Here is a 57,671-nt window from a genome sequence, read left to right on the forward strand (position 1 = left end):
GCAGGTTGGTGTCCTTGTAGTCGATGTACGTGATCCGCGCTTCGTGCAGAGGATTGGGGCGGGCTTTGCGGTCCCGGCGGGCGGGGGCGATCTTGATCACAGCTTCCCTGTTTCTCATGAGAGTTGCGTACGTCAGGCGACGACGGGATCGAGCAGTTCCTCGAAGGCGTCCGGCAGGGCCTTCCAGTCCGACTCGCCGGCCGCGAGTTCGGCGTCGGTGAGCAGGCAGTGGTCGAGCAGTTCGGTGATCCCGTCCACGTCCAACCCTTCGGCAGTGAAGCTCAGTTGCTGCACCCGGTCGCCGTGGACGGCGTCCCAGTCGAGCGCCGCGGCGGCACGCCGCGCGGGCGGGTAGAGCTCCCAGGCCGCGTCCGGCAGCGTGGCCAGCCACGGGCCGCATTCCTCCACCGCCAGGTTGGCCCCCGCTGCGTCCCAGGCGAGCATCAGGTCGGGGCGGTTGGCGAGCCAGAACCGCCCCCGGCTGCGCTGCGCGGCCGGGACCAGCTGGTCGAGCGCCTGGTAGAGCCGCTCCGGGTGCAGCGGCCGGCGGCGCTCCCATACGAGCGTGGCCACGCCTGCCTCGTCGGCGGCCTGTGGCAGCAGGGCCAGCGCCGGGTTGACCCGGTCACGAGCGGCCGCCACGTCGAATCCCCCGAGCGCCGCACGGACGAGGGCTCCGGTGCCCAGCCGCGCGGCACGGGCGGTCGGGTGGAGCTGACGCAGCATCGCGATGCCCGCGTGCAGCTCCGCCGTCCCAGCAGCCTGTTCGGTGTGGGAGACGGCCAGCACGTCGGCGTACTCGATCTGGTGGGCGAGCGCCTCCGCCACCGTGCGGTCGTCGTCGCCGCAGGTGTGCAGACGGTGCTCGAAGAGCTGGTCGGAGACCGACAGTTCCGGGACGACCCGGAGCGGGTCGATGGCCGTGACCACGCCGACTACGTCCACCACCTCGTGCATGCACCGTTCGTCGGCCTCACCGCCCGCTATCACCTCGACCAGCGGGTGCGGGTCGCTGCCGCCCCACAGCTCCACCACCACGAGGCGGTGCCTGCCGGCATCGGCGATCTTCAGCAGTTCGGGTAGCAGGTCCTCCCGCAGCGCGCAGCACGGGCAGTCATTGGTGAGCGGGACAAGGGCCTCGCCCAGCGGGCCGGACGCGTCCCAAGCCTTTCGGCCCACCCTGCCCTCGCCGGCCGCGGCCAAGTCGTGGTGCAGGACCACCGCACCCTCGCAGCCGGCGAGCAACTCCAGGACGGCCTGACGGCGCTCGGCCTCGTGCAGGCTGGCAACCACCACCACGGGCAACAGCCTCTGTTGGGACACGGGTCTTCCTCTCTCAGGCGCCGCACCGGCGTTGGCCGGCGAGGCAGGTCGGGGGTCACGCCCCGGGCGGCGCGACCCGGGAGAGTCCGCGTGGCACGGGGCGCGACCGGTTCACGCGGTGCGCTACCAGCTGGCCTTGCGCACACCGGGCAGGAATCCGGCGTGGGCCTGCTGGCGTACACCGATGCGGGAGAGCCCGAAGGCCCGCAGGTAGCCGCGCGGACGGCCGTCGACCGCGTCGCGGTTGCGGACCCGGGTGGCGCTGGCGTCGCGCGGCTGGCGCTGCAGCTCGGCCTGCGCGGCGAGCCGGTCCTCGGGGGCGGTCGAGGGCGAGGCGATGAGGCGCTTGAGCTCGGCCCTGCGCTCGGCGTACCGGGCGACGACGGCTCGGCGCTGCTCGTTCTTGGCGATCTTGCTGCGCTTGGCCATCAGACCTTCTCCCCCCGGGCCCGCAGCCGGGCGACGGCCTTCTCGATGCCGAGCTTGTCGACGGTCTTGATGCCCTTGGCGCTCAGCGTCAGGCGGACGAACCGGCCCTCGCTCGGCAGCCAGTAGCGCCTGGTCTGGATGTTGGGATCGAAGCGGCGCCGGGTGCGGCGGTGCGAGTGGGAGATGGCGTTGCCGAAACCGGGCTTGCGGCCGGTGAGTTGGCAGTGGGCGGACATGGCGACTCCGTGCCGGTGAGGACAGCGGCGGCAGACGGGGCCGACAGCCCATGGGCATGCCGCCGCTGCCGCGAACGTTGAGCCGACACTACTACTAGATGAAAACGAAAACCATTACGCTATGGTGAGGTCCACGCCAGCCCGACACACCAGGAAGGACCCCGATGGCCCGCAACGAACTGCGCCCGATCATCAAGCTCCGCTCCACCGCCGGCACCGGCTACACGTACGTGACCCGCAAGAACCGCCGCAACGACCCCGACCGCCTGGTGCTGCGCAAGTACGACCCGGTCGTCCGGCAGCACGTCGACTTCCGCGAAGAGCGCTGACCACCCGCCCCGCCTGCCGCCAGGAGACCCCCATGCAGTCCGGCATCCACCCCGAGTACCGCCCCGTCGTCTTCCGCGACAAGGCCGGCGATCTCGCCTTCCTGACCCGCTCCACCGCCACCAGCACCCGCACGATCGAATGGGAGGACGGCAACACCTACCCCGTCATCGACGTCGAGATCTCCTCCGCCAGCCACCCCTTCTACACCGGCAACGCCCGCGTCCTGGACACCGCCGGCCGCGTCGAGCGCTTCCAGCGCCGCTACGGCCTCACCGGGTCGAAGCCCGGCACGGCGAGCTGACACACACCGACTCGTCCGGTGCACTGAGGAGGAATGAGTTGACCCCGCAGGGCGAGCCCCGCCCGCTGCCGATCACCGCGCTCGGCGGCCTCGCCACCGGCGTCCGGGACTGCGTCGCCGACCTGGCGCGCATCGAGGTCCCGGGCCTCGCAGTGCTCACCGTGCAGGTCGCCCCCGACGCCCGCACCGCCTCCTGGCAGGTGCACGAACGCCGCGGACCGGTCGGCGGCGGCACACTGACCCCGGCGCGACCCTGCTCCCCGGACGCGCTGCCGCCGGCCCTGCTCGCCGTCCTGCTGCAACTGGCGCGCACCGCCCGCTACCGGCACCTGCTGCTCGCCCTGCCACCGGGCATGGCGCCGGACCTGGTCGCCCTGGACGTGGCGGAGGGCCACGTCCGCGGGCAGGCACTCGCCGACCACCTGCACATCGACACGGTCGCCGCCGCCGTCGACCTGTCGCGACTCGAGGACGATCTCAGCAGCGGTGACCGGCTCCTGGACCGGGGACTGGCCATCGGCCCCACAGACCGGCGCACCGTCGCCGAGACCGCCGCCCGCCACCTCGCGAGCGCCAGGACCGTGGTGACCTCCAACGCGCACGACCCGGATCCCGCCACCTCCGCACGCGCCGTCGCCCTGGCACGCCACCTCTCCGCGTACCGCTCGCTGACCCACATCTGCCACGACCCACTGACCGGCGCCCTCTGGACGCCCAACCTCCCGGCACTGATCGGCCGGAACCACTTCGACCCCGACGACGTACGGGACCGACACGGCCCACTGCCCGCCCCCCGGCAGCCGCGCGCACCGGAGTTCGGCGTCCGCACCACGTACTGGTCGTCCCGCCGGCCGATGCACCCACAACGCCTGCACGACGCACTCGCGCGGATCTGCCCGGACGTCATACGCGGACACGGGCACCTGTGGCTCGCCAACCGGCCCCGGTCCATCCACCGCTGGGAGTCCGCCGGCGAGCACCTGACCATCCAGACCGCGGGCACCTGGCTGCCCGAGCACGACGACAAGGCCTGGCAGGCGGCGTCGGCCGAGCGGCGCACGTTCGCCGCACTGCTCTGGCACCCCTACTACGGCGAGCGCCGCTGCGAACTGACCTTCACCGGCATCGACCTCGACGCCCCCTCGCTCCACGAGCGGCTGAACAGCTGCCTGCTAACCGACGCCGAACTCGCCCTCGGATTGGACCACTGGCGCCTGCCCGACGACCCCTTCGCCGAGGCCCTCGGCATCGAGGCGGCATGACCGATCCTCAAGGCGGGGGCCGACCTCGCGAATCCGTGACGTCCGTAGAACTCGTCCCGATCTCGCCACCCGCGTTGCCTCCCTCCCGGCCGACGCCGAGCTGGCCGACAACCTGGCCACCCGCTGTGTGCCCTCCGTGGCCCGACCGCCGTCGGCGCCGCCGAGGGCGTTCCGCTCAGCCCGGACTTTCCGTTATCGCGGTTCCCGTCACCGGTCTCCTGTTGTAGCGAGGCCGAATCTCCTCGACCCCGGACGGCGCCGGCTTCGCCGCGCCTGCTAGGGAACCTGCCGATGACCGCTTCTCCGCCTCGTTCATTCTCCCGAGGTTGGCTGCTCGCGTCCTGCGTGCCCGTGCTGCTCGTGCTCGGGATGGCCGCATCCGTCCCGCCCGTCTCCTCCGGCTCACCCCAGGACGCGACGGCGCGCACGCCGGGAATGCCCGGGATGGCGCACGCGGCGGGCACCGCCCAGGGCCTCGCCCGCGGCCTCGCCACCGAGCAGGACGGCTACCGTCTGAACGCCGCGACCTGCGGCGTGCCGGCCGGGCGGCCGACGGCCTTCCGATTCACCGTCACCGGCCCTGACGGCACCCCCGTCACCGACTTCACCGTCCACCAGACCAAGAAGCTGCACTTCTACGCGATCCGCACCGATCTCACCGGCTTCCAGCACCTGCACCCGGACATGGCCGACGACGGCACCTGGACCGCCGATCTCGCCGCCCTCGCTCCGGGCACCTGGCGGCTGTACGCCGACTTCATCCCGAACACCGGCCCCCACGCCGGCGAGCTCGTCCTCAGCCACACCGTGACAGTGCCGGGCCAGGTTGTCCCGACCCCCTGCCCGCCCCGACCGGCAGCACCGTCGTCGACGGCTACACCGTCACCCTGCACGCACAACCAATGGCCGGCGCACACCAGTTGACCGCCACCGTCAGCCAGGCCGGCCGCCCCGTCACCGACCTCCAGCCCTACCTGGACAGCTACGCCCACCTCAGCGCCTTCCACGAGGGCGACCAGGCACTGGCCCACCTCCACCCGGCGAACACCGTCAACGGCGACCACGGCGGGCCCACCCTGACCTTCCAGGCTCTGCTCGCCGAGCCCGGCAACTGGCGGGTCTTCCTGCAGTTCCAGACCGCCGGACAACTGCACACCGCCGAGCTCACCTTGCACGTCGACTGAAATCCGCGACGCCCGGCCCGGCCTCCCTTCCCTGGACGCTCCGCAGCCCTGAACTCCGTACTCAGGAGCGGGCGGTGCCGGCTGCGCAGAGTCCGCTCGCTGTGCCCCACACAGCGTGCGCAGCCGGCCTCGGGGCCGGACACGGACGAGTTCGCGAGCATTCAGGCCGCCGGCACCGAAACCCCCGGTTCCGCACGGCCCTCCGAACCCTCGTCCGGCCCCGGCTTCCCAGCCAACCAGAAGCATCGGTCCGAAACGATGGCGTTGCCGAGACCTTGCTCAGCGCTTGGCAGGCAGTTGACCTGCCTGCCGGGTGCCGGTGGTAAGGGCGCGCGGGGCCGCCGCCCAGGACGCGTGGCGGGCAGCTGTGCCCCGACCCGTCGGCGACGTCTCGGATCGGAGAGCAAGCCCCGGGACGCGGCTGGGGCCCTGTCCGGGGTCTCGGGCGTTCCTCCGCAGGCACCGCCTAGACTCGCCCCCGGCCGCGCGCTCAGGTGCGGCCGTACCTCGGATTCCCGCAGTGAAGGAGCATCCGGCCGCCATGGCTGACGAGACCGCCGTCGAGGCCCGGCCGCACCCTGTTGCGGGCACCGACCGCACCCGCCGCCGGGTCCGCTCGCCCGGCTCGCTTGAAGCGCTGGTCGCCGGGATGCTCGCCGTGCTGGTCGGCCGTCAGTTCCTGGGCGATTGGACGGGCCCGGCGTGGCTGGAGGCCTGGGGAGCGGTCTTCGTCGCCGTCTGCGTGCAGGCGCTGCCGTTCCTGCTTCTCGGCGTGGTGCTGTCTGCTGCGATCGCCGCGTTCGTCCCGGCGCGGCTGCTGGAGCGGGCGCTGCCGCGGAACCCGTTGCTCGCCGTACCGATCGCCGGCGCGGCCGGGGTCGTGCTGCCCGGCTGCGAGTGCGCCTCCGTGCCGGTGGCCGAGCGGCTGATCGCGCGCGGGGTGGCGCCGGCCGCCGCGCTGGCGTTCCTGCTCTCCTCACCGGCCGTCAACCCGGTGGTCCTGGTGGCCACCGCCGTCGCCTTCCGCGGACAGCCCGAGCTGGTGACGGCGCGCTTCCTCGCCTCCCTCGCCACCGCGGTCGTCATGGGGCTGCTCTGGGCCCGGTTCGGCCGCCCGGAGTGGCTGCGGCCCCGGGTGCCGTCGAACGGTCCGACCGGCTGGGCGGCCTTCCGCGCCTCGCTGGAACACTACTTCCTGCACGCCGGCGGCTTCCTGGTGATCGGCGGGATGACGGCGGCCACCCTGAACGTCGCGGTGCCGCGCGACCTGCTCAGGGGCGCCGCCGACCTGCCGGGCGTCGAGGTCCTGGTCCTGGCCCTGCTGGCGGTCCTGCTCGCGGTCTGCTCGGAGGCGGACGCCTTCGTCGCGGCCGGGCTGACCGGCTTCTCGCCCACCGCGCGGCTGGCGTTCATGGTCGTCGGCCCGATGGTGGACGCCAAGCTGATCGCGCTCCAGGCCGGCACCTTCGGACGGGCCTTCGCCTGGCGCTTCTCCGCCGCCACGTTCGCCGTCGCCGTGACAGCTGCGGCCGTGACCGGCTGGTGGCTCCTGTGAGACGCGAAGTCCGGGCGCTGCTGCACATCCTGGTCGGTGCGACAGTACTGCACATCTCGCTCTTCAGCGAGCTGTACCTGCGCTACGTCCGCAAGGGCCTGCGACCGTACCTGATCGCGAGCGGCACACTGCTCGTCGCCGTCGGCCTGATCGGCGCAGCCGTCGCCGCCCGGGAATTGCTGCGCCCCAAGCACGACGCCGACACACCCGACGCCCACCACGGACACGGTCACGGCACACCCCGCACCGCGTGGCTCCTCCTCCTGCCCGTCCTGGCGATCTACCTGCTCCAACCCCGAGCGCTCGGCGCCTACACCGCACAGCACTCGGACAGCACCGCCGTCAAACCCGCGGCGGCCGCAGGCGGCTTCGGCCCGCTGCCCACAACCGACCCGATCGCCATGCGGCTCGCCGACTTCGACGCCCGCGCCGTCTGGGACACCACCGGTTCGCTCAAGGACCGGCAGGTCCGCCTCACCGGCTTCGCCACGCCCGCACCCGACGCAGGCGGCTGGTACCTCACCCGGCTGACGATCACCTGCTGCGCCGCCGACGCGCAGACCAGCAAGGTCGAGATCCATGGCGCCGACGCACCGCCCAAGGGCGCCTGGGTCCAAGTCACGGGCCACTGGCAGCCGGACGGGCCCTCCGGCCAGGACAGCGCCGTCCCCGTCCTGGCGGCGGACCAGGTCCACCGGATCGCCGAACCGGGCGACCCGTATGAGTGAGCACCCGTCAGCCATGACCGAAGGACATATGAGAAACCGCCGCCGTGCGGTCGCCACCCTCGCGCTGGGTGTGGTCGCCGCGCTCGCCTTCATGCCGGCCGGGCCGGACCGCCGGAGCAGGCCCGAGGGGGTCCCCGACGCCGCGTCGACACCCCTCGCCGACGCGCCCGGCGCTTCCGTCACCGTGCTCGGCGACGGTTCGACCTCCGACACCGGCCCGCAGCCGGCCCAGCCCCCGGTGGCCCGGCTCAAGGCCGGTGAGGTGCCGCCGCAGTTCGTGGTCTTCTCCTTCGACGCCCCCACCGAGGACGACAACCACCTGTTCTCCCGCACCCGTATGGCGGCCAGGGCGAACGGCGCCGAGGTGACCTTCTTCCTGCGCGGCATCGACCTGCTCCCCACCTCGAAGCGCTGGCAGTACCAGCCGCCGCAGCACGAGGCCGGCACCGCCGCCGTCCCCTTCCCGACCGACGCCCAGGTCCGCGCGACCCTCCAACAGCTCGGCCGGGCCTGGCTGGACGGCGACGAGATCGCCGACGGCTTCATCGGCCAGCTCTGCGGACCCAAGGGCGGCCGGGACTGGTCGACCGCCGACTGGCAGAGCGAGATCGGCCAGGGCTACTCGATGGTGAACTTCTGGAAGACCGGGACCGGCTTCACCGATCTCCCCCCGCTGCCCTTCGACTACCAGACCGAGCTGGCCGGTGGCCGCGCCCCGTGCCTGGAGGGCCGCCCGAACCTGCTCCCCGCCGAGAAGGACGCCGGCTGGCGCTACGACGCCAGCTCATCGGGCGACGCCCAGCGCTGGCCGACGCAGACCGACGGCATCTGGGACTTCCCGCTCCAGCGGATCCCCGACGCCTCCGGCACACACGAGGTTCTCTCCACCGACCAGCCACCGCAGACGTACCTGAACGCCTTCGAACGCGTCTACCACGGCAGCCGCGCGCCCCTCGTCATCGACACCGACCTCGCCCCCGTACACGCACCCCAGCTCCAGACCGCCGAGGCGACGATGAACACCCTCTGCCACCGCGACGGCGTCCGCTGCGTCTCCTTCCGCCAACTCGCCGACTGGCTCGACGCCCAGGACCCGGCCGTCCTGGACCGTCTCCGCGCGCTCGCCCCGACCACCGCGCCCAACTGGACCGCCGTCGTACGACCGTAGTGCTTCGAGCCGGTCCCACAGGAGGGCGTGCCGGTAGCGCCAAAAGCGGTTGAGGCGTCTGGCAGACCGGCTACATCCCGCTGGCAGCGCCGTCGGCCACGGCCACGCCCGGCGCCGCCGCCGATCCCTGGGCCGGCGTGGTCACCCCGATGTCGCTCACCGAGTTCATCGGCCGCAGCCGCGACCTGGAGGGGAGCCTGGAGGACCGCAAGGTCCGTCTCACCGGCTTCGTCTCCCCCGGCACGCATTCCTCGCGGTCGCCAGCTCCAGCACGTCGCCGATCACACCGTGAAGCGCTCCTCGCGGTCGACCGCGTACCTCTCCTGCTGGACCTCCCAGCGCGCGATCCAGGCGGCCGCGGTCGATCGGTCGAGCCCCTTGGCGCGGCGGGTACGGGCGGGCGAACGGTCGGGCATGAGACCCCCAGGAAGCTTATTGAAAAGCATTATCGTTTCATTCTAGAGTGGGGAGCCCACCCTCCATCCGCCCGAATGAGGTCACGTGACTCCTGATCAGATATCCCGCCGCTCCCTGCTCAGAGGCGTCGGCGCCGGACTCGGGGCCGCCGCGGCCGGCAGCCTGCTGGCCGCGTGCGGGAGCGGCGGCACCCGGCCGCCGCTCACCGCCGCCACCGGCTCCTCGGTCGCACCCCGCAAGGGCGGGCGGCTGCGGGCCGCGTTCGCCGGCTCGGCCGCCGAGTCGACCAGCGTGCTCCAGGCCACCGGCAGCGCGGTCGACTACGTCCGGGCCCGGCTGGTCTGGGACGCCCTCGGCGAGATCGAGGACAGCAAGCCGGTCTGGCGGCTGGCCGAGTCCGTCGAGCCGAGCCCGGACGCGACCCGCTGGACCGTCCGCGTCCGCGACGGCGTGACCTTCAGCGACGGCCGCAAGCTGACCGCCGAGGACGTGCTGTTCAGCCTGCGCACGCTCGCCACCAACCCGACCACCCAGAGCGGCCTGCTCAGCGCCCTCGACCCAACCACCTCGACCGCCCCGGACCCGCGCACCGTCGTTCTGGCGCTCAAGTCGCCGGACGGCTTCTTCGACCTCGTCCTCGCCCAGTCGATGTTCGTCTTCCCGGCGGGCACCACGGACTTCGACCACGCCGTCGGATCGGGCCCGTTCGTCCTCAAGAGCTGGTCCCGGGGCGCGAGCAGTCTGCTGGCCGCACGCTCCGACTACTGGGGTGCGGCGGCCGGCGGCGGACCGTACCTGGACGAGATCGAGCTGGTCTCCGTCGCCGACGCCGGGGCCCGCCTGAACGGGCTGAAGGCCGGCCAGTTCGACTACGCCGGCGCCATCTCCCTGGCCGCCGCCCGCGCCGAGGCGAAGAACCCCGCGCTCAGGGTGCTGACCGCACCGCAGGAACTCTGGAGCGACCTGGCGCTCACCATGAACCTCGGCGCCCACCCCTTCGACAAGCCCGAGGCCCTCCAGGCGCTGCGCCTCGCCGTCGACCGGGACGCAATGGTGCGCACCGTCACCCTCGGCTACGGAGAGGTCGCCGACGACGCGCTCGGCCGCCACCAGTCCTGGTACGACACCTCGCTGCCGCGCCCGGCCCACGATCCCGGGCAGGCCCGCAAGGTGCTGGCCGCCGCCGGCCTCGGCGACCTCACCCTCTCGGTCCGCACCAGCGACTACGAGTTCGGCACCCTGGAGAGCGCCACCGCCTTCGTCCAGCAGGCCAAGGAAGCCGGGCTGTCGGTGAACGTCGACAAGATCCCGGCCGCCGACTACTACACCGACGTCAAGACCCTGCTCAGCACCCCACTGCAGACCAACCTCTACCACGCGATGCCGCTGCCGCTGCAACTGTCGATGTACTACGGCTCGAAGGCGTCCTACCCCTTCACCGGGCCCGCCGGCCCCACCCTGGACGGGCTGCTGACCGCCATGCACGCGGCGGTCGGGGACGACGCCAAGCGCACCCGCGCGGTGCACGACGTCCAGCACCACCTCTACGAGCACGGCGGCGACGTGGTCTTCGCGCGGATCCCGCCGGTCGCGGCGGCCAAGCCGAGCGTCCAGGGCGTCAAGGCCCTCGGGTTCTTCGACTACCCCTCCCTGCGCGACGCCTTCCTCAGCGAATGAGGAACGTGCTGAGGCCGCTCCGCGTACTCGGCGGGGCGGCGGGGACGCTGCTGGCCGTGTCCGTCATGGTGTTCGCCGCAACCGCCTTGGCCCCCGGGGATGCGGCCGCCGCCCGGCTGGCCGGCCACGGCGGACCGGAACGGATCGCCGAACTCCGGCACCAGCTGGGCCTGGACGAGCCGCTGTGGACCCGCTACGCGCACTGGTTGTGGCATGCCGTCCAGGGCGACCTCGGCACCTCCTACACCAACGGCGAGCCGGTCGCTCGGCTGATCGCCGAGCGGGCGGGCAACTCGCTGCTACTGGGCGCGGTGACCGCCGTCCTGCTGGTTCCCCTGGCGCTCGGCCTCGGCCTGCTGGCCGGGCTGCGGGCCGGGCGGGCGGCAGACCGCACGGTGTCGGCGGCCACCCTCACGCTGGTCAGCCTGCCCGAGTTCGTGACCGGCACGCTGCTCGTGCTGGTGTTCGCGGTGGGTCTCGGCTGGCTGCCGGCGGTCTCGGTGCCGCCCGCCGGGGAGGGCGTGCTCACCCAACCCCGGCTGCTAGTCCTGCCGGTGGTCACGCTGCTCTCGGTCAGCCTGGCCCAGAACGTGCGACTGGTGCGCTCGGGCGTGCTCGCGGCCACCGGGTCGGACGCCGTCCTCGCCGCGCGGCTCGGCGGGGTGCCGGAGCACCGGGTCGTGCTGCGCTGGGTGCTGCCCGCCGCTGTGGTGCCCGCCGTCCCGGTGTTCGCCCGCTACCTCGCCTATCTGCTGGGCGGGACGTTGGTCGCCGAGACGCTGTTCGGCTTCCCGGGGCTGGCGGCCGCACTGGTGAACGCCACCGCCTCCCGGGACACCCCGGTCGTGCTGGGCTGCGCCCTGCTGGTCGCCAGCCTCACCATCGTGCTCAACCTGCTGGCCGACCTGCTCGCCAGAGCCCTCAATCCCGCTGCTAGGAAATCGAGTTGATGAAACGAAAGAGGCGGGTCCAGACGGTCGCCGCGGGCGGCGTGCTCATCGCCGTCGTCCTGCTCGCCGTGCTCGGCCCGCTGTTCGCCCCGCACGGGAGCGGCGAGGTCCTGGACATGCCGTACGCACCCGCCGGCGGCCCGGTCCCGCTGGGCACCGACCACCTCGGCTCGGACGTGCTCAGCCGACTCCTGGCCGGCGGACGGGCGCTGCTGGTGCAGTCGGCGGCCGCGCTCGCCGCCGCGTACGGGCTGGGCGCGGCCGCCGGGATGCTCGCGGCACTGCGCGGGGGGCGCCTCGACACCTGGGTGCTGCGCGCGACGGACGTGCTGCTGAGCCTGCCCGGCTTCCTGCTGCTGAGCGTCACGGTGGTGGCGCTGGGACGCGGCGGGTTCGGGGTCGGCGCGGCGGCGGCCGTGGTACTGCTGCCGGAGGTCGTCCGGGTGGTGCGCGCGGCGACCCTCCAGGCGCTGCAGCACGACTACGTCGAGGCGGCGTCGGCGCGCGACGAGCGCACCGGGTACGTCCTGCTGCGCGAGGTGCTGCCCAACCTCGCGCCGGTGCTGGCGGCCGACGCCGGGGTGCGCTTTGTCGGGGCGGTGTTCATCGTCTCCACCGCGTCGTTCCTCGGCTACGGCACCCAACCACCCGCGGCGGACTGGGGGTTGATGATCCTGGAGAACCGGGACGGGCTGGCCCTGCAACCGCTGGCGGTCGCCGTGCCGGCGGCCGCGATCCTGGTCCTGCTGCTGTCCGCGAACCTGCTGGTCGACACCGCTTCTCCGGCTGCCGCTCGGGCAACCCCCCGACGCCGTCGCCGAGTTGCCACGCCGAACGACACCCCGGAGGACCGCTCCGTGCTGCGCGTCCGCGGGCTCTCCGTGACAGGGCCGGACGGTGCGCTGGTGCTCGACCACGTCGACCTCGACCTGCCGCCGGGCCGGATCCTGGCACTCGTCGGCGCGTCCGGCAGCGGGAAGACCACCCTCGCCCTCGCCGCGCTCGGCGAGATCCGCCCCGGGCTCGCGCTGCGGTCCGGGCAGGTGGGGCTGGCCGGGCATCCGGTGCTCGACCTGGCGCCCCGGCCGCTGCGGCGGCTGCGCGCCCGGCACTCCGGGTACGTGCCGCAGGACCCGCGCACCTCGCTCGCCCCGACGTTGCGCGTGGCCGACCAGATCGGCGAGTTCCTGCGCGCTCGGGCCGTTCCCCGCGCCGAACGGCCCGAGCGGATCCGCGCGGCGGTGCGGCTGGCCCGGCTGCCGGACGATCCCGCCTTCCTGCGCCGACGGCCGCACGAGCTCTCCGGCGGGCAGCGCCAGCGCGTCGCCCTGGCCTGCGCGCTCGCCCACCGGCCCCACCTGCTGGTGCTCGACGAACCGACCAGCGCGCTCGACCCGGCCACGGCCACCGCCCTGCTGGCGGACGTCCGGCGGCTGCGCGAGGACGGCGGGCCGGCGGTGCTGCTGGTCGCCCACGACCTGGCCCAGGTGGCCTCGGTGGCCGACGAGGTGGCGGTCCTGGACGCCGGGCAGGTGGTCGAGCGGGGACCGGTCGCCGAGGTGTTCGCCCGACCGGAGAGCGAGGCCGGGCGGCGGCTGGTGGCGGCCGCCCGGGCGAGCACGCTCCCGGCCGCGCGACCGCCGGCCGGGGCCGCCGCCTCGGCGCGGGTGCTGGAGGTCGAGGCACTCGCCGCCCACCGCGGCACCCGGGCGGTGCTCTCCGGCATCGCCCTCGCCCTCGCACCCGGTGGCTGCCTGAGCGTGGTCGGCCCGTCGGGCAGCGGGAAGACCACCCTGTTGCGCTGCCTCGCCGGGCTGCACCCCGAATGGACGGGCACCGTCCGGCTCACCGGCGACGTACTCCCGGCCGGCCTGCGACGGCGCCGTCGCGACCACCTCCGCCGCGTCCAGCTCGTACCGCAGGACCCCCAGGACTCGCTGAACCCGCGCCACCCGGTGGGCCGCATCATCGCGCGCCCGGTGGGCCTGTTCCGGCCGGAGCTGGACGCCGAGGCCGTGCGCGGCGAAGTGCACCGGCTGCTGGAGCGGGTCGGTCTGACGGCGGAGCACGCCGGACGGCGGCCGGGAGAGCTGTCCGGCGGGCAACGCCAGCGGGTCGCCCTCGCCCGCGCCCTCGCCGCGCGACCGGAGGTGCTGCTCTGCGACGAAGTCACCAGCGCACTGGATCCGCCGACGGCCGCCACGGTCGTCGCCCTGCTGGACGAGCTGCGTCGGGACTTGGGTGTCGCACTGGTCGTCGTCACCCACGACCTCTCGGTGCCCGCCCGGCTCGGCGGCACGCTCGCGGTGCTCGCCGACGGCACGGTCCGCGAGAGCGGGCCGGTGCAGCAGGTGCTGTCCGCGCCCGCCGACCCGGTGACCGCCCGGCTCGTCGCCGCCGTACCGGACCTGCCGGACCAGGCCGACCTCGCACTCCCCGACGCCGCCCAGCGCTGACCGAATCCGTTACAACCCCACGAGGACCCACACAGATGCCCGACTCCCCGTGGCTGCGCCGCCCGCGCCCACGCCCATACGCCTCGCTGCGCCTGATCTGCCTGCCGCACGCGGGCGGTTCGGCCGCCCTCTACCGGACGTGGGCCGAGCTGCTCCCGCCCGAGGTGGACCTCGTCCTGGTCTGCCCGCCGGGCCGGGCGGAGCGCCTCGACGAGCCGATACCGCCCGACCTGGCGGCCTTGGTGGCCGAACTCGCCGATGCGGTGGGCCCGTTGCTGGACCGGCCGTGGGCGGTGTTCGGACACAGCATGGGCGCGACGGTCGGACACGAGCTGGCCCTGCACCTGCTGCGCCGGGGCCACCGGGCGCCCGCCCAGGTGTTCGTCTCAGCGCGCGAGGCGCCGCAGTACCACCGCGGCGGCACCGTCCACCTGCTCGACGACGACGCGCTTTGTGCCGAACTGGCCCGGCTGGGCGGCACGGACCCGGCGGTCCTGGAGCTGCCCGAGCTGCTGCGGCTGGTCCTGCCGGCCGTGCGGGGCGACTACCGGCTGATCGAGACGTACCCGGCCGCCCCCGAGGGCCCGCTCCCCTGCCCGGTGACCGCCCTGACCGGCGACCAGGACACCGAGCTCACTCCCGAGGAGGCGGCCGGCTGGTGCGAGTGGACCAGCGGCCCGTTCGAGTCGCTGGCCTTCCCCGGCGGGCACTTCTACCTCTCGGAGCAACCCCGGGCGGTGCTGGGCGCCGTCCTGGAGCGGCTGCTGTCCCCCGCCGGGGCGAGCGGCGGGCCCGGTCAGCGGCAGGGGTGACCGGGCCCGTGGCTCGTCCGGCCTCAGCCGGGCTGCTGGGTGTCCTGCTCGCGGATCAGCACCAGACTCGCCCCGGCGGCGACCAAGGCGGCGATGGCGGCGATCAGGAAGATGGTGGACAGGGCGCCGGTGTAGGCGGAGTGAGCCAGGTCGAGCAGTTCGCCCCGGGCCGCGGCGGGGAACGGGGCCGCCGCCGCATCGAACTGGCCCGCCGTGACCAGCCGGTGGACCTGCCCGGCACCGCCCGACGGCCCGCCCAGGCGGTCCAGGGCCTCCGGCGACAGCACCTTGCCGACCTTGGCGGTCAGGACCGCACCGAACACGGCCACGCCGGTCGCCGTACCCAGCGGGAAGAAGCTGTTGGCCGCGCCGGAGGCGGTGCCGGCCCGCGCGGCCGGGACGACACCGACGGCGAGGGCGAGCAGGTGCGGCAGGGTCAGACCGGCGCCCGCGCCCACCAGCACCAGCATCGGCAGCACGACCGTCCAGCCGTCCCCGGGGCCGATGCCCACCGCGGTGAACAGGCCAACGGCCACCAGCGCCATGCCCAGCGCCAGGACCCGGCCGATCGACATCACCTTGGTCAGCAGCGAGCTGAGCGCGGCGCCGACCACCAGGGCGAGGGACTGGGCGAGCAGGACGAACCCGATCCGCAACGGCGAGAGCCCGAGCATGCCGCCCAGCCACAGGGTGAGGAAGGGCAGCAGGCCGAAGCTGAAGATCCGGGCCGCGAAACTCAGCAGCACCGCACCGCTGAAGGTGGGGATGGCGAACAGCCGCAGGTCCAGCATCGCCCGCTCGCCGAGGCGCCACTGCACGACGGCGAACGCCACCGCCAGCACCGCCCCGGCGCCGAGCAGGGCGAGCACCCGCGGCGCGGACCAGCCCTGCTCCGCGCCGGTCAACATGCCGTAGTTGAGGGCGAAGAGGGCGAGTACCGCCAGCACCGCGCCGACCCGGTCGACCGGCTGCGCCGCACCGGGGGCGACGCTCTCGGGCACCCGGCGCGCCGTGCCGTAGAGGATGACCAGCCCGATGGGGACATTGACCGCGAACAGGAAGGGCCAGCTGAGCCACTCGACGACCACCCCGCCGACCAGCGGGCCGAGCGCCGCCGAGACCGCGCCGCCGGCCGTGAACAGGCCGATGGCGCTGGTGCGGGACCGGGCGGGAGCACCCTCGTACGCCCCGGCGATCAGCGCCAGCGAGGTGCCCAGCACCATCGCTCCGCCCGCGCCCTGGACGGCGCGGGCCGCGATCAGCACGGCCGCGTTCGGCGCGAGCGCGCAGGCGGCCGAGGCGGCGGTGAAGAGTGCGACCCCGGCGAGGAAGATCCGGCGGCGGCCGATCCGGTCGGACACCGAGCCGGCCGTGAGCAGCAGCGCGGCGAAGCTGAGCGTGTAGGCGTTGACGATCCACTGGAGGGAGTCGAGCGAGGCGTCGAGGTCCTCGCCGATCTTCGGCAGGGCCACGTTGACGACCGTGATGTCCAGGGTCATCATCGCGGCCGCCAGTGAGGTCAACGCGGTCGTCCAGCGCCGCCCGGAGAGCACGTCGGCTGATACGTCCTCCTGGTCAACTTCCTCGCCTGCTACGGGTTCTGTCGTGGAGTTGGTCATCCCCGCCCCTTCGTGGCCGGTGTTCTCGAACGCCCTGGACGCTAGCAGTAGATGGAAATGGTTTTCAATGCTATTAAGATACGAGCACACCGCACCGAAGGAGAGGAGCCCCCGTTGTCGCAGGTATCCGGGCCGCCGCCCATCGATCTGCCGAAGGCCGTCGGCGAGCTGCTGGGCCTGCCCGCCGAGGAGGTGGGCGAGCACGCCAACCTGATCGAACTCGGGCTGGACTCACTGACCTTGATGCGCCTCGCGGGCCGACTTCAGCAGCACGGCCTCGACGTCGGCTTCGCCGACCTGGCCGCCGAACCCCGGCTCTCCGCCTGGCACTCGCTGCTCGACAGACAGCCGGGCACGGCGACGGCCCGTCCGGCGCCGGCCGCCGTCGACGAGTCGGCGCCGTTCGAGCTGGCCCTGATGCAGCACGCGTACTGGGTCGGGCGCGAGGAGGGTCAGCAACTCGGCGGTGTGGCAGCGCACTTCTACCATGAGTTCGACGGCGCCGGCGTCGATCCGGCCCGGCTCGAAGACGCCGTCCGGGCCGTTCTGGCCCGCCACGGAATGCTGCGGGTGCACGTCCTCGACGACGGCCGTCAGCGGATCGCGCCGGACACCACCTGGCCGGGCCTGCGCGCGCACGACCTGCGCGAACTCCCCTCCGCCGAGGCCGAGGACCGGCTGGCGGAGCTGCGCCGATGTCTCTCGCACCGTTCCCTGGACATCGCGAGCGGCGAGGTCTTCGACGTCCAACTCTCACTGTTCCCCGATGAGTTGAGGCCTGACGGAACCCGGCTGCACATCAACCTGGACATGGTCGCCGCCGACGCGCTGAGCCTGCGGGTCCTGCTGGCCGACCTGGCCCGCGCCTACACCGAGCCCGACCGGCCACTGCCGCCCCTGGACTACAGCTACCCGCGCTACCGCGCCGACCGGGCCGCGGCCGCCGACCCCCAGGCCGAACAGGCGGACCGGGCCTACTGGCAGACCCGGCTGCCCGGACTTCCGTCGGCGCCCCAACTGGCCCTCGCGCCCGATGCGTTCGCCTCCGCCGCCACCACGGTCGTCCGTAGACACCGCAGACTCGACGCCGAGGCGGTGCACGCCTTCGACCGCCTGGCCCGCCGGCACGGCCTCACCCCGGCCATGGCACTCGCCGCCGTCTTCGCCGAGACGCTGACGGCCTTCAGCGCCGAGCCCGACCTCCTGCTCAACCTGCCACTCTTCGACCGCGCCCCGCTCCACCCCGAAGTCGGCGAACTGGTCGGCGACTTCACCTCCTCGGTCCTGCTCGCCTGGGAGGGCTCCGCGCCCGGTACCTTCGCCGAGCGCGCCACCCGGCTCCAGAGCCGGTTCCACGCGGACGCCGCACACGCCGGCCACTCCGGCGTCGAGGTCCTGCGCGACCTCTCCCGCCTGCACGGCGAGCGCGTGCTCGCACCGGTCGTCTACACCAGCGCCCTCGGCCTGGGCGAACTGTTCGCCCCCGCCGTCCGCGAGGCGTTCGGCGAGGCCTCCTGGATCATCTCCCAGGGCCCGCAGGTCTGGCTGGATGCCCAGGTCACCGAGGTCGACGGCGGGCTGCTGGTCAACTGGGACGCCCGCGAGGACGCCTTCGCCCCCGGCGTCCTGGACGCCATGTTCGCCGCCTACGGCACCCTCCTCGACCAGCTGCTCAACGGCTCGGACGCCTGGGGCGCACCCGTGCCGCCACTGCTCCCGGCCGCCCAACTGACTGTCCGGGAACAGGCGAACGACACCGCGCACCCGCGCTCCGGCGCCCGACTGCACGACACCTTCTTCGCCCGTGCCGCCGCGCACCCCGACGTCCCGGCCCTGCTCTGGGGCGAGACCGGAGCACTGGGATACGGAGAACTGGCCCACCGGGCCCTGCGCCTGGCCGCCCACCTGCACGACCAGGGCGTCCGCCCCGGCGACCTGGTGGCCATCACCCTGCCCAAGGGGCCCGACCAGGTCACCGCCGTCCTCGCCGTCCTCGCCGCTGGCGCCGCCTACCTGCCGCTCGGCATCGACCAGCCCGAGGCCCGCCGCGCCCGGATCCACAGCTCGGCGGGCGTCCGGCTCGTCCTGGACGACATCACCGTCCCCGCCGACGTCGCACCCCTGGCCGGCCCGCTGCCAGGCGCCGACACCGACCTCGCCTACGTCATCTACACCTCCGGCTCCACCGGCGAGCCCAAGGGCGTCGAGATCCCGCACGCGGCAGCCGTGAACACCGTCGAGGACCTCAACGAGCGGTTCGCCGTCGGGCCCCGGGACCGCACCCTGGCGTTGTCCGCCCTGGACTTCGACCTGTCCGTGTACGACGTCTTCGGCCCGCTGTCGGCCGGCGCGGCGGTGGTCTGCGTCGAGGAACCGGACCGCCGGGACGCCACCGTCTGGGCCGAGCTGATGCACCGCCACCGCGTCACCGTGGTCAACTGCGTGCCCGCACTGCTGGACATGCTGGTCACGGCGGCCGACGGCCCCGCACCCGCGCTGCGCACGGTGCTGCTCGGCGGCGACTGGGTACCGCTGGAGTTGCCCGGAAGGCTCTCCGCCCTCGCGCCCGGCTGCCGGTTCGTCGCCCTGGGCGGCACCACCGAGACGGCCATCCACTCCACCGTCTGCGAGGTTCCCCGGCCGGTCCCGGCCGACTGGTCGTCGATCCCGTACGGCACACCGCTGCGGGGCGTCGTCTGCCGGGTGGTCGACCCGCTCGGGCGGGACCGGCCGGACTGGGTGCCGGGCGAGCTGTGGATCGGCGGGGCGGGCCTCGCCCGCGGCTACCGGGGCGACGCCGAACGGACCGCCGAGCGCTTCGTCGAGGCCGACGGACGGCGCTGGTACCGCACCGGCGACCGGGCCCGCTACCGGCCGGACGGCACCCTGGAGTTCCTCGGCCGGGCCGACCACCAGGTCAAGGTGCGCGGCCACCGGATCGAACTCGGCGAGATCGAGGCCGCGTTGACCGCCTTCCCAGGCGTGGCGCAGGGCGTCGCCGTGGTCTGCGCAGACGGCAGACTCGGGGCCGCGCTCACCGCCGACCGGAAACGCGCGGCCGCCGACTGGCAGGCGCTGGCCACCGTGGGCGCGCTGCGGGACGGCCGCGCCTCCGCGCTCGACCCGGCGGCGCTGCGCGCCTTCCTGGCGACACGCCTGCCCTCGGCGATGGTGCCCGAGCGGATCGCCGTGCTGCCCGGACTGCCGCTGACGCCCAACGGGAAGGTGGACCGGGCAGCCCTGCGCCAGGTGCTGGCGGCCGGGGACCTCCCGGACGCCACCCCCGTCACGGCGCCGGTCGGCGCGGCCGAGGAGGCCGTCGCCACCGCCTGGACGGAGGTGCTCGGTGTGGCCGCCGTCGGCCGGGAGCACGACTTCTTCGCCCTCGGCGGCGACTCCCTGCTGGCGACCCGGCTGGTCGGCCGGCTGCGCGCGGCCGGCTACGGGCAGGTCCGGCTCGCCGAACTGTTCGCCCGGCCGGTCCTGGCCGACTTCGCGGCGACGCTGCGACCGGACGCCGCACCGGCCCCCGCCCCCGCGCTCACCGCGGACCCGGCGGGCCGCCACGAGCCGTTCCCGCTCACCGACGTCCAGCGCGCGTACTGGCTGGGCCGCGGCGAGGGCTTCACCCTCGGCGGGACCGGCTGCCACTTCTACCGCGAGTACGACCTCGACGACCTCGACCCGGGCCGGCTGGAGGAGGCCGTCAACCGGCTGGTCGCCCGGCACGAGATGCTGCGGGCGGTCGTCGACGAGCGGGGCGAGCAGCGCGTCCTCCCCAAGGTGCCCCGCTTCACCGTTCCCCTGGCCGAGGCCGGCCCCGACCCCGAGGCCGCGTTCGCCGAGCTGCGGGAGAGCGCCTCCCACCAGGTCTTCGACCCGGGCGTCTGGCCGCTGTTCTCGATCCGCGCGGTGCGCTCGGGCCGCCGGACCAGGCTCGGCATCGGGATGGACAACCTGGTGCTCGACGCGCTGAGCATCCTGCGGTTCTACGCCGAACTCGGTGCCCTCTACCAGGACCTGGACGCCGAACTCCCTCCGCTGGACGTCTCGTTCCGCGACTACGTGCTCGGCGCGGCGCCCGCCCCCGAGGCGTTGACCGCGGCCCGGGAGTACTGGTCCGACGACCGGCTCGCCGAGCTCCCGCCCGCGCCGCAGCTGCCGCTCGCCGTCGATCCGTCGGAGGTAGCGCGCCCGTACTTCACCCGGCGCGAGGCGCGGATCTCCGCCGAGCGGTGGCGGCCGATCGCCGACCGGGCGCGCGAGCACGGCCTGACCCCGTCGGCGGTGCTGCTCGCCGTCTTCGGCGAGGTGCTGGGCCGCTGGAGCGCGCGGCCCGACCTGACGCTCAACCTCACCCTGTTCGACCGCCGGGAGGTGCACCCGGACATCGAGCGGGTGCTGGGCGACTTCACCTCGCTGGTCCTCGTCCCCGTCCGCCCCGAGCGCGACGAGGGCTGGCTGGCCACGGCCCGGCGGGTGCAGGAGGAACTGTGGCGGGCGCTGGACCACCGCGAGCTGTCGGCCGTCCAGGTCCTGCGCGACCTCGCGCGCCGCACCGGTGAACCGGAGACCACGATGCCCGTGGTGTTCACCAGCGCTCTCGGGGTCGGCGCCGGCGCGCCGGACGGCCCCTTCGCCGAGCACGTCTGGGGGGTGTCCCAGACGCCGCAGGTCTGGTTGGACCACCAGGTCACCGAGACCGCCGAGGGCGGGATCCGGCTGAACTGGGACGCGGTCGAGGAGCTGTTCCCCGACGGCGTGCTGGACGGGATGTTCGCCGGCTACCTGCGGCTGCTCGACCACCTCGGCGCCGCCGACTGGCACCAGCCCGCGCCCGAGCTGCTGCCCGAGGCGCAGCGGCTGGTGCGGCGGCAGGTCAACGCCACCGGCACGGAGGCGCCGGCCGGCCTGCTGCACGGCGGGTTCTTCCGTCGGGCGGCCGAACAGCCGGACCGTACTGCCCTGGTGTGGGGTGGCGGCGAGGAGTGGACGTACGGCAAGCTGGCGCAGCGGGCGCTGCGGCTGGCGGCGGTGCTGCACGAGCGCGGAGTGGAGCCCGGCGAGGTGGTGGCGGTGACGCTGCCGAAGGGGCCGGAGCAGGTCGTGGCCGTGCTCGGGGTACTGGCGGCCGGGGCGGCGTACCTGCCGGTCGGGGTCGATCAGCCGACGGCGCGGCGCGAGCGGATCCACCGCCTGGCGGGGGCCCGGTTCGCGGTCACCGACGAGGCGGGGACGGAGGACGACGGGATCCGGCGGATCGCGGTCTCCGAGGGCGTGGAGGCACTGCCCGCGCCGGTCGCGACCGGTCCGGAGGACCTCGCCTACGTGATCTTCACTTCGGGGTCGACCGGCGAGCCGAAGGGCGTCGAGATCACCCACCGCTCGGCGGCCAACACCGTGGACGACGTCGACGAGCGCTTCGCCGTCGGGCCGGAGGACCGCGTTCTCGCGGTGTCCGCGCTGGACTTCGACCTCTCGGTGTACGACGTGTTCGGCCCGCTGTCGGCGGGCGGCGCGGTGGTGCTGGTCGAGGAGGAGGCCCGGCGGGACGCCCGGCGCTGGCTGGAGCTGGTGCGCCGCCACCGGGTGACGGTGTGGAACTCCGTGCCCGCGCTGCTCGACATGCTGCTCACCGTGGCGGAGAGCGGTCCGGCGCCCGAGCCGCTGCGGCTGGCGCTGGTCTCCGGTGACTGGGTCGGCCTCGACCTGCCGGGCCGCTGCGCGGCACTGCTTCCGCACTGCCGGTTCATCGCGCTCGGCGGCGCGACCGAGGCGGCGATCTGGTCCAACTCCTTCGAGGTGCGCGAGGTCGACCCGGCCTGGCCCTCGATCCCGTACGGCCGGCCGCTGCGCGCCCAGCGGTTCCGGGTGGTGGACGGCTTCGGCCGGGACTGCCCGGACTGGGTGCCGGGCGAGCTGTGGATCGGCGGCGCGGGCGTGGCCCTCGGCTACCGTGGAGCGCCCGAGCTGACGGAGCGCCGGTTCGTCGAGTGGGCGGGCGGGCGCTGGTACCGCACGGGGGACCTCGGCCGCTACCGGCCGGACGGCACGCTGGAGTTCCTCGGCCGGGCGGACCAGCAGGTCAAGCTCCGGGGCCACCGGATCGAGCTCGGCGAGATCGAGGCGGCGCTGCGGTCGCATCCGGCGGTGGGCCGCGCGGTCGTGGCGGTGGTCGGGGAACGGTCCGGTCGGCGGCTGGCGGCAGCGGTCGTCCCGGCGGTCGCACCGCAGGAGGCGTCGCCGACCGCGACCGTACGGACGGCCGTGGCGGCGGCGCGGGCGCGGGCCCGGCAGGTGGAGGCCGAGGCGGCGGAGGAGGTGCTGATCCGACTAAGCGGTCTGGAGAGGCTCGACGGCCCGGAGCGCCTGGACGCAACAGCCGCCCGGCTGGAGGTGACGGAGGAGCACCTGCCGGTCCTGCGGCTGTGGCTGCGCTGGCTGGTCGAGCGGAAGGTCCTCGTCGAGGAGGACAACGGGTACAGCGCGGGGCCGGAGCTGGCCGTCGCCCTGACCCGCGGCGAGCCGGACAGCGGTTCCGACGCGTACGGCGCCCTGATCGCCTGCGCCCGACGGCGACTGCTCGACCGGGTGGAGGACTACCGGGCGATCCTGTCCGGGCGGCTCGACCCGTCCGCCCTGCTGGACGACGACGTACTCGCCCCGGCGAACCTCGCGGCCGCCGATCCCGGCGGTGCGGCGGCCCTGGCCGGGATCGCGCGGGAGTTGGCCGACCTGGCCGAGGCCGCCGGCCGCCCCATCGAGGTGGCCGAGCTGGACGGGCGCGCGGGCCGCACCGCCGAGCAGCTGCTCGGCCTGCTCTCCCCGGAGCAGGTGCGCTACACCCTGCTCGACCCCTCGGCCGCCATGGTCGCCGCCGCGTCCCGGCGCCTGGCGGAGCAGCCGCACGCCGTCTGCCACCAGCTGCCGGACCAGCGGATACCCGAGGAACTGCGGCACCGCTTCGACGTGGTGGTGGCGGACAACGTGCTCCACCGCTACCCCGAGCCCGAGCAGGGGCCGGCCCTGGCCGCCCTGCTGCTACGGCCCGGAGGGCGGCTGCTGGCCGTCGAGCGAGCCGAGCTGACCCCGGTGGCGCTGCTGACGGCGGGCCTGCTCGACCGTGGCTACGTCGGCTTCGACCGGGCGCGCCGGCTGGCCGGCACGCCGATGCTGCCCGCGTCGCGCTGGACGGAGCTGTTCGCCCGGGTCGGTCTGCACGAGGCCGGCCACCTGGCGGTCGGCGACTCCTTCATGGAGCGGCTCTGGGCCCGGCGGCCGGAGGCCTCGCTCGACCCCGACCCGGCCGACCTGCGCGATCACGTGGCGGCCTTGCTGCCGGCGCACATGGTGCCGGAGCGGATCGAGGTGCTGCCCTGGCTGCCGCTGAGCGCCAACGGGAAGGTCGACCGGGCAGCAGTCACCGCGGCGCTGGCCGAGGGCGGTGACGAGGACGCCGATGAGCCGCCGCAGGGCGAGCTCGAGGAGCAACTCGCCGCCATCTGGGTGGAGTTGCTGGGGCTGACGGCCGTCGGACGACGGCGGAGCTTCTTCGAACAGGGCGGCGACAGCCTGCTGGCCACCCGCTTCCTCGCCCAGCTGCAGCAGCGGTTCGGCGTCGAGCTACCGCTGCGCCGGATGTTCAACGGGCCCGGCCTCGCCCAGGTGGCGGCGGCCGTGGCCGAAGAGCTCGCACAGCACGACGACCTCGAGGAAGGAACCCTGTGATCGGCATCATCGGCGGCTACGGCGCGGTCGGCGCCCAGGCCACCCGGCTGCTGGCCGCCCGGGGCGCGGGCCCGCTGCGGATCGGCGGTCGGCGCCTGGAGCGTGCGGCCGAGCTGGCCGCCGCCCTGCCCGGCCCGGCCGAGGCCGCACGGGTCGACGTGGCGGACGACGCCTCGCTGGCCGAGTTCGTGGCCGGCTGCCGGGTCGTCGTGCACTGCTCGGGGCCCTCGCACGCCTCGGCCGCCCGGGTGGCCCGGGCAGCGCTGGCGGCGGGCGCGCACCACGTGGACGCGGGCGCACCGGATCAACTCGCCGCCGGTGAAGGTGCGTTCAGCACTGTGTTCGCGGCGGGCGCGCTGCCGGGGCTCTCCGGGCTGCTCCCCCGCTGGCTCGCCCAGCAGGGCTTCGACTCTGTGCACGGACTGACCTGCTACGCGGCGGTGCTCGACCGCTTCACCGCCACGGGCGCGGAGGACTACCTGCACGGCGTCCTCGGCGGCGCCAACGAGCCGCTCGCCGCCTGGCAGGGCGGTGGGCGCCGGGCGGGGGCGCTGACGCGGCAGTCCGGGCTGCGGCTGCCGTTCCTGCCGTGCCCCGTCGCCGCCTACCCGTACCTCGATGCCGAGGGCGAGCGGCTGGCGCGCGAGCTCGCCCTCGACCACGGCCGCTGGTACACCGTGCTCGACGGCGAGCACCTGCCGGCCGCGCTCGACGCCGCCCGTGGGCTCGACCGGGCCGAGGCCGTCGCAGGCCTGTGCCGGGCGAGCGCCCTGGACACCGCCGGGCGCACCCCGTACGCGGCGCTGTTCGTCCAGCTCGACGGCACGGCCGACGGGCGCCCCCTGAGCCGGACGGCCGTGCTGCGCGCGCCCGGCATCGCCGAGCTGACCGGAGCCGTCACGGCGGCGGCCGCGCTGGCGGTGCTGCTGGGCGAGGTGCCGGCCGGGGCGCACTGGGCGGACGCGGTGCTCGATCCGGCCGCGACCGTCGAACGGCTCTCGGGAGCCGTGGAGTTGACCGTGACCGACGGACCGATGGGCGATCTCGTCGATCTCGTCGAGGAGGGAGTGCTGTGACCGGCCGCCGACTGCGAACCGTGGTGTGCGGGACGACGTTCGGGCAGTTCTACCTCGCCGCACTGGCCAGGCTGCCCGAGGAGTTCGAGATCGCGGGCGTGCTCGCAAGGGGCGGTCCGCGCTCCGTCGAATGCGCCCGCCGGTTCGGGGTGCCGCTGTTCACCGAGGTCGACCAGCTGCCGGAGGACATCGACCTGGCCTGCGTCGTGGTGCGCTCGGGGGTGATGGGCGGGGCCGGCACCGAACTCGCGCTGCGGCTGCTCGGCCGTGGCATCCACGTCCTCCAGGAGCAGCCCGTCCACCACGACGACCTGGCCCGCTGTCTACGCGAGGCGCGGCGGCACGGCGTGCGGTACCGACTCGGGGACCTGTACGTCCGGCTCCCGGCGGTGCGCCGCTTCACGACTGCGGCACGCCGACTGCTCGGCGAACAGCCGGCCCTGTCGGTGGACGCGGCCTGCTCGATGCAGGTCGCCTTCCCGCTGGTGCACCTGCTGGGCGACGCGCTCGGCTCCCTGCGCCCCTGGCGGATCGATCCCCCGGCGGGCCCGGCGGACGGCCCGTTCACGGTGCTGACGGGGGCACTCGGCGCCGTGCCGCTGACCCTGCGGGTGCAGAACGAGGTCGACCCGGCGGACCCGGACAACCACGTCCAGCTGCTGCACCGGGTGACGGTCGGCACGGCGGGCGGCACGCTCAGCCTGACCGACCCGCACGGCCCGGTGCTGTGGCACCCCCGGCTGCACATCCCCGACGCGGTGAAGCAGCGCTTCGACTTCGACGGCCCGGACACCGGCCACCTCGCCGAACCGCCCACCACCGTGCTCGGCCCCGCCGAGCCGCCGCCCTACCGGGAGACGCTGAGCCGCACCTGGCCCGAGGCGATCGGCGCCGACCTGCTGGCGCTGCGCGCGGGCATCCTCGGCGAGTCGGACGCCGAGCGGCCCGACCAGTACCACCTGACCCTCACCCGGCTGTGGCAGGACGTCACCTCCCGGCTCGGCTACCCCGCGCTGCGGCCGGGGCAGGCTCACCGGCCGTTCCCCGTGGGCGAGTTGTTGGCGACGGTGGACGATCCGGCCGTCGTACCGCCCGCCCTGGACGGCCTGGTCGAGGCGGCGGCAGGAGCCGCCGAGCTCCAGGTGCGCGGCGTCGGAGCCGAACAGGTCCGGGCCTTCGTCGAGCAGTTGGACGAGGCCGTGCTCGCCGGCATGCTGCTGGCGCTGCCAGGGGACCTCGGCACCCTGGAGGAGATCCTCGCCGCCGCCCGGGTGGCACCGGCCCATCACGGCCTGGTCGAGCGCTGGCTGGCCACCCTGGCCGAGCGCGGCCGGGTCGTCCGGGACGGCGAGCGGTTCACCGTGACCCGGGCGGTTCGGCCCGCCGAGGCGGCCGAGGCCTGGAACCGCACTGCGGCCGTGTGGGTGGACGGGCTCGGCTCGCCCGAGTTCGTCGACTACCTGCGGCTCAACGCCGAGCGGCTGCCCGCCCTGCTGAGCGGTGAGCAGCAGGCCGCGCTGCTGCTCTTCCCCGAGGGGCGGACGGAGCTCGCGGACACCGTCTACCGGGAGACGGTCACCGCCCGCTACCTCAACACGGCCGTGGCGACCGCCGTCCGGCGCCTCGTCCCGGCCGACGGGCCACCGCTGCGGGTGCTGGAGGTCGGGGGCGGCACCGCCGCGACGACCGAGGCGGTCGTCCGGGCCCTGACGGCGGCGGGCACGGCCGCGCCGAACGTCGACTACCTGTTCACCGACGTGTCCCGGTTCTTCCTCGGCCCGGCCCGGGAGAGGTTCGCCCGTCACCGCTGGCTGCGGCTCGGCGTGTACGACGTCGACCGGGCACCGTACGACCAAGGGCACTCGCCCGCATCCTTCGACGTGATCGTCGCCGCCGGCGTTCTGAACAACGCCCGCGACACCGACGCCACCGTCGGCGCCCTGGTCGAACTCCTCGCTCCCGGCGGCTGGTTGCTGGTCACCGAGCCGACCCGCGAGCACCTGGAGATCCTCACCTCGCAGGCGTTCATGATGACCGCCCCCGAGGACGCCAGGGCGAAGTCCGGCCGCACCTTCCTCTCCCCCGACCAGTGGCTGGACGTGTACGCCGGGGCGGGTGTGCGGCAGGTCCGGACGCTGCCGGCCGAGTCACACGTCCTGGCGCCGCTCGGGCAGCGGCTCTTCGTCGCCCGCAAGGCCGAGAAATGAGAACCATGGAACTGACGTGCAGTCATGTCCTGTGCAAGGTCGACGACATCCGGTCGGCCGTACGAGACTTCACCGATCTCGGCTTCACCGTGGAGTGGGGCAGCACACCGGCGAAGGCTCACAACGCGCTGATCTGGTTCGAGCAGGGCCCGTTCATCGAGCTCTTCGAACTCCCTTCCCGGTTCGCCCTGTTGCGCGGACCGTTCGGCCTCGCGTACGGCCCGGCGGCGGGCGCCCGGCTCGCCAAGTGGGCGCGCCCGGGCGAGGGGTGGCGCGATGTCGCGCTGGAGACCAGCGGCTTCGAGCTGTCCGGGACCCGCCACGACCTGCGCGCCCGGGGCCTCGCGGCCTCCCGCGTCATGACCGGTCGCCGGACCAGGCCCGACGGACAGCCGGTGCGCTACCGCTTCCTCACCCCCGCCCCGGCCGGGCTCCCCTTCATCGTCTCCGCCTACCACCCGCCGCAGCGACCCGCCCAAGTGACCCACGCCAACGGCGCGCTCGGCGTCTCCCGGGTCCGGATGGGCGTGGCCGCGGGCGACCACGCCGCCTTCGGCACGCTCGTCGGCGCGGACCCGTGGCTGACGCCCGAACCCGCCGACCGCACCCGTGTCCTGCACGTGGAACTGGCCGGGCTGACGCACCCGCTCGATGCCGCCGCTCTGCACGGCGCGGAGCTCGGCCCGGCCGCGTCTGAGCGGAGCGGGCGATGGAACTCCTGACTCCCGCGAGCCCGGGCTACGACCGCGCCCGCCGGGTCCGCAACGCCCGGATCGACCGCCGCCCGGCGCTGATCGCCCGGTGCGCCGATGCCGAGGACGTCACGGCTGCCCTCGCCCTCGCCCGTCGGCGCGGCCTGCCGGTGGCGGTGCGTGGCGGCGGCGCCCACGTGGCCGGCTGGGGCACCTGCGACGGCGGGATGGTGCTCGACCTCGGCGGCATGAAGCGCATCGAGATCGACCCGGACGCCCGGCTGGCGGTCGCCGAACCCGGCCTCACCTGGGGCGAGTTCGACGCCGCCACCCAGCAGCACGGCCTCGCCCTGCCCGGGCCGCGCAACACCGACGTCGGCATCGCCGGGCACACCCTCGGCGGCGGGGTCGGAGACCTGTCCCGGCAGTTCGGGCTGACCAGCGACAACGTGGTCTTCTTCGACCTGGTGACCGCGGACGGCCGCCGGGTGCGGGCCGGTGCGGACGAGCACCCGGAGCTGTTCTGGGGCCTGCGCGGCGGGGGCGGCAACTTCGGCGTGGTGGTCCGGTTCGGCTTCCGGCTGCACCCGGTCACCCAGGTGCTGGCCGGGCCGCTCGTCCACCCGGCCGAGCACGCACCGGCCGTCCTGCGGGCCGCCCGGGACTGGCTCGCCACGGCGCCCGACGAGGCATCGCTGGTCGCGCTCGCCTGGACGGCCCCGCCGCTGCCGTTCGTCCCCGAGCAGCTGCACTTCGAACGCTCGGTCGTGCTGATCCCCACCTGGTTCGGCCCGCCCGAGCAGGGCGACGCGGTGCTCGTGCCGCTCCGAAACATGGGGCCGCGGCCGCTCTCGGACGGCGTGCGACGGATGCGGTACGCGGACTACCAGCGGCTGCTGCCCTCCCCGCCCGGTTTCCGGGAGCAGAACGTCTACAACCGCGGCGAGCTGCTGCCGGAGCTGTCCGACGCCGTCATCGACGACCTGCTCGCCCGCTGGGCTGCCGCCGGGCCGAACTTCTCCGTCGTCCTCGGCGCCCTCGGCGGGGCGATCGGCCGCGCCCCGGTCGGCCCCACCGCCTTCACCCACCGCGACGCCCGCTGGTTCGTGGAGATCTGCGCCCAGTGGTACGGCGCGCCGGACAGCGCCGCCCACCTGCGGCCCGCCCGCGACGGCTGGCGCGCCCTGCAGCCCGTGACCCGCGGCCCGTACCTGAACCTGCTGCCCGACCCCGAGCCCGAGTGGGTGCGCGCCGCGTACGGCCCGGCCACCTATGAGCGGCTGGTCCGGCTCAAGACGACCTGGGATCCGGACAACGTGTTCCGGTTCAACGCCACCATCCCCCCGCGACCCGCAGAGGAAGACCGAGAAGCATGAGCGTCACCGAACTGATCACCGAACTCCGCGGCGCGGGCGTGCAGTTGTGGGAGGAGGCGGGCCGGCTGCGCTACCGGGCGCCCAAGGGCGCGCTCGACCCCGAGCGGCTCGCCGCGCTGCGGGAGGCCAAGGACGTCGTCCTGGCGCAGCTGCGGGCCGAGGGCGAGCGGGAGCTCGTCGTCCCCGATCCGGAGTCCTGTCACGAACCCTTCCCGCTGACCGACGTCCAGGCGGCCTACCTGCTCGGCCGGGGCGGGGCCTTCGAGCACGGCGGCGTCGCCTGCCACGTCTACCTGGAGGTCGGATACCCCGATCTCGACCCGGCGGCCGTCGAGGCCGCCTGGAACCGGCTGATCCGGCGCCACGACATGCTCCGGGCCGTCATCGCGGCCGACGGCCACCAGCGGGTGCTGCCGGAGGTGCCGCACCTTGCCGTCCCCGCCGCCGATCTGCGCGGCGCCGGCACCGACGCCGTCGAGTCCGAACTCACCGCCGTACGCGTGGAGTTCGGCCACCGGGTGTACGAGACCAGCAGCTGGCCGCTGTTCGACCTGCGGATCACCAGGGCGGACGGGCGGGCCGTGCTGCACCTGTCGATGGACTTCCTGATCGCCGACTGGGCGTCCATCTGGCTGCTGCTCGCCGAGTTCGAGACGCTGCACGCTACCCCGGACGCCGAACTCCCGCCGCTGGAGCTGCGGTTCCGCGACTACCTGCTCGCCGAGCGCGGCCTGCGGGAGTCCGACCGCTTCCAGCGCGACCGCGACTACTGGTGGGCCCGGCTGGACGAACTTCCGCCCGCGCCCGACCTTCCGCTCGCGGACCGCACGCCCGCCGAGCACCCGGCTGAGCGTCCGGCCGAGGCCCGCTTCCGGCGGCGCTTCCTCAAACTGGACGCCACCGCATGGGCGGACCTCAAGCGCCGGGCGCAGGAGCGCGGCCTCACCCCGTCCTCCGTGGTGCTCGCCGCCTACGCGGCCGCGATCGAGCGCTGGAGCCGCAGCCCGCGCTTCGCGCTCAACCTCACCGTGCTCAACCGGCTTCCGCTGCACCCCGAGGTCGACCGCGTGGTGGGCGACTTCACCTCGGTCAACCTGCTGGCCGTCGACTGGGCCGACGGCAGCACCTTCGCCGAGCGGGCCAAGAACGTGAGCGGACAGCTCTTCGACAACCTCGACCACCGGCTCTGCTCCGGCGTCGAGGTGCTGCGCGAACTCGCCCGCCGCCGGGGCCGCGAGGCGGCGCTCATGCCGATCGTCTTCACCAGCGCAATCGGCCTCGGCGAGGCGGGTACCGACGCACGGGCCATCGGCCGCCTCGACGGCTTCGGCATCACCCAGACCCCGCAGGTGTTCATCGACTGCCAGGCGATGGACGACGCCGAGGGCCTCCAGGTCAACTGGGACGTCCGCGAGGGGATCTTCCCGGACGGCCTCGCGGACGACATGTTCGCCGCCTTCGAAGCCCTGCTGCGCTCCCTGGCCACCGCCGACACACCCTGGGACGCCGACCAGGCCGTCCCCCTGCCCGCCTGGCAGGCCGAGGAGCGCCGCCGCGCCAACGACACCCGGGCCCCACTGCCGAACACCCTGCTGCACCACGGCGTGTTCGCCCAGGCCGCCCGCACCCCGGACCGGCCCGCGCTGCTCGGCCCGCGCGGCACCGTCAGCCACGGCGAACTCGCCGGCCGGGCCGCCGCCGTGGCCGAGGCGCTGAAGCAGGCCGGCTGCACGGCGGGCGAAAACGTCGCGATCGTCATGGACAAGGGGCCCGAGCAGGTCGCCGCCGTGCTCGGCACCCTGCTCGCCGGGGCCGTCTACCTGCCGGTCGACACCGTCCAGCCGCCGCTGCGCCGGGCCGCGATCCTCGCCGACGCCGGGGTCCGGCACGTACTCTCCCAGTCCTGGGTGGACGCCGGTCCCGACGCCATCGCCGTCGACCGGCTGGCGCCCACCGCACCCCCGACCACCCTGCCCGAGGGCGACCCCGACGCACCCGCGTACGTGATCTACACCTCCGGCTCCACCGGCCGCCCGAAGGGTGTGGTGATCAGCCACCGGGCCGCCGGCAACACCGTCGCGGACATCAACCGCCGCTTCGCCGTCACCGCCGAGGACCGCGTGCTGGCCCTCGCCAACCTGGGCTTCGACCTCTCGGTGTACGACGTCTTCGGGCCGCTCGCGGTCGGGGGCGCACTCGTCCTGCCCGACCCCGGACGCCGCGCCGACCCCTCGCACTGGGCCGAGCTGGCCGCCGAGCACGGCGTCACCCTGTGGAACTCCGTCCCGGCGCAGATGCAGATGCTCGCCACCTACCTGGAGACCGAGCGCGGCCTGGACCTGCCCGCGCTGCGCCTCGCCCTGCTCTCCGGCGACTGGATCCCGCTCACCCTGCCCGACGCCGTCACCACCCGCCTGTCCGGCCTGGAGGTGATCGCCCTCGGCGGCGCCACCGAGGCCGCCATCTGGTCGATCGCCCACCCCTACCGCGGCCTGGAGCCGGGCTGGCGCAGCATCCCGTACGGGCGGCCGCTCGCCAACCAGGGCTTCCGGGTGCTGGACGCGGCGCAGCGCGACTGCCCGGTGTGGACGGCCGGCGAGCTGTACATCTCCGGTGCGGGCCTGGCCCAGGGCTACCTCGGGGACGCGCAGACCACGGCGCAGCGGTTCGTGACGCACCCGGGAGACGGGCAGCGCCTGTACCGCACCGGCGACTTCGGCCGGTACCTGCCGGGCGGGGAGATCGAGTTCCTCGGCCGTGAGGACACCCAGGTCAAGGTGCGCGGCCACCGGATCGAGCTCGGTGAGATCGAGTCCGCACTGCTGGAGCACCCCGCCGTCGCGGCGGCCGGGGTGGTGCCGGACGGCACGGGCGCCGGGCGCGGGCTGCTCGGCGTGGTGGAGGGCGCCCGGATCGCCGAGCCCGTCCACCCGGACGACCGGGCGCTGATCGAGGACGCCCGGAAGGCCGCCGAGGCGACCCTCGCCGGCCTCGACCGGGGCACGGTGGCCGCCTTCGTCGAGCGCCTCGACCGGGCCGTACTCGCCTCGATGGCGCTGGCCCTGCGGGAGGTGGACGGCGAGATCGCCGGGCAGCACCGGTGGCTGGCCGAGCGCTGGCGGGCCGTCCTGGCCGAGGCCGACCAGGGCCCGGTGGATGCGGCCGCCGTCGCCGGGCGATGGACGGCGGCCGAAGCGGCCTGGACGGCCGGGCTCGGCTCGCCCGGGTTCCTGGCCTACCTCCGGCGCAACGCCGACCGGCTCCCCGAGCTGCTCACCGGCCGTCAGGACCCGGTGGAGCTGCTGTTCCCCGAAGGCGGCCTGGACACCACCCGCGCCCTGTACCGCGAGAACGCGATGGCCCGGTATCTGAACGGCGCCGTGGCCGGGCTGTTCCGCCGCATCGCCGCCGGGGCGCGCCGGCCGCTGCGCGTCCTGGAGGCCGGGGCCGGGACCGGCGGCACCACGGAGGCCGTCCTGGCGGCCCTCGCCGGTTGCGGCTGCGACTACCTGTTCACCGACGTCTCGCCGTTCTTCCTGCCCGAGGCGCGGGCCCGGTTCGGTGACCGCCCTGGCGTCCGGTTCGGCCTGTTCGACGTGGACGGCGACCACCGCGCCCAGGGCCTGGCCCCGAACTCCTTCGACGTGGTGCTGGCCGCCGGCGTGCTGGAGAACGCCCGGGACGTGCGGGCCGCGCTTGGCCGGCTGGTGGACCTCGTCGCGCCCGGCGGCTGGCTGGTGCTCACCGAGCCGACCCGGGAGCACCCGTGGATCCTCGCCTCCCAGGCCTTCCTGATGACTGCGCCCGAGGACGACGCCCGCCGCCACGGCCCGTCCTACCTCACGAGGGACCAGTGGCTCGGCCTCCTCGCCGACGCCGGAGCCCGGCAGGTGCACAGCCTGCCCGAGGACGGCCACGCCCTGGCCCCGCAGCACGTCCACCTGTTCGCCGCCCGGCTGAAGACCGACCGCGTGCCGGTGACCGAGGCCGAGCTGCACGACCACCTGGCGGCCCGACTGCCCGCGCACATGCTGCCCTCGCACCTCCAGGTCGTGGACGCCCTCCCGCTGACCGGCAACGGCAAGGTCGACCGCCGCACCCTGGGGACCTGGCGCCCGGCGGCGGACGCCTCGGCACGGACGGCGTCCGCGGACCGGCCGGCCGACGAACTCGAAGCCCGCCTGGCCGAGTTGTGGGCCGCGACGCTCGCCGTCGACGCGATCGGCCGGACCGAGAGCTTCTACGAGCGCGGCGCGGACTCCCTGATCACCGCCCGGATGGCCGGACGGCTCCGCGAGGAGCTGCCGGAGGCCCACGACGTGCCCTTCGACACCCTGCTGCGGCAGATGCTCAACCAGCCGACCGTCGAGGCCCTCGCCCGCTTCCTGCGCGGGCGCGCCACCCCGGACACCGCCCCCGAGGGCCGGCGCGGCACGACCGGCAACGCCCTGCTGGTGCCGTTCGGCGGCGGCGGCGAAGGCCCGTTGCGCGTGCTGTTCCACGCCGGCCTCGGCACCATGGACTGCTACCGGCCGCTGGCCAAGGAACTGGTCGCCCAGAAGCTGGGCCCGGTGCTCGGCATCGTCGTCGACGACCCCGAGCGGTACTGCGCGCTCGACCCGGCCGAGGTGATCGAGCGGGCCGCCGACGACTACGCCGAACGCCTGCTGGCCGAACCGCTGCTGGCCGAGGGGCACCAGCGCGTCCAGCTGGTCGGCTACTGCCTGGGCGGCCTGTACGCCACCGAGGTGGCCCGGCGCCTCGACGAGCGCGGCGTCCAGGTCGAGGACCTGGTGCTGGCGAGCAGCCACCCGGTGGTCTTCGACGTCGAGGACGACCTGATGATCGAGACCTTGTTCATCCCCAACCTGCACATCGAGCTCGCCCAGGCGGGCTTCGGCGGGATCGACCCGGACGCGGCCGTCCACGCCTTCATGCAGGTGATCGAGCGCAACGGCGGCCGGGTGCCGGCCGGCTCGCTGGTCGAGGTCGGCGGCGACCCCGCGTCGGACGCCGTCGCCGCCTACTTCCGCCGACTGTCCGAGCACACTCGCGAAGAGCGCTTCGCCCGGTACGCGAAGGCGGCGACCGAGGTCACCGGCCAGAAGCTGATGCCCGAGATGGCCGAGGGCATGTTCCGGGTCTTCCGGCAGAGCTTCCGCTCCGCGCGTTTCACGCCGCCACCGTACGCGGGCGACATCCGCTTCCTGCGCCCGCGCGGCGCCTCGGGCTTCGCCCCGGGCATGGACGAGACCACGCTCGCCTTCTGGCGCGACGTCTGCCTCGGCGAGTTCGCCGTGACCGACATCGAGGGCAACCACTTCAGCTGCATCGAGGAGCGGAACGCCCGCGCCGTCGCCGACCTGGTCGCCGCCCCGCTGCGCGCCGCCGCCCGCTGACCCGCCGACCCGCTTCCGACAGGAGAAACACCGTGCTTCAGTACTATCAAGAGGCCGTCTTCGAGGGCGAGTTCGACCCGCTCGCGATCACCGCCCAACTGGTCGGCTCCGGCCTGCTCGGCGAGTACGTGGTGTACGAGCGCCAGTCGTGCTGGCACGTCGCCGGGAACCCGGTGGCGGAGATCCGGGTGGACGACCGACGGGTGCACACCCTCCTCGCCGGAGGCGGCTCGACAGAGGACTGGTCCGGCAGACCGTGGCGGCAGGTGGAACGGGCGCTGGGCCGGATACCGGTGGCGGACTGGCGCGCGTACGGCTGGGCCTGCTTCGAACTGGCGAGCCGTCCCGGCTCCGGTTCCAGCTCCGGTTCCAGCTCCGGTTCCAGCTCCGGCTCCGCCGAACCGCTCGCCCATCTGTTCGTCCCCGGAGTCGAGTTCGACGTGCGGGCGGACCGCGTCCGGGTCAGGGCACTGGAGGGGAGCGACCTCGACGCGGCCCGCAAGCTCCTGACCGAACCCGCCCAGGCTCCCGCCCCGGCCTGCGCGCCCCTGGACGTCCGGCAGGCCGACACCGCCTACCAGGCCGGGGTCGCCCACGCGGTGGCGGAGATCGGGCGCGGCCGGCTGGAGAAGGTGATCCTGTCGCGGCCGGTCCCCGTCCCGTTCCCGGTGGACCTGACCGCGAGCTACCTGGAGGGCCGTCGGCACAACACCCCGGCCCGCTCGTTCCTGCTCGACCTCGGTGGCTGGCAGGCGGCCGGGTTCAGCCCGGAGACGGTGGTCGAGGTCGACGCGGCCGGGACGGCCAGCACCCAGCCGCTGGCCGGCACCCGGGCGCTCACCGGCGACCCGGACACCGACGAGACGCTGTGCGCGGAGCTGTTCCGGGACCCGAAGGAGGTCTTCGAGCACGCCTCGTCGGTCCGGCTCGCCGTCACGGAGCTGGAGTCGGTCGGCGAGCCCGGCACCTGCCGGGTCAGCGAGTTCATGGCCGTCCGACGGCGCGGCAGCGTCCAGCACCTCGCCTCCCGGGTGGCCACCACGCTCGCCGACGGCCGCACCGCCTGGGACGCGCTGGGCGCGGTGTTCCCGCCCGTCACCGCCTCGGGCATCCCGAAGGCCGCCGCGTACCGGCTGATCGAGGAGCTGGAGGAGCAGCCGCGCGGACTGTACTCGGGCGCGGTCCTGATGGCCGCCGCCGACGGCTCGCTGGACGCCGCGCTCGTGCTGCGCGCCGTCTACCAGCGGGACGGCCGGGCCTGGCTGCGCGCCGGGGCCGGTGTGGTGAGCACCTCCCGACCGGCCCGGGAGTACGAGGAGACCTGCGAGAAGCTGGCCAGCGTCGCCCCCTACCTCGTCCCCGCCGCCCGTCACGACCACGAGAAGGGCTGACATGCTCGACGGATTCACCCCCTGGCCCGAGGATCTCGCGGCGCGCTACCGCGAACTCGGCTACTGGCAGGGCCGCACGCTCGGCTCGGTGCTGCGCGAGCGGGCCCTGAGCGCCCCGGAGCGCACCGCCGTCGTGGACGGCGCGCACCGCTGGACGTACCGCGAACTCGACCTGCGGGCCGACCGGTTGGCCGCCGGTCTGCACCTGCGCGGCATCGCCCCCGGCGACCGGGTGCTGGTGCACCTGCCCAACGCCGCCGAGTTCGTGTCGCTCTGCTTCGCGCTGTTCCGGCTCGGCGCGGTCCCGGTCCTCGCGCTGCCCGCCCACCGGGAGACCGAGATCACCCACCTGGCCCGGCTCTCCGGGGCCGTCGCGTACGTCATCCCGGACCGCTGTCTCGGTTTCGACCACCGGGAGCTCGCCCGGGCCGTCCGGGCACGACAGCCGGGGCTGCGCGAGGTGCTGGTGGTCGGCGAGCCCGAGGAGTTCACGGCGCTGGCGGAGGTCGACGCCGAGCCGATGCCGCTGCCGGGCCCGGAGCCTTCGGACGTCGCGCTGCTGCTGCTCTCCGGCGGCACCACCGGCGTGCCGAAGCTGATCCCCCGGACGCACGACGACTACCTCTACAACGCCACCGCGAGCGCGGAGACGGCCGGTCTGGACGCCGGGACCCGCTACCTCGCGGCGCTTCCCGTCGCGCACAACTTCCCGCTGGCCTGCCCCGGGGTGCTCGGCACCCTGGCGGTCGGGGGCACGGTCGTGCTGTCCCCGACCCCCAGCCCCGAGGACGCGTTCCGGCTCATCGAGCGGGAGCGGGTCACCGTCACCGCCCTGGTGCCGCCGCTGGCGCTGCTCTGGCTGGAGGCCGCCGAGTGGGCCGGCGCCGACCTGAGCAGTCTGGAGCTGCTCCAGGTCGGCGGGGCCCGGTTGAAGGAGGGGACGGCGCAGCTGGTCGGACCGGTGCTCGGCTGCCGTCTCCAGCAGGTGTTCGGGATGGCCGAGGGGCTGCTCAACTTCACCCGGCCGGAGGACCCCGAGCGCCTCGTGCGGTCCACCCAGGGCCGGCCGCTGGCCGAGCACGACGAGCTGCGGATCGTCGGCGCCGACGACCGGGAGGTGGCCCCGGGCGAGGTGGGCGAGCTGCTGACGCGCGGCCCGTATACGCTGCGCGGCTACTACCGGGCGGAGGAGCACAACCGCTCGGCCTTCACCGTCGACGGCTTCTACCGCAGCGGCGACCTGGTGCGTCAACTGCCCAGCGGCCACCTGGTGGTGGAGGGGCGGGTGAAGGACGTCATCAACCGCGGCGGCGACAAGATCCCGGTGGAGGAGGTGGAGAACCACCTGCTGGCCCACCCGGCCGTGCACGACGTCGCACTGGTGGGCCTGCCGGACGAGGCGCTCGGCGAGCGCTCCTGCGCCTGCGTGATCGCGCACGGCGCCCCGCCGGGCCGGGCCGAGCTGAACGCCCACCTCACCGCGCTCGGACTGGCGGCCTTCAAGCTGCCGGACCGGGTGGTGGTGCTGGAGGATTTCCCCCGGACCGCGCTCGGCAAGGTCAACAAATCAGAACTTGCCTCTGTGATCGAGGAGTTGACGCATGGCTGAGCGCGGAGGCCTGCGCGTACTGGCCGACCTGGTGGCGCTGGCACCGGCGGTACGCGCCCGGCTCGTCCGAGCCGCCCTGCTGGGGGTGCTCGGCGGCGCCGCCACGGTGGCCGGCTTCGCCTGCGCGGCCTTCGCCGTGGGCGGGCTGTTCACCGACGGTACGTCGCTTCCGGTGGGCTGGCTCGCCGGTGCGCTGGCCGGCCTGCTGGTCTCGTTCGCGAGCCGGTGGCTGGCCGAACACCTGGCGCACGAGGCCAGTTACGACCTGGAGGTGGCGCTCCGACGCGAACTCGCCGACACGCTCGCCCGGATGCCGCTGGGCGAGGTCCAGCGGCTCGGCTCCGGCCGGATCAAGAAGATCGTCCAGGACGACGTCAAGGCGCTGCACAACGCGGTGGCCGACGCGCTCCCGTTCGTCGGCTCCGGCCTCGCCCAGCCGCTCGCGGCGCTGCTCGCGCTGGGCGTGGTGCAGTGGCGGCTGCTCATCGCCGTCCTGCTGATCGTGCCGATCGCCGTGCTCTGCCTGTCCCTGCTGACCCGGGACCACGCCGAGCAGCGGGCCCGCTACAACCGCGCGAACGAGAACGTGAACGCGGCCGTCGTCGAGTTCGTCCAGGGCATGCCGGTGGTGCGCACCTTCGACGACGGGAAGGGCTCCTTCGGCCGGTTCTCCGCCGCCGTACGCGAGTTCACCGAGGCGGTGGCCGCCTGGATCGCCACCTCGCGCACCTCCGGCGTCCTCAACCAGCTGTTCATCGTCCCGCTGCCGACGCTGCTGATCGTCACGGCCTCCGCCGTCCCGATGCTGGCGGCCGGCTGGATCTCCGCCACGGACGTGGTCCTCGTCCTGATGATCGGCGCGATGCCGGTCGAGGCGATCGCCCCGCTGATGCACCTGACCAACTTCCTCAACGACTCCAAGGCCGGCGCCGTCCGGATCGCAGGATTGCTGCACACCCCACCGCTGCCCGAGCCCGAGCACCCGCGCGAGCCACCGGGCTCCGCGATCACCCTGGAGGGCGTCCGCTTCCGCTACAGCGCCGACCGGGGCGATCCGGTGCTCGACGGCCTCGACCTGGACGTCCCGGCCGGCACGGTCTGTGCCCTGGTCGGGCCGTCCGGCTCCGGCAAGTCGACGGTGGCCAGGCTGATCCCGCGCTTCTTCGACGTCGAGGCGGGCACCGTCCGGGTCGGCGGCGTCGACGTGCGCGAGATCCGCACCGAGACGCTGCTGCGGCACGTCACGCTGGTCTTCCAGGACCCGTTCCTGGTCTCCGGCACCGTCGCCGAGAACATCCGCCTGGCCCGGCCCGAGGCCACCGACGCGGAGGTCCGGGCAGCCGCCGAGGCCGCCGCGGCGCACGAGTTCATCACCCGCGAGCTGCCCGACAGCTACGACACCCAGGTCGGCGAGCGCGGCGCCCGGCTCTCCGGCGGGCAGCGCCAGCGGATCACCATCGCCCGCGCCGTCCTGTCCCGGGCCCCGATCGTGATCCTGGACGAGGCGACCGCCTTCGCCGACCCGGAGAGCGAGGCCGCCATCCAGGACGCCATCGCCCGGCTGACCCACGGCCGGACCGTCCTGATCATCGCCCACCGGCTCTCCACCATCGTCGACGTCGACCAAATCGCCGTCCTCGACGGGGGGCGGATCGTCGAACGGGGCCGCCACCCCGAGCTGGTCGCCGCTGGCGGCCGCTACGCCCGGCTCTGGGCACGTCACGAGGAGGCCGCGGCCTGGGGGCTGGCCGGCGGCCGTACGAGGGAGGTCACCCGATGAGGCGGATCCTGCGCCTGATGTTCACGGCCGCGGGCCCGTACGCGCCGCAGTTCCATGCCACCCTGCGGGTGTCGCTCGCCGCGAGCGCCGTCCAGGCGGCGGCGTACGCGAGCTTCGTACCGCTGCTGGCCGAGCTCTCCCGAGACCCGGTCCGCACCGGACGGGCCTGGCTGTGGGTCGGGGTACTCGCCGCCCTGGTCGTTACCGAGGGGGCGCTGCGGGTCCGGGAGTCGGGCTTCACCTACGGCTACTGGCACCTGGTCACCCAGGCGACCAGGCTGCGCCTCGGGGAGCGGCTGCGCGCGATGCCGCAACAGGAGCTCGCCCGGCGGGCGGCAGGCGACCTGACCTCGGTGGTCGGCGCCAACGCCACGGCCGCGGCCACTGCCGTCTCTGCCCTGTCCACCCTGTTCGTCCAACTGGTGACGGTGCCGGTGGTGTTGGGGGCCGTCGTGCTGGCCGTGGACTGGCGGCTCGGGCTGGTCCTCGCGGCGGCGGTCGGCGCGGCGCTGCCGTTCGTCCGCCGGGTGCAGCGCTCCTCCAACACGGGCTTCCACGCCGTGGACGAGGCCGATGCGGCCTCCGCGAACCGGATCGTCGAGTACGTGCAGGGCCTGCCGGTGTTCAAGGCCACCGGCCAGGCGGGAGCCGACTCACCCCGGCTGGCCACCGTCCTCGCCCACCAGCACCACGCCCAGTCGGCGGCGAACCGCTCGGCCGCCGCGCCGCTCGCCGCCGCCCAACTCCTGGTCCGGCTGGCCCTGGTGGCGCTGGTCGCGGTCGGCTCGGCGCTGGTCGTCGACGCAAAGTTGTCGCTCGGCCTGCTGGTCGCCATCGTCGTGACGGCCGCCCGGTTCGCCGAGCCGCTGAGCATGGCCGCCGTGATGACCAAGCTCTTCGAGATGTCCGAGGCCGCCCTGACCAGGATCGACGAGGTCCTGCGGGTGGAACCGCTGCCCGTCGCCCCCGGCGGGACGGAGCCGAAGGACTTCGAGATCCGCTTCGAGCACGTCACCTTCGCCTACGACGGCCGCGACGAGCCCACGCTGCGCGCCTTCGACCTCACCGTCCCCGAGCGCAGCCTGACCGCCCTGGTCGGGCCCTCGGGCTCCGGCAAGACCACCGTGACCAGGCTGATCAGCCGCTTCGCCGATCCCCAGCACGGCACCGTACGGATCGGCAGGGTCGACCTGCGCACCCTCGGACCGGACGAGGTGCTTCGCCACATCGCCGTCGTGTTCCAGGACGTCTACCTCTTCGACGACACCATCCGCGCCAACATCGCGCTCGGCCGCCCCGACGCCACCGACGCCCAGATCGAGGCCGCGGCCCGCGCGGCCAACGTGCACGAGTTCGTCGCCCGGCTGCCCCTGGGCTACGACACCCGGGTCGGCGAGATCGGCTCCGCGCTCTCCGGCGGCGAACGGCAGCGGATCTCCATCGCCCGGGCCATCCTCAAGGACGCGCCGATCGTCCTCCTCGACGAGCCCACGGCCGCCCTGGACACCGAGTCCGAGGTGGTGGTGCAACAGGCCGTCGACCGCCTGGTGGCCGGCCGGACCGTCGTCGTCATCGCCCACCGGCTCTCCACCGTCGTCGGCGCCGACCAGATCGTGGTGGTCGACGGCGGCCGCGTCACCCAACGCGGCACCCACGCCGAGCTGCTCGCCGACGCCGAAGGCCGCTACGCCCGGATGTGGACCGCCCAACTGGCCGCTCGCCACTGGCACCTGCCGCCGACGGAGGCCGGCGCCCGTACCGGGCATGCCCCCTGATTCCGTGCAGTGCTTGAGGTATCGCAGCCCCACGGGCCGTCCAGCCGCGCGAGCATGTGCCGAAACGCCGGCTTGGACGGCTCGAGCGAGTACCCCGGGGCGGCGGCAGTGGGTCGTCCCGCTCCGCGCCTGTCGGCAGCCCGCCGACCCTCGCAGCCGGTTCTGGTGAGGCAGGAAGGCGAACTCGGCGGCGGGCACAGGCAGGAATACCCTGTTCCGCTTATGGATTGCTCTCTGTGTACGGTCGTGCGAAGGGGGCGTTGGTGGCCGATCTGAAGGTGTTCCGGCGGGGTGCTGATGGCCGGGATGTCGAGCTGCGGGGTTCGACGGTGGCGCGGGAGCGGGAGTTGCAGCGGAGGGTCGAGGGGGCGCTGGAGGCAATGTTGGGGGTGCGGTTCCTGGCGTCGGAGTACGCGACGGGGCCGTGGCATCAGGGGCGGATCGACACGCTGGGGCTGGACGAGGACGGCGTGCCGGTGGTCATCGAGTTCAAGCGCGGGCGCGATGCCGGGGTGATCGCCCAGGCTGGGTCCTACCTGGTCTGGCTGCTGGCGCACCGGCACGAGTTCGAGGCCCTGGTGCGCAGACAACTGGGCGCCGATGCGGCAGAGGCGGTCGACTGGCGGCGGCCTCGGGTGATCTGCGTCGCTGGCGAGTTCTCGCGCCATGACCGGGCTGCTGCTTCACTCTACCAGCGGGATTACCGTGTGGACCTGGTGCGCTACCGGGTCTTCGGTCCGGACCTGCTGACGCTGCAGCTGGTCGAGACCGTTCCGGGCTTCTCCGCCTCCGGTGCCTCGCCGGTGCCGGCTGCTCCGGCCGACGAGGCGAACAACGAGCCGGAGGCGGGCGCGGTGTCGGCGGGGGTCGCCCAGGTGGAGGTGCCGGGGTGCCTGCGGGAGCTGTACGGCGAGTTGGACGAGGTGCTGACCGCGGCGGGCGAGCTGGAGGCGCCGGAGTCCCGGCTACTGCCCGCCCTGGAGCGGTACACCGGGGGCATCGCCCCGCAGCTGAGCGCCCGCTTCGCCGGGCACCGGGAGGCCCGCGGCCGGATCCGCTTCCTGTCCGCCGCCTACGGCCTGGTCCGGGCGGACGACCTGCTCGCCTCCTACGACCAGCGGCTCGACGCCGGCCTGGCCGGGCAGCTGCGCCCGGTGGTGGCCGAGCAGATCCGGCGCGACTTCACGACCAACGGCGTCCCGCGGCGGGTGCTGCTGGTCCTCGAACCCGACTACCTGGTCCTGCTCGCCGACCTCCTGGCCCTGCCGGAGCGCCCGGCTCTGCACTGGATCTCCGACCCTCGCGGCTGGCCGCAGGCCGCCGCCGTGCTCGACGAATGGAGGTGGCCGTGATGCACACCAGCCTCGCGGACACGCTCAAGACCCAGGCCAACGCCCACCGGTACTTCACGATGGACTTCACCGCGCGCACCGGTCTGGGCTGGCACCAGCCCACCCCTGCGAGCGCCAGCGCGGGCCACGCGGTGTCGGTGGTGATCCCGGCCCGCAACACCGCCTACGCCCTGCCGACGGTGCTGGACGCGCTCGGCGCCCAGCAGCACGCGGCCGAGGTGGAGGTGATCCTGGTCGACGACGCGTCCACCGACGCGACGTTCGACATCGCCCGCCGGCACCCGGCGGTCACCACCGAGGTGCGCCTGACCGAGCGCCGCGGCTCGGCCGCCGCGCGCAACGCCGGGGCCCGCCTCGCCCAAGCCCCGACCGTGCTGTTCGTCGACGCGGACATGGTGCTGCCCTCGCACGTGATCGCCGACGTGGCCGCACGGGCCGCGGACGACACCGTGCTGACCGGGTTCCGGCACAACGTCCCCTACCAGGCAGCGCCGTGCGGCGGGCTGCGGCTGCCCGACGGGCCTCCACTCCTGGCCGCCGACCACCGCGTCACCTGGACACCCCCCGTCGACAAGCCGCTGCCCTACTCCGGCATCACCCTCGCCGAGGAGCTGGACGGCCGGCCGCTGGACGCCACCGACGACTTCCAGGCCCTGGGCTACGGCCGGTTCTACTACGACTGGGACTTGCCACGGATGGCCGTCACCGCGCTGCTGGCCGTGCCGCGCGACCAGCTGGCGTACGTCGGCGGCTTCGACGAGGAGTTCGGCGCGCTGGGCTGGGGCATGGAGGACACCCACCTGGGCGCGGCCCTGATCGCCGCCGGCTGCCTCGTCATCCCGCTGCGCCAGGCCGTCGGCTTCCACCTCGACCCGCCGGACGCCGCTGCCCAGTGGCAGTCCAAGCTCGCCACCTGGCCCGCGACGCTCGCCCGCTACCGCCACCTGCTGTCCCTGCCCGCGCCCGCCGGGCAGGGCCGCGCGTTCGCCACCGCCGCCGACAAGCACCTGACCGACTCCGAGGTGATCTCCCGATGATCCGCGCCTTCGCCGCCGCCATCTTCGACGGCACCACCGTCGTGCACGACCCGGCGGTCGGCACCAACCACCTTCCGCCCCGGCCGATCCCGGCGGGCTGCGTCGGCCTGGACGACCACGAGGTCGCCCTCTGGCCCCTGGCCGACCCGTCCGTCCTCGCGCTCGACTACCCGTTGAGCATGTGCTGGTCCCCGATCGTGCGCTGCAACCTGACCTGCCCGCAGTGCCTCGACGACAAGAGCGTGCGCGAGTCCACCGCCGAGGAGCGGCGCGTCCTCGCCTCCCACATCGCCGCCTCGGGCGTTCTGGGCGTCGACATCTCCGGCGGGGAGCCGCTGCTGCTGCGCGACCTGCCCGACCTCGCCCACGCGATCCGCAGCACGGGCACCAGCGTGGTCAGCTGCACCACCAACGGCTGGCACCTCGCCCGGCGCGCAGGCGAACTCTCCGGTGCCCTGGACGCGATCCGGGTCTCCCTTGACGGCGCCACCGCGGCCACCCACGACACCTGGCGCGGCCAGGACAGCTACCGCCGCGCCGTCAAGGGCATCTGCGCCGCCGTGCAGGAAGGCCTGTTCGTCCAGCTCCAGATGGTCCTCATGCAGGCCAACGAGCACGAGGCCCAGAAGCTGCTGGACCTCGCCGCCCGGCTCGGCGCCGGCGGGGTGACCTTCCTCCAGATGCTCCCCATCGGCGACGGCGCCGCGCTCGCCGCAGAGCAGGTGCTCACCGACGAACAGGCCCAGGAGACCGTCGGCCCGCTGACCGTCCCACCCGGCGTCCGGGTCCGGCTGCGCACCCGCAAGAGCGCGGGCGGCTTCACCGTTTTGCGTGCCGACGGCTTCGCCTGGCGCAACACCCGGGGCGCCACCGGAATCTCCGCGTTCGTCCCCGTCACCGGCCCGGACGACCTGCGCCTGCCGACCCCCGGGAGCAGCTCATGAGCAGCACCCCCGACACCGCGCGGCGGGTCTTCGCGCAGCACGTCCCGTTCGTACCGACGCACTATCAGTGCTTCGACGCGGCCCGGATGCTCGCCGAATCCGTCGTCGGTACCGAGCCGGAGGTCACCTGCGTGATCGGCATCGCCTCCGGCGGCACCAGCCCGGCCCGCGTCATGGCCGACTACCTCAAAGTGCCCTTCCACACCGTCACCGCCCGGCACAACGCCAGCGACGCCGCGTTCCAGCAGGCCACCGGCACCGTCGAGGTCCTGCTCCCCGAGGCGCTGCCCGGGCGCTTCACCGGGACGGTGCTCCTCGTCGACGACATCACCGGCACCGGAGCGACGTTCGCCGCCGTCACCGACGCGCTACGCGCCCGGTTCGCCGACGGTGCCGCGGTCATGACGGCGGCGCTGTTCCGCAACCGCGGCTGCCCGCTGAACCCCGACCGGTGGGCCTGGACCGTCAACGACTGGGTCGTCTTCCCCTGGGAGAGGCCGCACCATGGCCTGACCCAGCCCGTCCCGGCCCTGCGGCGGGTGAACGCCCGGTGATCACCCGCACCGCCTCGTCCCGGGGCGTCCTGCTGGTCCTCGTCTCCTGGACCCCTGACGCCCCGGCCGGCATCGAACGCGCCACGGCCGCCCTGGCCCTCGGCCTCGCCCAGGGCGGCCACCGCCCCGTCATCGCCACCGCCGCGCCCCAACCCGAGGGCCCCGGCCTTCCCGGCGTCACCATCGCCGGGCTGCGGCTCGACGACGTGGAGTTCCCCTGCGACGACACCGTCCTGCGCCACGCCATCACCTACCAGGACAGCAGGCTGACCCGGCAGATCCGGGACCTGATCACCGAGCACCGCATCGACACCGTCCTGTTCTGCGACGCCCTGTGGGGGCTCGGCCGCCTGCGCGGGGACCTGCCCGGCCACGTCCGCCGGGCGCTCGCCGCCCACGTCAAGCCGCACGTTCTCGACGCCGGGCCCACGCTCGCCCGCGCCACCCGCGTCCTCGTGCCCTCCGCCGTCGTCCGCGACGAGCTGGCCGCCTGGGGCCCGCGCAACCTCCGCGTCGTCCCCAACGCCCTCATGGCCGACGCCTCGGCGGCCCCGCCCACATCGGAGCGTCGCGAGCAGCTTCGCCGCGGCGGCCCGGTGCGCGTCCTGGCACGGCTCGGGCCGGAGAAGGGCGTGCTCGACCTGCTGGAGGCCTGCCCCGGCTGGGACCGGCCCGTCGAGGTGGCCCTCGCCGAAGCCGGGTTCGAGGCCAGCACGGGCTCGCAGTCCGAACTCCTCCAGCGCTGTTGCCGAGCGGCGGACCGTCTCCCGGATGTCCGGCTGCGCGGTGCGCTGGCCTGGGAGGAGGTGCTGCCCTGGCTCGCTGGAGCAGCCGTGGTGATCGTCCCCAGCCACCGGGAGACCTTCGGCCTGGTGGCGCTGGAGGCCATGAGCGTCGGCACCCCGGTCGTCGCCTACCGGGTCGGCAACCTGCCCGCCCTGATCAGCCCGACCGGCGACGGCGACCACCTGCTCGTCGACCACGACGAGGGCCCGGCCGCCCTCCACAAGGCGGCACAAGCCCTTCTGGAAGATGACATACTGTACGCCGCGACTACACAGACCGTGTATCGGCGGGCGGCCCAGTTCCAGCCCCGCCGAATCGCTGACTTCTTCATGGAGGCGGTGTCGTGATGCCCGAAACCCCCGCAACCCCTGCCCCGTTGCTGCTCGTCGACGGGTTCAACCTGCTGTGGGCCGGCACCTTCGGCTTCCCCGCCCCGATCTTCTCCCGCGACAAGTCCCGTGAGCTGACCGGCCTGTTCGCCTTCTTCGCCCTGCTGCGCGCCACGATCCGCGACGACCTCGACGTCGCGCCGCCGGAGGTCCTGGTCGTCTTCGACGGCGAGCACGGCTCCGCCGACCGCGCGGCCGCCGACCAGGAGTACAAGGCGAACCGGGAGGCGACACCCGAGGCGCTCAAGCCGCTGCAGTTCCTCGCCCCGGTGAAGGACGGCCTGGACACGTGCGGGATCCGGTGGGCCGAGGTCGACGACGCCGAGGCCGACGACGTCATCGCCACCCTCGCCACCCGGGCCGCGGCTTCCCGACCGGTCCTGGTCATGTCGAGGGATATGGACTTCTACCAGCTCCTGACCGACGACGTACGCGTCCTCAACCGCTCGCGCAAGTCCTCCCAACGCATCATCACCGCCGACGAGGTCCTCGCCCGCTTCGGCGTCACCCCGGCCCAGTGGCCGGCCTTCCGCGCCCTGACCGGCGACAAGTCCGACAACATCCCCGGCGTCCGCGGCGTCGGTCCGAAGGTCGCCGCCACCCTGCTGCGCGACGGCATGCGGCTGCGCGATCTGCCCGGCTCCGGGCGGCTGACCGGCGCCAAGGGCGCCGCCGTCACCACCGCCTGGGCCGACGTGCTCCGCTGGGAGGCGATGATCACGGTCCGCCGCGACGTGGACGTGCCGGTCACCCTCCGCGGCGAGGCCAGCCCCCAGCTGCCGAAGCCCGCCGACGTCGTCGAGAAGCTGGGGCTGTGGTGACCGGCGCCTTGCCGGGTTCGGTTCTGGCCGTCTTCGCGCACCCCGACGACGCCGAGCTGTGGGCGGGCGCAACCCTCGCCCTCCACGCCAGGCACGCCGCCGTCACCGTCGCCGTCCCGCTCCACGACGACGTCCGCGACGCCGAGGCCCGCAAGGGTTCAGTCGCTCTCGGCGCCGGCCTGCTCCAGGTCCCCCGGCTCGACCACGCCACCGTGCGGCAGCTGCTGCTGGAAGTGCGGCCGGACATCGTCATCACCCACCCGCTCGACGACGTCCACCCCGAGCACCGGGCGGTCGCCGCCGCCGTGCTCGCGGCCGTCCCCGAGCCCCGGATCGCCACCGGCCGCCCGAGCCGCTTCTACACCTGCGACACCTACAACTCGCTCGCCCTCAACGGCCCGGTGCGCGCCGACGTGATCGTGGACGCCACCGACACCTTCGACATCAAGCTGGCCGGGCTACACGAGCACGCGAGCCAGCCGATCGAGCAGCACTTCGGGCCGATGGCCGAGACCCTCGGGCGGCTCTGGGGCGCCCGCATCGGCACCCGGTACGCGGAGGCGTTCACCGCCGTGCCGATCCTCGGCTGCCTGCCCGGCGCCGCCCACCTCTGACGCACCGCACTGCGCGTCCCACCCCGTCAACTCACCCCAAGGGGATGCCCCATGACGTCCATACCCGTGCAAGCCCAGCGCCTCCTCCCGGTCGACCGTCCGCGTGTGGCGGCGGCGACCCGCGAGTTGCTGCTCGCCCTCGGCGAGGACCCCGACCGCGACGGCCTCAAGGACACGCCCCGCCGAGTCGCGGACTGGTGGGGCGAGTTCCTCGACCACGACCCCGGCAGGCTCGACACCGCCTTCGCCCAGGAGGGGCGGTACGGCGACTTCGTTCTGCTGACCGGCATCGAGGCGTGGAGCATGTGCGAGCACCACGTACTCCCGTTCCGCCTCGACGTCTCCATCGCCTACGTCCCGGACGCGTCCGTCCTCGGCCTGTCCAAGTTGGTGCGGCATCTGGAGGCCCACACCCACGCCCTCCAGCTCCAGGAACGCATCACCAACGACGTCGCCCACGACCTCGCCAAGTCCGCCGGCACCGACGACGTCGCCGTCTTCACCCGCGGCGAGCACCTGTGCATGAGCATGCGCGGCGTCAAGGCCACCACGGTGCGCACCACCACCATGTGCCGGCTCGGCCGCACCGAGAGCGACCCCGACCTGGCCGCCCGCATCGAACGCCTTGCGCTCCCCGCCCGCCCGTAGACACCTCTCGCCCCCGACGAGCCTGGAACCGACCTTGCCCGGCCACCACTTCACCCTCTCGGCCTCGCTCGGCACCGACGCGGCGGAAGCCGCGGTCTGGCAGCAGCTCAAGGCTGTTCCTCTGGCGGGCCCGCCTCGCCGTCGAGCCCAAGACAGGTCTGTTCACCGCCGTCGCCCTCACTCCCAGCAGCGGGATCGGGCACCACGAGGCACGACGCTGGCCGCACCGCCCCCGGGCACCGCACCGGTGGCGGTGATCAGCGGCCCGGACGGCGTCGGGAAGCGCAGCCTCGCCGCCCGCTGGGGGCATCGGGCTGGCCGACCGGTTCCCGGACGGCCAGCTCGTGGCCCGCCTGCGCGGAGCGAGCGCTGGGCCTCGGCAAGTCCGAGACGCTGCCGTGGAACACCACCGAACTGCTCGCCCTGTGGCGCTCCGTGAGCGCCACCCGCCGACTGCTGCTGGTCCTGGAGGACACCGACACGGCCGAGCAGGTCCTCCCGCTGGTGCCCGCCAGCGGGCAGTGCGCCGTCGTCGTCACCAGCGCGGCTCCGCTGCCCGCCCTCGCCGCCTTGGGCGCGCGCCACCACTGCCTGGAACCGCACGCACCCGAGCACGCCCTCCTGCTGCTGGGGCGGATCGTCGGCGAGCAGCGCGTGCACGCCGAGCCGCAGGCCGCCGCCGCGCTCGCCTCGGCCTGCGGCGGCATGCCGCTGGCGATCGGCCTCGCCGCCGGGGAGGCTGCTCTCGACCCGGGCCGGCCGCTCGGCGAGCACCCGACGCTGGCCGCGCCCACGCCTTCGGAGGCCGTCGCGGTGGCGACCACCGTTGTCTACGAGTCGCTTCCCGAGCCTGCGGCCCGGCTCCTGCGGCTGCTGGCCCTGATGCCGGCGCCCGACGTCGACACGCTCACCGTCGCCGCCGCGACGGCTACGTCGATTGTCCAGACCGCTCAGCTGCTCCAGGAGCTGGCCGCCAGGCAGCTCCTGGATCACTCCGGACGTGTCGGAGGACGGGGCGAGGTGTACCGGCTGCGGCCTGCCGTCGTCGAGCAGATGCGGGCCACCGCAGCCCGCACCGACTCCACCGCGATCCGGACCCTGGTCGTCCAGCGCTACCTTGACGTCCTGATCGCCACCGCGCACGCCACCGTCCAGCGGCTCACTCCGCACCACCGTGTGCTGCCCCGCCAGTACCGCCACCTGCTCAACGAGCCACCTCGTTTTGCCTCCGACCGCAGCGCGCTCGCCTGGCTGGAGGCCATCGCGCCCGCCTCCCCCACCCCCGAGCGGGACCGGGAACTCGCCGCCTGGGCGCAGCGCACCGCCGAGGCCGCCCTGTTCGAGGCGGCCCTCGGCGACTCCCTCGCCCACCGTCCCGACCCGGGCCTCGACCAGTGCCTACGGTCCATGGGCGAAGCGCGCAGCGGCGCCCAGACCCTCCTACGACGCGCCGCCCCCAGCGGAATCCTCGACCACGAGGAGCTGGAACCCCTCGCCCACCAGTGGGCCGAGCACGCCCTCGGCCTGCTCACCCGAACCCGCGGCGGCGCGTTCGGCCGCCAGCTCACCGCGCTGCGCGCCACCCACCGAATCCTCCGCACGACACCGACCTCGCCGTGCCCGCACTGCGCGATGCCGCTGACCGCGGAACACCTCACCAGCGTGCTCGGCCCCCGCGACCGCATCACCGTCACCTGCCCGCGCTGCGGACCCGCCCACAGCCACCCCGCCGGCCAGCCCCCGCCGACCGTCCACGCCCCCGCCGCCGTCCACCCCGGCCGGCCCTTCACCCTCACCGTCGACGGCCCCGAACACGGCCTGCTCGCCGTCCACTTGCGCCCGCGCAGCAGCCGCTCCGGCAGCTACGCCCACACCACCACCGACCTCGCGCCAGGGCCGCTGACCGTCGACCTCGACGTCCCCACCGACCTGGTGCCCGAACTCGACCGGCTCTGGCTCGTCCACGCCGACCGGTTCCACCTCTCGCTCCATCAGCGGCGCGTGCCCGTCCTGCCCACCGGGTGCAACCCTGACAGCAGTACCCGCACGTCGTAACCCCCAGCCAGCGCACGCAGTTGGCCCGAACACCACCACCCAGCGACGAAAGCGAGACCCCAGTGATCATCTGGCTCAACGGCCCCTTCGGCGGCGGCAAAACCACCCTCGCCACCACCCTGCAGCAGGAACTGCCCGGCGCCGTCCTCTTCGACGCCGAGGAGGTCGGCTTCCTCCTGCGCCAGGTCTTCCCCGGCAAGTACAAGGACTTCCAGGACAACCCGGCCTGGCGCCCCCTGGTCGCCGAGTTCGCCGTCCACTGCCACCGGGAGAACGCCGGCCACCCGGTGATCATCCCGATGACCCTGCTGCGCCAGGACTACGCCGCCGAGATCCACGGTGCCATCCAGGCCAATGGCATCCCGCTCCAGCACCTCCTGCTCCACGCCGACCCGGACACCGTCAGCGCCCGCATCGTCGCCAGCGTCGAGTTCCCCGACGACGAGGCGCGCAGCGAGAAGGTCCGCGCCTTCCGCCGCCGCAAGCTGCCGATCTACACCGAGGCGTACGACGGCTGGCTCGCCGCCGACGCCGAGGTCATCGACACCACCCACCTCACCCCCCGCCAGGTCGCCGACCAGGCGGTGAAGACCATCGGCGCCCTGTGAGCACCACCGTCTCCGAGGCGATAGCGCGCCTCACCGGGCCGGCCGAGGTCGTCGCCGACCTCAGCTGGCCCGGCACCACCGCAACCGTCCGCCTCCTGCGCCGCCCCTCAGGCCAGCACCTCGTCCTCAAGGCGAACAGCCACCCGGACTGCTTCACCCGCGAGCTGCACGCGCTGCGCACCTGGACTCCCGCCCTCGAAACCGCGGCACCCCAACTGGTCGACGCCGACGAGGACGCCCGCGTGCTGCTCATGACCGCACTGCCCGGCATCCGCCTCGACCTCGCCACCCTCACCGCCGCCCAAGAACAGGACGCCTACCGTCAGACCGGCCAACTCCTGCGCCGCCTCCACGAAGCCGGCCCGGCGCAGACGATCGCGGACTTCGGCCGCCAGCGCGCCGCCTACCTGCGCGCCCAGCTCACCGGCCCGACCCACCCCCTCACTACCGCCGAACTCGCCTTCGCCCTAGCCGCCATCGACCAGCTGGAAACCCTGCCCCCACAGAAGTCCCAGCCCTCCCACCTCGACCTCACCGCCCGCAACCTCCTCGCCGACACCGACGAACGCGGGCGACCGAGGATCGCCATGATCGACTTCGAGACCAGCCGCTACGAAGCCGCCGGCCGGGACTTCCTCCGCATCACCCAGCGCACCCTGCGCCACCGGGCCGACCTCGCCAGCGCCTTCTACACCGGGTACGACCGACAGTCGACCGAGAACGAGCAGCGCCTCATGCGATGGTGCGGGATCGGGGACGCCGCCGCCATCGCCGTCTCCGCTGCCGTCACCGGCCACGACGACTTCTCCCGCGAGGGCCACGCGGCACTTCGCGCTGCCATGGCCGCCACCTAGCCTTCGCTCGTTCGGCGCTGCTCGGCGGCGCCGCTGGCCACGCCGGGGTCTTCACCACTCCGGCCGACCTCGCGGCCTTCGCTGACCGGCTCCCCACCGCGTACACCTCAGGGCACGGGCTGGGTGCCTGGCTCCGCACCAGAACGGAGCCCAAGGCCGAGATCGAACCCGGCCTCCACCGCAGCCTGGCCTAGATCCTCGCCGACGACGCCCGGGTCGCTTACCACCACGGCTTCACCGGCACCAGCCTCTGCCTCTCCCCCGACACCGGCCGCTACCTGGCCCTCTGCACCAACGCCGTCTACCACCACCAGGACAACCGCACCCACCTCGCCCCGCTCCGCACCCTCGCACTCAAAGCTATCACCGCCGACTGAGAGGACCACCGCCGTGCCCCAGGACACGCTCGCATCGCTGACCACCCTCCGGCTCGGCGGACCAGCCGACACCGTCCTGACCATCTCCGACCCCGCCCAATGGCCCGACGCCACCCGCGAAGTCGGCCACAGCGAGAAGAACGACCCCGTCGTCCTGGGGCACGGAGCAACGTGATCGCCTCGGACGCCAGCCACCCCGGAACCGTCGTGGTCATGAACACCCGTGGCATCACCGTAAGGAAGCTCGACAGCACCACAGTGGGCGTCACCCCGCGCCCTGATCGACCTCGGTCACCAGCCTCTCCGCACCGGTATCGCGGACGCCGCCGCGAACGACCGGCTCTGCGCTGGCTGAGCACCCTCGCCGCCGAACTCGCGGTGCGCCGGAACCTGTGGTAGCCCAAAGGTATGCGGCAGTCGGACGACTACGTCCTCTTGGGGCTGCTTGCTGCCGGACTGGTCGACACCGGTCGGCAACTGCAGCGGCTCGCCGACGCCGTCCCCGGTGACGACCCCGCCCGCAGCACCTTCTCCCCGCGCTGGCAAGAGGGCTTCACCCGGCTGTGGTGGCGGTTGACCGAGGACGGGCAGCCCACCCTGCAGAACTATTACTCCGCTCTCGACCTTTGTAGGGTCCCGCTGGGCGACTGGCCGATCACTCTGGGAATCGCGGCGTCCGATCAGGATGCGGTGCTGCTCAATGGCGGTGGCGTCAGCGAGTTCACTCTGGAGGCCGCGCGTTTCCAACGGGGCGATGTCGAAGCTCAGTTGGTGGAGCACCGGTTGTTTGCGGAGCTGAGGCTGGTCGCCCGCGCGAACGCTGACACCGACCAGGAGGTGCAGGACGGGTACGTCCGGCTGAGGCGGATGCTGATCGAGCAGCCCGTGCTGAGCGACCTCGACGTCGTGCGGTTGGAACAGGAGTTCCCCGCTCGACCGGCCGCCGGCGAGCCGTACGTGATGGCCCTCGTCCGTGCCGCGTACGAGCAGCGGCCGGGCGAGGGCGGCGTGGACCTGGTCCGGTGCGCCAACTGCCGGATTCCGCTGCCGCACGCCCGTCGACGCGCGGCGTGCGGCACACCCGGTTGCAAGACCGCGGCGGAAACGTTCCACGCGGACACCCTGGGCTTCTACTGGGTGCTGCACCGGGCAGCGCGCAGGTTCGTCCACGGGGCGGGCGTGTTCGAGCTCCGAGTCTTCAAGCAGATCGAGAACCTCGGCCTGGAACCTGATCTGTGGGCCGAGCTGGACGCCCTGGATGTCTCGTTCCCCGTCGACCGCGCGGGCAGGACCTATTGGGGCACGGACGAGAAGGACTGGGAGAGCCCAGGACTCCTGGCCCGTTGCTTCTCCTGGCCGCGTGCCCCGGCGTGCACACGCCGGTTCCTGGTCGTGCCGACGCACCGCGCACAGGCCATGTACCTGGCGGATCTCAGGACCGAGCTGGAAGGACGGCTGCCGGCCGATCTCCCGGTCGAGGTCGTTGGCGAGCGCAAGCTGCTCGCCGAGGTGAGGAAGGCCATCCGGGCCCAGGGCAGGCGGCCATGAGGGACGTCACGTCCTGGTACGCGCAGCTCGTGAAGGAGATGGGACTCGAGCAGCAAAGCGTCGAGCCCCTACAGATTCGCGAGTTCTTCGCTGTCGAGGCGGCGCTCACTTTCCTGGCCGACCATTTCCCGGACGAGCCGGTGGAGAGCCTCTGGACACTCCTGTCGAGGTACGCGCTCTGCCGTCCTGCGGACCAGGTGATGCAGGCGCGGGTCCAGCGCTTGAGCCTGCTGCTCGGACGGTACCGAACCGGAAGCCGTTGGAGTCGCAGTCTGCAGGAGTACGACAAGGTCCCGGAGCGTCTTCGGCTCTTCCTACCGCTGACCGGGCCGCTCGGCGACCCCTACGACGAGGAGCACCCCGGCAGCAGGCGCTATCGGATGCGCGAGCCGACCATCGGCACCAGCCGCACTTCCCGCTACCGCGGTGTTCTCGACGAACCCGTGCCGTACGCGCCCCCTCGCCTCAAGCGCGAGGCCGAACTCGGTGAGACCTACTGGTTCGTGAATTCCGACGCAGGCGAAGCCGAGGAGGTCTTCATCCCGGACGTCGCTATCCCCGAACCGCTGAACTACCTGCCGTTGGTGGCCGAGCGCACCAGAAAACCGGTGGAGCTCCCGCCCGAAGCCCTCGTTGCCGCCGCGGCCCGGATGACCCGCGTGCTCGATCCGCTACCCCACATCGAGGAGAAGAACTTCACCGGACGACTCCGTAAGATCCGCTACTTCGCGTGGGACCCGTCGAAGGAGAAGTTCGCCAGGCGCCGAACCGACTGCCGGATCGAAGGGCTCCAGCACGGCATCGGACTTCCGAACAGCGGTAAGACCTCCTACGCCTTGATCGCCACCGTCGCGGCCGTCGAAAGAGGCTACCGGGTCGCGCTGGTCCTTCCTTCGGTCGGCGACTGCCTCAAGATGGTTTCGATGTTCGACGCCCTCGGCATCTCTGCCGTGCCGCTCATCGGTGTCGGCCGCCGCCAAGGCCACGCCAACGGCTACTGGCAGGGCGTCCTCGCCGAGTCGGCCCCCGACTTCCCCTCCCGGCAGGACCCTGCCGTCGACTACGTGACGGTCAACTGTCTTCTGGAGCCCTATCGTTCAGCCCCCGGCGGACGCCACCAGCCGCTTCGGGCCCGGGACTTCCCCTGCCGGGAGAAGCTGTTCGACGTCGACGGCGGCAAGTACAACTGCCCGTTGATTCCGATCTGCCCGTTCCACCGCGCGACCCAACGGATCACCGACGCACAGGTCTGGCTGACCACTCCCGCCGGTCTCATCTCCAGCTGGGCGCAGCCCGTGGACGGCCGGCTGCGCTGGCTGGAGCTCTTCCAGCACCTGGTCGATCTCCTGATCGTCGACGAGGCCGACAAGGTCCAACAGCAACTCGACGAGACCTTCCTGCAGAGCCAGGTCCTGATCCGCGAGGACGACAGCTGGTGGGACACGGAAGTCATCAATGCCCAGGCGGGATTGGGCCACAGCGCCCGGCTCCCCTTCAAGGAGGAACGGGTGACCGAGTACTTCCAGGCCAAGAACGTGGCGGACGGGGCCGTCAACGCCCTCTACCGCGTCCTGCTGGCGCCGGAAGCGGGAAGCCTGCAGCTGCGGAAGCATCTCGACGGCACCTACTTCTCCGGCCACTCCCTGTTCATCGAACTCGCCAGAGCCCTTCAAGGACTGAGCCCGAACAGCCACGGCGACCCCGACCGTGAGGAACGAGCCCAGGCGTACTACCGGAAGAACCTCGAGCAGTTCGTCTTCCACACCTTCGCCCCCGCCGCCGACGGCCCCCTCGGCACCGTCGTCCCCTGGCTGGCCACTCCCCTGATGTCCTTGCGACGACTCTCCAAGGCCCTCGACGCTTGGCTCATTTCCCAGGCACACCCCAGCGCCAGGAATGTCGTGACGAAGCGGCTCGACTACCTCCGGCAACTCCTTCGCGCTGCATACCAGACGTCGATGCTGGGGTCTGCCTATCTGCACATGGCCACCGTACGACCCGCCGTGCAGCAGCGGCTCGAACTGCCCGGCGACGAGAAGTTCTGGAGCTCGCGCCCGCCCGCCGACTACGACGCGCTCGTGCCCGAAGCGCCGCAGGGCAACATGCTGGCCTTCCAGTGGATCGACAACCGCCGTGACACCGGGAACCTCCGGGTCTTCTGGGTACGCGGCATCGGCCGATGGCTGCTGCACCACCTGCACGACCTCCTCTCCCCGGAGGGCATCGACGGACCCAACACCCTGCTGCTGTCGGCCACTTCCTGGGCCGGCCACTCCTCGGCCTACCACGTGGGCGTCCCGGTGACGTTCATCCTCCGTGAGCCCCCGCAGGACCGCGCCGCCATCGCCCGAAGCACCTTCCACTTCAGGCCGGCGCTCACCAGGATCGGGCTGGTGTCACCGGCCGGGAAACTCGGCGACGAACGGCAGGACGCGGTGCGCCAGATCGCCGCGTACATCGCCGGCGCTGGTGGCCCGAGCCTGCTCGGCACCGTACTGTCCGACCTCCCCGAGAACCGGCGAAAGGCACTCCTCGTCGGCCAGAGCAAGACGGACGCCCGGACCGTGGCCGCCTACGTCGTCCAACACACACCGTTCAGCGCGCTGCATGTTGTGTCCGACGACTCACCTCCCGGCCGCTGGGGAATCCAGCGTCGCAACGTACCCCGCTTCGGGATCGGTGACGACGACGCCCTCGCGGCCGCGCTGCTCTCCATCGAGCGCGCGCTGAACATCCTGAACGCGGACGGCACGGCGGCCCTCGGCGTCGCGTTCTTCCTCGTCCGCCCGCATCCGCCCCCGACCGAACTCGACTTCCCGATGGGCAACGCGAACCGGCGCGCGATGCAACTGCTGGAGAACCCAGTGATCGACCCGGCGTCGCTCGCCGACGTGGCGCAGGAGATCCGCAGCGCCGGCCGCTCCGAATGGCACATGCTGCTCGGCCGTCCCGTCGTCTTCCGACACCTGCGGGGTCAGATCCACCAGGCCTTCGTCTGGGACACCATCCCCCAGATCTGGCAGACGATCTGCCGCTGCATCCGCGGCGGGCAGCCCACGGAGGTCTACTTCTGCGACCCGGCGTTCGCCCCACGCCGCGCAGCGGGCGACGTCGTGCCCGACACGGTCCACACCAGCATCCTGCTCGCCATGCAGCGCGCCCTCCAGCGCCAGATTCACCCTGGTTCGTCTGCGGACGCCCGTGACCAACAGGCCGCCGAAGTGTTGTACGGGCTGATGCTGCAGTGCCTGGAGAACATGGATTGGGGTACCCAGTGACCATCGTCCCCTACGACGAGATCCAGCCCCTCGCCTTCACCGTCGACCCCGACGCGTTCCCCGACCGGATGCTGTGGACCCTGGCCTTCCCGGCCGCCTGGATGCGCCTGCTGCACGAACAGTGGCAGCCCCGCTACAAGGACCACCGGATGCCGACCCGAGCCCTGGCCGACCTCGCGGCAGCACTCGACCAGGCGATCGTCGACGTGTCCACCTACGGCCTGGAGCAGCCCGACCGGTACTGGATCGCGGCCGAACGTGCCGTTCCACCCGAACTGCTGCACCACCTCGTCGCCGCCTGGGCCGCCGTGAACGTCACCCGGGAC

The 57,671-nt window shown here is 73.6% G+C and carries 42 protein-coding genes (1 of these 42 running past the window's edge); 37 read left to right on the plus strand and 5 right to left on the minus strand.

Features of this window, described 5'->3' with window-relative positions; genetic code table 11:
* Positions 1–132: 132 nt before the first annotated feature.
* The 3 genes from ACFVXG_RS41705 to rpmB form a co-directional block, all read right to left on the minus strand.
* Positions 133–1,323, minus strand: a complete 1,191-nt coding sequence (locus tag ACFVXG_RS41705) for a CobW family GTP-binding protein (RefSeq protein WP_387935708.1) — start codon at positions 1,321–1,323, stop codon at positions 133–135.
* 123 nt (positions 1,324–1,446) lie between these two features.
* A complete protein-coding gene (rpsN, locus tag ACFVXG_RS41710) occupies positions 1,447–1,752 on the minus strand; it encodes a 30S ribosomal protein S14 (RefSeq protein WP_387935709.1) in 306 nt (101 codons plus the stop codon).
* Positions 1,752–1,988: a 50S ribosomal protein L28 gene (rpmB, locus tag ACFVXG_RS41715; protein ID WP_387935710.1), complete on the minus strand. Its 237-nt coding sequence runs from the start codon at positions 1,986–1,988 to the stop codon at positions 1,752–1,754. The genes rpsN and rpmB overlap by 1 nt, the downstream gene beginning before the upstream one ends.
* 164 nt (positions 1,989–2,152) lie before the next feature.
* On the opposite strand from rpmB, the gene rpmG reads away from it, so the two are divergent.
* The 8 genes from rpmG to ACFVXG_RS41755 all read left to right on the plus strand — a co-directional run bounded on the left by rpmG (position 2,153) and on the right by ACFVXG_RS41755 (position 8,516).
* Complete coding sequence (gene rpmG, locus ACFVXG_RS41720; protein ID WP_030461239.1) at positions 2,153–2,317, plus strand: 50S ribosomal protein L33; 165 nt, start codon at positions 2,153–2,155, stop codon at positions 2,315–2,317.
* A 32-nt stretch (positions 2,318–2,349) separates the two neighbouring features.
* The gene (locus ACFVXG_RS41725) at positions 2,350–2,619 is read left to right on the plus strand and encodes a type B 50S ribosomal protein L31 (RefSeq protein WP_387935711.1); all 270 of its coding nucleotides are present in this window, start codon (positions 2,350–2,352) and stop codon (positions 2,617–2,619) included.
* 38 nt (positions 2,620–2,657) lie between these two features.
* Complete coding sequence (locus ACFVXG_RS41730; protein WP_387935712.1) at positions 2,658–3,881, plus strand: GTP-binding protein; 1,224 nt, start codon at positions 2,658–2,660, stop codon at positions 3,879–3,881.
* Positions 3,882–4,226: 345 nt separating this feature from the next.
* Positions 4,227–4,805 (plus strand): hypothetical protein, encoded by a 579-nt coding sequence (locus ACFVXG_RS41735; RefSeq protein WP_387935713.1) that lies wholly within the window; start codon positions 4,227–4,229, stop codon positions 4,803–4,805.
* Complete coding sequence (locus ACFVXG_RS41740; protein ID WP_387935714.1) at positions 4,784–5,065, plus strand: hypothetical protein; 282 nt, start codon at positions 4,784–4,786, stop codon at positions 5,063–5,065. Before ACFVXG_RS41735 ends, ACFVXG_RS41740 begins: the two co-directional genes overlap by 22 nt.
* Before the next feature lie 541 nt (positions 5,066–5,606).
* Positions 5,607–6,620: a permease gene (locus tag ACFVXG_RS41745; protein ID WP_387935715.1), complete on the plus strand. Its 1,014-nt coding sequence runs from the start codon at positions 5,607–5,609 to the stop codon at positions 6,618–6,620.
* The gene (locus ACFVXG_RS41750; RefSeq protein WP_387935716.1) at positions 6,617–7,348 is read left to right on the plus strand and encodes a TIGR03943 family putative permease subunit; all 732 of its coding nucleotides are present in this window, start codon (positions 6,617–6,619) and stop codon (positions 7,346–7,348) included. The genes ACFVXG_RS41745 and ACFVXG_RS41750 overlap by 4 nt, the downstream gene beginning before the upstream one ends.
* A gap of 28 nt (positions 7,349–7,376) precedes the next feature.
* Positions 7,377–8,516: a hypothetical protein gene (locus ACFVXG_RS41755; protein ID WP_387935717.1), complete on the plus strand. Its 1,140-nt coding sequence runs from the start codon at positions 7,377–7,379 to the stop codon at positions 8,514–8,516.
* Positions 8,517–8,797: 281 nt separating this feature from the next.
* Here ACFVXG_RS41755 and ACFVXG_RS41760 read toward each other — a convergent pair whose 3' ends face one another.
* Positions 8,798–8,932, minus strand: a complete 135-nt coding sequence (locus ACFVXG_RS41760) for a hypothetical protein (protein WP_387935718.1) — start codon at positions 8,930–8,932, stop codon at positions 8,798–8,800.
* 85 nt (positions 8,933–9,017) lie between these two features.
* Here ACFVXG_RS41760 and ACFVXG_RS41765 point away from each other — a divergent pair, with 85 nt between their 5' ends.
* Genes ACFVXG_RS41765 through ACFVXG_RS41780 form a run of 4 tightly spaced genes read left to right on the plus strand, consistent with a single transcriptional unit; the run spans position 9,018 to position 14,828 of the window.
* Complete coding sequence (locus ACFVXG_RS41765) at positions 9,018–10,610, plus strand: ABC transporter substrate-binding protein (RefSeq protein WP_387935719.1); 1,593 nt, start codon at positions 9,018–9,020, stop codon at positions 10,608–10,610.
* Positions 10,607–11,560, plus strand: a complete 954-nt coding sequence (locus ACFVXG_RS41770) for an ABC transporter permease (protein ID WP_387935720.1) — start codon at positions 10,607–10,609, stop codon at positions 11,558–11,560. Before ACFVXG_RS41765 ends, ACFVXG_RS41770 begins: the two co-directional genes overlap by 4 nt.
* Positions 11,560–14,016, plus strand: a complete 2,457-nt coding sequence (locus ACFVXG_RS41775; protein WP_387935721.1) for an ATP-binding cassette domain-containing protein — start codon at positions 11,560–11,562, stop codon at positions 14,014–14,016. Before ACFVXG_RS41770 ends, ACFVXG_RS41775 begins: the two co-directional genes overlap by 1 nt.
* Before the next feature lie 35 nt (positions 14,017–14,051).
* Entirely contained in the window at positions 14,052–14,828 is a 777-nt protein-coding gene (locus ACFVXG_RS41780) for a thioesterase II family protein (RefSeq protein ID WP_387935722.1), read from the plus strand.
* A gap of 23 nt (positions 14,829–14,851) precedes the next feature.
* Here the strand turns inward: ACFVXG_RS41780 and ACFVXG_RS41785 are convergent, their stop codons facing one another.
* Positions 14,852–16,447 carry an MFS transporter gene (locus tag ACFVXG_RS41785; protein ID WP_387935723.1) on the minus strand — a complete coding sequence of 532 codons (1,596 nt, stop codon included), beginning with the start codon at positions 16,445–16,447 and terminating at the stop codon, positions 14,852–14,854.
* Between the two features lie 114 nt (positions 16,448–16,561).
* On the opposite strand from ACFVXG_RS41785, the gene ACFVXG_RS41790 reads away from it, so the two are divergent.
* The 25 genes from ACFVXG_RS41790 to ACFVXG_RS41910 all read left to right on the plus strand — a co-directional run.
* Positions 16,562–24,175 (plus strand): amino acid adenylation domain-containing protein, encoded by a 7,614-nt coding sequence (locus tag ACFVXG_RS41790; protein ID WP_387935724.1) that lies wholly within the window; start codon positions 16,562–16,564, stop codon positions 24,173–24,175.
* Entirely contained in the window at positions 24,172–25,251 is a 1,080-nt protein-coding gene (locus ACFVXG_RS41795) for a saccharopine dehydrogenase NADP-binding domain-containing protein (protein ID WP_387935725.1), read from the plus strand. Before ACFVXG_RS41790 ends, ACFVXG_RS41795 begins: the two co-directional genes overlap by 4 nt.
* On the plus strand, positions 25,248–27,458 hold the full coding sequence (locus ACFVXG_RS41800; protein ID WP_387935726.1) for a Gfo/Idh/MocA family oxidoreductase: 2,211 nt from the start codon (positions 25,248–25,250) through the stop codon (positions 27,456–27,458). Before ACFVXG_RS41795 ends, ACFVXG_RS41800 begins: the two co-directional genes overlap by 4 nt.
* A 5-nt stretch (positions 27,459–27,463) precedes the next feature.
* Positions 27,464–28,180 carry a VOC family protein gene (locus ACFVXG_RS41805; RefSeq protein WP_387935727.1) on the plus strand — a complete coding sequence of 239 codons (717 nt, stop codon included), beginning with the start codon at positions 27,464–27,466 and terminating at the stop codon, positions 28,178–28,180.
* A complete protein-coding gene (locus ACFVXG_RS41810) occupies positions 28,168–29,526 on the plus strand; it encodes an FAD-binding oxidoreductase (protein WP_387935728.1) in 1,359 nt (452 codons plus the stop codon). The genes ACFVXG_RS41805 and ACFVXG_RS41810 overlap by 13 nt, the downstream gene beginning before the upstream one ends.
* The gene (locus tag ACFVXG_RS41815; protein ID WP_387935729.1) at positions 29,523–34,925 is read left to right on the plus strand and encodes an amino acid adenylation domain-containing protein; all 5,403 of its coding nucleotides are present in this window, start codon (positions 29,523–29,525) and stop codon (positions 34,923–34,925) included. The genes ACFVXG_RS41810 and ACFVXG_RS41815 overlap by 4 nt, the downstream gene beginning before the upstream one ends.
* A gap of 32 nt (positions 34,926–34,957) precedes the next feature.
* Positions 34,958–36,316, plus strand: a complete 1,359-nt coding sequence (locus tag ACFVXG_RS41820) for a salicylate synthase (protein ID WP_387935730.1) — start codon at positions 34,958–34,960, stop codon at positions 36,314–36,316.
* Position 36,317: 1 nt separating this feature from the next.
* A complete protein-coding gene (locus ACFVXG_RS41825) occupies positions 36,318–37,925 on the plus strand; it encodes a (2,3-dihydroxybenzoyl)adenylate synthase (RefSeq protein WP_387935731.1) in 1,608 nt (535 codons plus the stop codon).
* A complete protein-coding gene (locus tag ACFVXG_RS41830; RefSeq protein ID WP_387935732.1) occupies positions 37,918–39,705 on the plus strand; it encodes an ABC transporter ATP-binding protein in 1,788 nt (595 codons plus the stop codon). Before ACFVXG_RS41825 ends, ACFVXG_RS41830 begins: the two co-directional genes overlap by 8 nt.
* Positions 39,702–41,480 (plus strand): ABC transporter ATP-binding protein, encoded by a 1,779-nt coding sequence (locus ACFVXG_RS41835; RefSeq protein WP_387935733.1) that lies wholly within the window; start codon positions 39,702–39,704, stop codon positions 41,478–41,480. The genes ACFVXG_RS41830 and ACFVXG_RS41835 overlap by 4 nt, the downstream gene beginning before the upstream one ends.
* A 263-nt stretch (positions 41,481–41,743) precedes the next feature.
* A complete protein-coding gene (locus tag ACFVXG_RS41840; RefSeq protein WP_387935734.1) occupies positions 41,744–42,832 on the plus strand; it encodes a hypothetical protein in 1,089 nt (362 codons plus the stop codon).
* Positions 42,832–43,869 (plus strand): glycosyltransferase family 2 protein, encoded by a 1,038-nt coding sequence (locus tag ACFVXG_RS41845; RefSeq protein WP_387935735.1) that lies wholly within the window; start codon positions 42,832–42,834, stop codon positions 43,867–43,869. The genes ACFVXG_RS41840 and ACFVXG_RS41845 overlap by 1 nt, the downstream gene beginning before the upstream one ends.
* Positions 43,866–44,813, plus strand: coding sequence for a radical SAM protein (locus ACFVXG_RS41850; protein ID WP_387935736.1), 948 nt, complete (start codon positions 43,866–43,868; stop codon positions 44,811–44,813). The genes ACFVXG_RS41845 and ACFVXG_RS41850 overlap by 4 nt, the downstream gene beginning before the upstream one ends.
* Positions 44,810–45,367, plus strand: coding sequence for a phosphoribosyltransferase (locus tag ACFVXG_RS41855; RefSeq protein WP_387935737.1), 558 nt, complete (start codon positions 44,810–44,812; stop codon positions 45,365–45,367). The genes ACFVXG_RS41850 and ACFVXG_RS41855 overlap by 4 nt, the downstream gene beginning before the upstream one ends.
* Positions 45,364–46,500 (plus strand): glycosyltransferase family 4 protein, encoded by a 1,137-nt coding sequence (locus tag ACFVXG_RS41860; RefSeq protein ID WP_387935738.1) that lies wholly within the window; start codon positions 45,364–45,366, stop codon positions 46,498–46,500. The genes ACFVXG_RS41855 and ACFVXG_RS41860 overlap by 4 nt, the downstream gene beginning before the upstream one ends.
* Positions 46,500–47,363, plus strand: a complete 864-nt coding sequence (locus ACFVXG_RS41865; protein ID WP_387935739.1) for a 5'-3' exonuclease H3TH domain-containing protein — start codon at positions 46,500–46,502, stop codon at positions 47,361–47,363. The genes ACFVXG_RS41860 and ACFVXG_RS41865 overlap by 1 nt, the downstream gene beginning before the upstream one ends.
* Positions 47,364–47,371: 8 nt before the next feature.
* Positions 47,372–47,977, plus strand: coding sequence for a PIG-L deacetylase family protein (locus tag ACFVXG_RS41870; protein WP_387935740.1), 606 nt, complete (start codon positions 47,372–47,374; stop codon positions 47,975–47,977).
* Positions 47,978–48,028: 51 nt separating this feature from the next.
* Positions 48,029–48,625, plus strand: a complete 597-nt coding sequence (gene folE, locus ACFVXG_RS41875) for a GTP cyclohydrolase I (RefSeq protein ID WP_387935741.1) — start codon at positions 48,029–48,031, stop codon at positions 48,623–48,625.
* A gap of 435 nt (positions 48,626–49,060) precedes the next feature.
* Positions 49,061–50,680, plus strand: coding sequence for a hypothetical protein (locus ACFVXG_RS41880; protein WP_387935742.1), 1,620 nt, complete (start codon positions 49,061–49,063; stop codon positions 50,678–50,680).
* Between the two features lie 62 nt (positions 50,681–50,742).
* Positions 50,743–51,288: an AAA family ATPase gene (locus tag ACFVXG_RS41885; protein ID WP_387935743.1), complete on the plus strand. Its 546-nt coding sequence runs from the start codon at positions 50,743–50,745 to the stop codon at positions 51,286–51,288.
* A complete protein-coding gene (locus ACFVXG_RS41890; protein WP_387935744.1) occupies positions 51,285–52,142 on the plus strand; it encodes an aminoglycoside phosphotransferase family protein in 858 nt (285 codons plus the stop codon). The genes ACFVXG_RS41885 and ACFVXG_RS41890 overlap by 4 nt, the downstream gene beginning before the upstream one ends.
* A 390-nt stretch (positions 52,143–52,532) precedes the next feature.
* Entirely contained in the window at positions 52,533–52,694 is a 162-nt protein-coding gene (locus ACFVXG_RS41895) for a hypothetical protein (protein ID WP_387935745.1), read from the plus strand.
* Positions 52,695–52,927: 233 nt separating this feature from the next.
* Positions 52,928–54,067, plus strand: coding sequence for a hypothetical protein (locus ACFVXG_RS41900; protein WP_387935746.1), 1,140 nt, complete (start codon positions 52,928–52,930; stop codon positions 54,065–54,067).
* Positions 54,068–54,105: 38 nt separating this feature from the next.
* Positions 54,106–57,345, plus strand: coding sequence for a hypothetical protein (locus ACFVXG_RS41905; RefSeq protein ID WP_387935747.1), 3,240 nt, complete (start codon positions 54,106–54,108; stop codon positions 57,343–57,345).
* Positions 57,342–57,671, plus strand: the 5' end (the start) of a protein-coding gene (locus ACFVXG_RS41910; protein ID WP_387935748.1) for an RNaseH domain-containing protein. Its footprint extends 2,361 nt past the window's final position; only the first 330 of its 2,691 coding nucleotides appear in the window; its start codon is at positions 57,342–57,344; its stop codon lies beyond the right edge, outside the window. Before ACFVXG_RS41905 ends, ACFVXG_RS41910 begins: the two co-directional genes overlap by 4 nt.

The sequence above is a fragment of the Kitasatospora sp. NPDC058162 genome, from assembly GCF_042884005.1.
Taxonomy (GTDB): domain Bacteria; phylum Actinomycetota; class Actinomycetes; order Streptomycetales; family Streptomycetaceae; genus Kitasatospora.

Coding starts and splice junctions, on each gene's coding strand:
- rpsN (WP_387935709.1), bottom strand. CDS start 1,752: ATGGCCAAGCGCAGCAAGATCGCCAAGAACGAGCAGCGCCGAGCCGTC.
- rpmB (WP_387935710.1), bottom strand. CDS start 1,988: ATGTCCGCCCACTGCCAACTCACCGGCCGCAAGCCCGGTTTCGGCAAC.
- rpmG (WP_030461239.1), top strand. CDS start 2,153: ATGGCCCGCAACGAACTGCGCCCGATCATCAAGCTCCGCTCCACCGCC.
- ACFVXG_RS41725 (WP_387935711.1), top strand. CDS start 2,350: ATGCAGTCCGGCATCCACCCCGAGTACCGCCCCGTCGTCTTCCGCGAC.
- ACFVXG_RS41740 (WP_387935714.1), top strand. CDS start 4,784: ATGGCCGGCGCACACCAGTTGACCGCCACCGTCAGCCAGGCCGGCCGC.
- ACFVXG_RS41745 (WP_387935715.1), top strand. CDS start 5,607: ATGGCTGACGAGACCGCCGTCGAGGCCCGGCCGCACCCTGTTGCGGGC.
- ACFVXG_RS41755 (WP_387935717.1), top strand. CDS start 7,377: ATGAGAAACCGCCGCCGTGCGGTCGCCACCCTCGCGCTGGGTGTGGTC.
- ACFVXG_RS41760 (WP_387935718.1), bottom strand. CDS start 8,932: ATGCCCGACCGTTCGCCCGCCCGTACCCGCCGCGCCAAGGGGCTCGAC.
- ACFVXG_RS41770 (WP_387935720.1), top strand. CDS start 10,607: ATGAGGAACGTGCTGAGGCCGCTCCGCGTACTCGGCGGGGCGGCGGGG.
- ACFVXG_RS41775 (WP_387935721.1), top strand. CDS start 11,560: ATGAAACGAAAGAGGCGGGTCCAGACGGTCGCCGCGGGCGGCGTGCTC.
- ACFVXG_RS41780 (WP_387935722.1), top strand. CDS start 14,052: ATGCCCGACTCCCCGTGGCTGCGCCGCCCGCGCCCACGCCCATACGCC.
- ACFVXG_RS41785 (WP_387935723.1), bottom strand. CDS start 16,447: ATGACCAACTCCACGACAGAACCCGTAGCAGGCGAGGAAGTTGACCAG.
- ACFVXG_RS41805 (WP_387935727.1), top strand. CDS start 27,464: ATGGAACTGACGTGCAGTCATGTCCTGTGCAAGGTCGACGACATCCGG.
- ACFVXG_RS41810 (WP_387935728.1), top strand. CDS start 28,168: ATGGAACTCCTGACTCCCGCGAGCCCGGGCTACGACCGCGCCCGCCGG.
- ACFVXG_RS41815 (WP_387935729.1), top strand. CDS start 29,523: ATGAGCGTCACCGAACTGATCACCGAACTCCGCGGCGCGGGCGTGCAG.
- ACFVXG_RS41825 (WP_387935731.1), top strand. CDS start 36,318: ATGCTCGACGGATTCACCCCCTGGCCCGAGGATCTCGCGGCGCGCTAC.
- ACFVXG_RS41830 (WP_387935732.1), top strand. CDS start 37,918: ATGGCTGAGCGCGGAGGCCTGCGCGTACTGGCCGACCTGGTGGCGCTG.
- ACFVXG_RS41835 (WP_387935733.1), top strand. CDS start 39,702: ATGAGGCGGATCCTGCGCCTGATGTTCACGGCCGCGGGCCCGTACGCG.
- ACFVXG_RS41845 (WP_387935735.1), top strand. CDS start 42,832: ATGCACACCAGCCTCGCGGACACGCTCAAGACCCAGGCCAACGCCCAC.
- ACFVXG_RS41850 (WP_387935736.1), top strand. CDS start 43,866: ATGATCCGCGCCTTCGCCGCCGCCATCTTCGACGGCACCACCGTCGTG.
- ACFVXG_RS41855 (WP_387935737.1), top strand. CDS start 44,810: ATGAGCAGCACCCCCGACACCGCGCGGCGGGTCTTCGCGCAGCACGTC.
- ACFVXG_RS41865 (WP_387935739.1), top strand. CDS start 46,500: ATGCCCGAAACCCCCGCAACCCCTGCCCCGTTGCTGCTCGTCGACGGG.
- folE (WP_387935741.1), top strand. CDS start 48,029: ATGACGTCCATACCCGTGCAAGCCCAGCGCCTCCTCCCGGTCGACCGT.
- ACFVXG_RS41900 (WP_387935746.1), top strand. CDS start 52,928: ATGCGGCAGTCGGACGACTACGTCCTCTTGGGGCTGCTTGCTGCCGGA.
- ACFVXG_RS41905 (WP_387935747.1), top strand. CDS start 54,106: ATGGGACTCGAGCAGCAAAGCGTCGAGCCCCTACAGATTCGCGAGTTC.